This window comes from Variovorax flavidus, assembly GCF_030317145.1.
Taxonomy (GTDB): Bacteria; Pseudomonadota; Gammaproteobacteria; order Burkholderiales; family Burkholderiaceae_C; genus Variovorax; species Variovorax flavidus.
This window is the reverse complement of record NZ_JASZYE010000006.1, coordinates 1-55,996: the sequence shown is the minus strand read 5'-3', so window position 1 is coordinate 55,996 and position 55,996 is coordinate 1. Positions and strand designations below refer to the sequence as shown.

Annotated in this window: 54 protein-coding genes and 1 pseudogene (1 of these 55 cut by a window edge); 37 read left to right on the top strand and 18 right to left on the bottom strand. The window is 65.6% G+C overall.

The genetic code is table 11. The annotated features are described in order from the left end of the window. The 3 genes from QTH90_RS23900 to QTH90_RS23890 all read left to right on the top strand — a co-directional run. On the top strand, positions 1-2,247 hold the 3' portion of the coding sequence (locus QTH90_RS23900; protein ID WP_286667067.1) for a toprim domain-containing protein. Its footprint begins 228 nt before the window's first position; only the last 2,247 of its 2,475 coding nucleotides appear in the window; the start codon falls outside the window, past its left edge; it ends in the stop codon at positions 2,245-2,247. Further along, on the top strand, positions 2,247-2,645 hold the full coding sequence (locus tag QTH90_RS23895; protein WP_286667066.1) for a hypothetical protein: 399 nt from the start codon (positions 2,247-2,249) through the stop codon (positions 2,643-2,645). The genes QTH90_RS23900 and QTH90_RS23895 overlap by 1 nt, the downstream gene beginning before the upstream one ends. A gap of 104 nt (positions 2,646-2,749) precedes the next feature. Further along, positions 2,750-2,962 carry a hypothetical protein gene (locus QTH90_RS23890; protein ID WP_286667065.1) on the top strand — a complete coding sequence of 71 codons (213 nt, stop codon included), beginning with the start codon at positions 2,750-2,752 and terminating at the stop codon, positions 2,960-2,962. 285 nt (positions 2,963-3,247) lie between these two features. Here QTH90_RS23890 and QTH90_RS23885 read toward each other — a convergent pair whose 3' ends face one another. Then, positions 3,248-3,784 carry a hypothetical protein gene (locus QTH90_RS23885; protein WP_286667064.1) on the bottom strand — a complete coding sequence of 179 codons (537 nt, stop codon included), beginning with the start codon at positions 3,782-3,784 and terminating at the stop codon, positions 3,248-3,250. Between the two features lie 968 nt (positions 3,785-4,752). Here QTH90_RS23885 and QTH90_RS23880 point away from each other — a divergent pair. The 4 genes from QTH90_RS23880 (at position 4,753) to QTH90_RS23865 (ending at position 7,357) form a co-directional block, all read left to right on the top strand. Then, positions 4,753-5,304, top strand: a complete 552-nt coding sequence (locus QTH90_RS23880; protein WP_286667063.1) for a hypothetical protein — start codon at positions 4,753-4,755, stop codon at positions 5,302-5,304. A 325-nt stretch (positions 5,305-5,629) separates the two neighbouring features. After that, on the top strand, positions 5,630-5,752 hold the full coding sequence (locus QTH90_RS23875; protein ID WP_286667062.1) for a hypothetical protein: 123 nt from the start codon (positions 5,630-5,632) through the stop codon (positions 5,750-5,752). A gap of 212 nt (positions 5,753-5,964) precedes the next feature. Beyond that, positions 5,965-6,609 (top strand): hypothetical protein, encoded by a 645-nt coding sequence (locus tag QTH90_RS23870; protein ID WP_286667061.1) that lies wholly within the window; start codon positions 5,965-5,967, stop codon positions 6,607-6,609. A 124-nt stretch (positions 6,610-6,733) separates the two neighbouring features. Further along, positions 6,734-7,357: a hypothetical protein gene (locus QTH90_RS23865; RefSeq protein ID WP_286667060.1), complete on the top strand. Its 624-nt coding sequence runs from the start codon at positions 6,734-6,736 to the stop codon at positions 7,355-7,357. 236 nt (positions 7,358-7,593) lie between these two features. On the opposite strand, the gene QTH90_RS23860 is transcribed toward QTH90_RS23865, so the two are convergent. Further along, on the bottom strand, positions 7,594-8,637 hold the full coding sequence (locus QTH90_RS23860) for a hypothetical protein (RefSeq protein WP_286667059.1): 1,044 nt from the start codon (positions 8,635-8,637) through the stop codon (positions 7,594-7,596). A gap of 440 nt (positions 8,638-9,077) precedes the next feature. Between QTH90_RS23860 and QTH90_RS23855 the strand changes: the two are divergent. Then, positions 9,078-9,346: pseudogene (locus tag QTH90_RS23855) on the top strand (transposase domain-containing protein); the annotation flags it as partial. Here the strand turns inward: QTH90_RS23855 and QTH90_RS31545 are convergent. Continuing rightward, entirely contained in the window at positions 9,281-9,547 is a 267-nt protein-coding gene (locus QTH90_RS31545) for an autotransporter domain-containing protein (protein ID WP_353506629.1), read from the bottom strand. The pseudogene QTH90_RS23855 and the gene QTH90_RS31545 overlap by 66 nt on opposite strands. Before the next feature lie 238 nt (positions 9,548-9,785). On the opposite strand from QTH90_RS31545, the gene QTH90_RS23850 reads away from it, so the two are divergent. The 12 genes from QTH90_RS23850 (at position 9,786) to QTH90_RS23795 (ending at position 27,304) form a co-directional block, all read left to right on the top strand. Beyond that, on the top strand, positions 9,786-11,144 hold the full coding sequence (locus QTH90_RS23850) for a restriction endonuclease subunit S (protein ID WP_286667058.1): 1,359 nt from the start codon (positions 9,786-9,788) through the stop codon (positions 11,142-11,144). After that, complete coding sequence (locus QTH90_RS23845; RefSeq protein ID WP_286667057.1) at positions 11,141-11,521, top strand: hypothetical protein; 381 nt, start codon at positions 11,141-11,143, stop codon at positions 11,519-11,521. The genes QTH90_RS23850 and QTH90_RS23845 overlap by 4 nt, the downstream gene beginning before the upstream one ends. Before the next feature lie 27 nt (positions 11,522-11,548). Continuing rightward, a complete protein-coding gene (locus QTH90_RS23840; protein ID WP_286667056.1) occupies positions 11,549-13,615 on the top strand; it encodes an HsdM family class I SAM-dependent methyltransferase in 2,067 nt (688 codons plus the stop codon). Positions 13,616-13,851: 236 nt separating this feature from the next. Beyond that, positions 13,852-15,123, top strand: coding sequence for a restriction endonuclease subunit S domain-containing protein (locus QTH90_RS23835; protein ID WP_286667055.1), 1,272 nt, complete (start codon positions 13,852-13,854; stop codon positions 15,121-15,123). Further along, complete coding sequence (locus QTH90_RS23830) at positions 15,120-16,310, top strand: hypothetical protein (RefSeq protein WP_286667054.1); 1,191 nt, start codon at positions 15,120-15,122, stop codon at positions 16,308-16,310. Before QTH90_RS23835 ends, QTH90_RS23830 begins: the two co-directional genes overlap by 4 nt. Next, a complete protein-coding gene (locus QTH90_RS23825) occupies positions 16,307-17,380 on the top strand; it encodes a hypothetical protein (protein WP_286667053.1) in 1,074 nt (357 codons plus the stop codon). The genes QTH90_RS23830 and QTH90_RS23825 overlap by 4 nt, the downstream gene beginning before the upstream one ends. Beyond that, positions 17,377-21,618 (top strand): hypothetical protein, encoded by a 4,242-nt coding sequence (locus QTH90_RS23820; RefSeq protein WP_286667052.1) that lies wholly within the window; start codon positions 17,377-17,379, stop codon positions 21,616-21,618. Before QTH90_RS23825 ends, QTH90_RS23820 begins: the two co-directional genes overlap by 4 nt. Before the next feature lie 86 nt (positions 21,619-21,704). After that, positions 21,705-22,433: a hypothetical protein gene (locus QTH90_RS23815; protein ID WP_286667051.1), complete on the top strand. Its 729-nt coding sequence runs from the start codon at positions 21,705-21,707 to the stop codon at positions 22,431-22,433. Further along, on the top strand, positions 22,430-23,578 hold the full coding sequence (locus QTH90_RS23810; protein WP_286667050.1) for a hypothetical protein: 1,149 nt from the start codon (positions 22,430-22,432) through the stop codon (positions 23,576-23,578). Before QTH90_RS23815 ends, QTH90_RS23810 begins: the two co-directional genes overlap by 4 nt. A 12-nt stretch (positions 23,579-23,590) precedes the next feature. Next, a complete protein-coding gene (locus QTH90_RS23805) occupies positions 23,591-25,276 on the top strand; it encodes an ATP-binding protein (protein WP_286667049.1) in 1,686 nt (561 codons plus the stop codon). Between the two features lie 55 nt (positions 25,277-25,331). Next, positions 25,332-25,847 carry a hypothetical protein gene (locus QTH90_RS23800; RefSeq protein WP_286667048.1) on the top strand — a complete coding sequence of 172 codons (516 nt, stop codon included), beginning with the start codon at positions 25,332-25,334 and terminating at the stop codon, positions 25,845-25,847. Then, complete coding sequence (locus QTH90_RS23795) at positions 25,844-27,304, top strand: serine/threonine-protein kinase (RefSeq protein ID WP_286667047.1); 1,461 nt, start codon at positions 25,844-25,846, stop codon at positions 27,302-27,304. Before QTH90_RS23800 ends, QTH90_RS23795 begins: the two co-directional genes overlap by 4 nt. A gap of 240 nt (positions 27,305-27,544) precedes the next feature. Here the strand turns inward: QTH90_RS23795 and QTH90_RS23790 are convergent, their stop codons facing one another. The 3 genes from QTH90_RS23790 to QTH90_RS23780 all read right to left on the bottom strand — a co-directional run bounded on the left by QTH90_RS23790 (position 27,545) and on the right by QTH90_RS23780 (position 29,247). Further along, on the bottom strand, positions 27,545-27,724 hold the full coding sequence (locus QTH90_RS23790; RefSeq protein ID WP_286667046.1) for a hypothetical protein: 180 nt from the start codon (positions 27,722-27,724) through the stop codon (positions 27,545-27,547). A 501-nt stretch (positions 27,725-28,225) separates the two neighbouring features. Continuing rightward, on the bottom strand, positions 28,226-28,855 hold the full coding sequence (locus QTH90_RS23785) for a DUF4124 domain-containing protein (protein ID WP_286667045.1): 630 nt from the start codon (positions 28,853-28,855) through the stop codon (positions 28,226-28,228). A gap of 131 nt (positions 28,856-28,986) precedes the next feature. Next, positions 28,987-29,247 carry a helix-turn-helix domain-containing protein gene (locus tag QTH90_RS23780; protein WP_286667044.1) on the bottom strand — a complete coding sequence of 87 codons (261 nt, stop codon included), beginning with the start codon at positions 29,245-29,247 and terminating at the stop codon, positions 28,987-28,989. A gap of 84 nt (positions 29,248-29,331) precedes the next feature. Between QTH90_RS23780 and QTH90_RS23775 the strand changes: the two genes are divergently transcribed. Next, positions 29,332-30,003 carry a tripartite tricarboxylate transporter substrate-binding protein gene (locus QTH90_RS23775; RefSeq protein WP_286667043.1) on the top strand — a complete coding sequence of 224 codons (672 nt, stop codon included), beginning with the start codon at positions 29,332-29,334 and terminating at the stop codon, positions 30,001-30,003. A 22-nt stretch (positions 30,004-30,025) separates the two neighbouring features. Here QTH90_RS23775 and QTH90_RS23770 read toward each other — a convergent pair whose 3' ends face one another. Beyond that, positions 30,026-30,847, bottom strand: a complete 822-nt coding sequence (locus QTH90_RS23770; RefSeq protein ID WP_286667042.1) for an alpha/beta fold hydrolase — start codon at positions 30,845-30,847, stop codon at positions 30,026-30,028. A gap of 148 nt (positions 30,848-30,995) precedes the next feature. On the opposite strand from QTH90_RS23770, the gene QTH90_RS23765 reads away from it, so the two are divergent. Together QTH90_RS23765 and QTH90_RS23760 are read left to right on the top strand one after the other, a co-directional pair. Continuing rightward, positions 30,996-31,931 carry a pseudouridine-5'-phosphate glycosidase gene (locus QTH90_RS23765; protein ID WP_286667041.1) on the top strand — a complete coding sequence of 312 codons (936 nt, stop codon included), beginning with the start codon at positions 30,996-30,998 and terminating at the stop codon, positions 31,929-31,931. 42 nt (positions 31,932-31,973) lie between these two features. Then, positions 31,974-32,243: a hypothetical protein gene (locus QTH90_RS23760; RefSeq protein WP_286569596.1), complete on the top strand. Its 270-nt coding sequence runs from the start codon at positions 31,974-31,976 to the stop codon at positions 32,241-32,243. A 15-nt stretch (positions 32,244-32,258) separates the two neighbouring features. On the opposite strand, the gene QTH90_RS23755 is transcribed toward QTH90_RS23760, so the two are convergent. Further along, a complete protein-coding gene (locus QTH90_RS23755) occupies positions 32,259-33,485 on the bottom strand; it encodes a YeeE/YedE family protein (protein ID WP_286667040.1) in 1,227 nt (408 codons plus the stop codon). A 63-nt stretch (positions 33,486-33,548) separates the two neighbouring features. On the opposite strand from QTH90_RS23755, the gene QTH90_RS23750 reads away from it, so the two are divergent. Next, positions 33,549-34,277 carry a glutathione S-transferase gene (locus QTH90_RS23750; protein WP_286667039.1) on the top strand — a complete coding sequence of 243 codons (729 nt, stop codon included), beginning with the start codon at positions 33,549-33,551 and terminating at the stop codon, positions 34,275-34,277. A 19-nt stretch (positions 34,278-34,296) separates the two neighbouring features. On the opposite strand, the gene rsmI is transcribed toward QTH90_RS23750, so the two are convergent. After that, positions 34,297-35,232, bottom strand: coding sequence for a 16S rRNA (cytidine(1402)-2'-O)-methyltransferase (rsmI, locus tag QTH90_RS23745; protein WP_286667038.1), 936 nt, complete (start codon positions 35,230-35,232; stop codon positions 34,297-34,299). 40 nt (positions 35,233-35,272) lie between these two features. On the opposite strand from rsmI, the gene QTH90_RS23740 reads away from it, so the two are divergent. Then, the gene (locus QTH90_RS23740; protein WP_286667037.1) at positions 35,273-35,629 is read left to right on the top strand and encodes a YraN family protein; all 357 of its coding nucleotides are present in this window, start codon (positions 35,273-35,275) and stop codon (positions 35,627-35,629) included. A 95-nt stretch (positions 35,630-35,724) separates the two neighbouring features. Continuing rightward, positions 35,725-36,360: an SIS domain-containing protein gene (locus QTH90_RS23735; RefSeq protein WP_286667036.1), complete on the top strand. Its 636-nt coding sequence runs from the start codon at positions 35,725-35,727 to the stop codon at positions 36,358-36,360. A gap of 7 nt (positions 36,361-36,367) precedes the next feature. On the opposite strand, the gene QTH90_RS23730 is transcribed toward QTH90_RS23735, so the two are convergent. Beyond that, positions 36,368-37,849 (bottom strand): patatin-like phospholipase family protein, encoded by a 1,482-nt coding sequence (locus QTH90_RS23730; RefSeq protein ID WP_286667035.1) that lies wholly within the window; start codon positions 37,847-37,849, stop codon positions 36,368-36,370. 363 nt (positions 37,850-38,212) lie between these two features. On the opposite strand from QTH90_RS23730, the gene QTH90_RS23725 reads away from it, so the two are divergent. Next, a complete protein-coding gene (locus tag QTH90_RS23725; protein ID WP_286667034.1) occupies positions 38,213-38,983 on the top strand; it encodes a BON domain-containing protein in 771 nt (256 codons plus the stop codon). Positions 38,984-38,995: 12 nt separating this feature from the next. Here the strand turns inward: QTH90_RS23725 and QTH90_RS23720 are convergent, their stop codons facing one another. Genes QTH90_RS23720 through QTH90_RS23710 form a run of 3 tightly spaced genes read right to left on the bottom strand, consistent with a single transcriptional unit; the run spans position 38,996 to position 42,159 of the window. Further along, complete coding sequence (locus QTH90_RS23720) at positions 38,996-39,916, bottom strand: NAD(P)-dependent oxidoreductase (protein ID WP_286667033.1); 921 nt, start codon at positions 39,914-39,916, stop codon at positions 38,996-38,998. A gap of 34 nt (positions 39,917-39,950) precedes the next feature. Next, positions 39,951-41,087 carry a PilT/PilU family type 4a pilus ATPase gene (locus QTH90_RS23715; RefSeq protein ID WP_286667032.1) on the bottom strand — a complete coding sequence of 379 codons (1,137 nt, stop codon included), beginning with the start codon at positions 41,085-41,087 and terminating at the stop codon, positions 39,951-39,953. A gap of 28 nt (positions 41,088-41,115) precedes the next feature. Further along, a complete protein-coding gene (locus QTH90_RS23710; RefSeq protein ID WP_286667031.1) occupies positions 41,116-42,159 on the bottom strand; it encodes a type IV pilus twitching motility protein PilT in 1,044 nt (347 codons plus the stop codon). Between the two features lie 39 nt (positions 42,160-42,198). Here QTH90_RS23710 and QTH90_RS23705 point away from each other — a divergent pair, with 39 nt between their 5' ends. Beyond that, positions 42,199-42,885 (top strand): YggS family pyridoxal phosphate-dependent enzyme, encoded by a 687-nt coding sequence (locus QTH90_RS23705; RefSeq protein ID WP_286667030.1) that lies wholly within the window; start codon positions 42,199-42,201, stop codon positions 42,883-42,885. Between the two features lie 6 nt (positions 42,886-42,891). On the opposite strand, the gene QTH90_RS23700 is transcribed toward QTH90_RS23705, so the two are convergent. After that, positions 42,892-43,371 carry an Lrp/AsnC ligand binding domain-containing protein gene (locus QTH90_RS23700; RefSeq protein WP_286667028.1) on the bottom strand — a complete coding sequence of 160 codons (480 nt, stop codon included), beginning with the start codon at positions 43,369-43,371 and terminating at the stop codon, positions 42,892-42,894. 96 nt (positions 43,372-43,467) lie between these two features. Here QTH90_RS23700 and QTH90_RS23695 point away from each other — a divergent pair, with 96 nt between their 5' ends. The 4 genes from QTH90_RS23695 (at position 43,468) to QTH90_RS23680 (ending at position 49,182) form a co-directional block, all read left to right on the top strand. Continuing rightward, on the top strand, positions 43,468-46,443 hold the full coding sequence (locus tag QTH90_RS23695) for an L-glutamate gamma-semialdehyde dehydrogenase (RefSeq protein ID WP_286667027.1): 2,976 nt from the start codon (positions 43,468-43,470) through the stop codon (positions 46,441-46,443). A gap of 85 nt (positions 46,444-46,528) precedes the next feature. Then, on the top strand, positions 46,529-47,800 hold the full coding sequence (locus QTH90_RS23690) for a Glu/Leu/Phe/Val family dehydrogenase (protein WP_286667026.1): 1,272 nt from the start codon (positions 46,529-46,531) through the stop codon (positions 47,798-47,800). A 7-nt stretch (positions 47,801-47,807) separates the two neighbouring features. After that, positions 47,808-48,434, top strand: a complete 627-nt coding sequence (locus tag QTH90_RS23685) for a nucleoside/nucleotide kinase family protein (protein WP_286667025.1) — start codon at positions 47,808-47,810, stop codon at positions 48,432-48,434. Positions 48,435-48,645: 211 nt separating this feature from the next. Further along, complete coding sequence (locus QTH90_RS23680; protein ID WP_286667024.1) at positions 48,646-49,182, top strand: DUF2242 domain-containing protein; 537 nt, start codon at positions 48,646-48,648, stop codon at positions 49,180-49,182. 8 nt (positions 49,183-49,190) lie between these two features. Here the strand turns inward: QTH90_RS23680 and QTH90_RS23675 are convergent, their stop codons facing one another. Then, positions 49,191-49,592: a response regulator gene (locus QTH90_RS23675; protein WP_286667023.1), complete on the bottom strand. Its 402-nt coding sequence runs from the start codon at positions 49,590-49,592 to the stop codon at positions 49,191-49,193. A 123-nt stretch (positions 49,593-49,715) separates the two neighbouring features. Between QTH90_RS23675 and QTH90_RS23670 the strand changes: the two genes are divergently transcribed. Beyond that, a complete protein-coding gene (locus QTH90_RS23670) occupies positions 49,716-49,976 on the top strand; it encodes a hypothetical protein (protein ID WP_286667022.1) in 261 nt (86 codons plus the stop codon). Here QTH90_RS23670 and QTH90_RS23665 read toward each other — a convergent pair. From QTH90_RS23665 to QTH90_RS23655, 3 genes are all read right to left on the bottom strand, one after another. Continuing rightward, the gene (locus QTH90_RS23665; RefSeq protein ID WP_286667020.1) at positions 49,949-50,170 is read right to left on the bottom strand and encodes a hypothetical protein; all 222 of its coding nucleotides are present in this window, start codon (positions 50,168-50,170) and stop codon (positions 49,949-49,951) included. The genes QTH90_RS23670 and QTH90_RS23665 overlap by 28 nt on opposite strands. Before the next feature lie 131 nt (positions 50,171-50,301). Next, positions 50,302-51,213 carry an arginase gene (gene rocF, locus QTH90_RS23660; protein WP_286667019.1) on the bottom strand — a complete coding sequence of 304 codons (912 nt, stop codon included), beginning with the start codon at positions 51,211-51,213 and terminating at the stop codon, positions 50,302-50,304. Positions 51,214-51,314: 101 nt separating this feature from the next. Further along, positions 51,315-52,880, bottom strand: coding sequence for a WS/DGAT/MGAT family O-acyltransferase (locus QTH90_RS23655; RefSeq protein WP_286667018.1), 1,566 nt, complete (start codon positions 52,878-52,880; stop codon positions 51,315-51,317). A gap of 304 nt (positions 52,881-53,184) precedes the next feature. Between QTH90_RS23655 and QTH90_RS23650 the strand changes: the two genes are divergently transcribed. From QTH90_RS23650 to QTH90_RS23635, 4 genes are all read left to right on the top strand, one after another. After that, the gene (locus QTH90_RS23650; RefSeq protein WP_286667017.1) at positions 53,185-53,733 is read left to right on the top strand and encodes a hypothetical protein; all 549 of its coding nucleotides are present in this window, start codon (positions 53,185-53,187) and stop codon (positions 53,731-53,733) included. A 56-nt stretch (positions 53,734-53,789) separates the two neighbouring features. Continuing rightward, the gene (locus QTH90_RS23645) at positions 53,790-54,287 is read left to right on the top strand and encodes a phasin family protein (protein WP_286667016.1); all 498 of its coding nucleotides are present in this window, start codon (positions 53,790-53,792) and stop codon (positions 54,285-54,287) included. A 29-nt stretch (positions 54,288-54,316) separates the two neighbouring features. Continuing rightward, positions 54,317-54,949: a TetR/AcrR family transcriptional regulator gene (locus tag QTH90_RS23640; protein ID WP_286667015.1), complete on the top strand. Its 633-nt coding sequence runs from the start codon at positions 54,317-54,319 to the stop codon at positions 54,947-54,949. 71 nt (positions 54,950-55,020) lie between these two features. Next, entirely contained in the window at positions 55,021-55,794 is a 774-nt protein-coding gene (locus tag QTH90_RS23635) for an esterase/lipase family protein (RefSeq protein WP_286667014.1), read from the top strand. The last annotated feature ends 202 nt before the right edge of the window (positions 55,795-55,996 follow it).

Genomic DNA, 55,996 nt, shown 5'->3' with positions numbered 1-55,996 from the left:
CTCAGCGCTGCCGAGATCGAGGCTCAACGCGCCCGCGTTGACTCTGCCCGTCGCGTCCGCGAGCAGGCCGAGGAAGTGCGTCACGAGGCTGCCGCGACCGAAGCCGGCCTGCTCTGGAGCAAGTCCAAACCTGCCGCGCACGACCACCCGTATCTGATCAAGAAGGGAGTCAACAATTACGGCCTGCGCGTCGAAGGCGGCGACCTGATCGTCCCGATCAAGGACATGAAAGGCAAGCTGACGACGGTGCAGCGCATCGACGTGAACGGCAAGAAGCGCTTCCTTCCCGACGGCCGCAAGCGCGGGTGCTACTTCGGTATCGGCAAACCGGCGGGCACGATCTACATCGTCGAGGGCTATGCCACTGGCGCGAGCGTTCACAAGGCGACCGGGCACGCCGTTGCAGTCGCGTTCGACTGCGGCAACTTGCTGCCGGTGGCCAAGGCCCTGCGCGCCCGCTTCCCGGAGATCCAGATTGTGTTGGCCGCTGATGACGACATCGAGACCGAAGGCAACCCCGGGTTGACCAAGGCGCAGGAAGCAGCCAAGGCGGTCGACGGCACCGTCGCGATGCCGGCGTTCGGCAGCGAGCGCAAGCGGGGCCAGACTGACTTCAACGACCTGCACCAGGCGCAGGGGCTCGATGCGGTGCGGAAGTGCTTCGACAAGGTCGTCGATGAGGCGCCCGACGACGAACATCCCGACCCTCACCGCAATGCCCCCCGTGCTGAGCCGGCCGCCCTCCACGGCTTGATTGGCGAGATTGCCCGCACCGCCGCAGAGACGACCGAGGCGAACCCCTATGCCGTGGCGTTGAACCTCATCACCTACCTGAGCGCCGCGGTCGGCCGCGTTGCTTATCTGCCCGTGGGTAACACCTGGCACCATCCACGTGTGTTCGGGATCCACATCGGACGTACCGGCCGGGGCCGCAAGGGTGATGCCGTCAGCGTCGTTCACCGCATCGACAAGGCGATCCGTGAAAAGGACAAGTACATCGCGCCCCAAGTTCATCGCGGCGGGCTGTCAACTCGCGAGGGCCTGGCCTACTTGATCCACGATGGCTACGCCGACGGCAAGACTGAGGTCGAGCCGATCTACGACAAGCGCCTGTGGGTGGTCGAGTCGGAGTTCGCCAATGTCTTGAGCCAGACCAAGCGCGAGGGCAACACGCTGTCGTCCGCGCTGCGCGATTGCTGGGACGGCGTTTCCATCCGGCCGGCGACCAAAACCAGCCGCGTGGGGACGACCGATCCGCACGTCGCCTTGTCGTGCGCAGTGACGCCCGGTGAGCTGCGTTCGATGATGGCGGCGCGCGAGTTGACCAACGGCTTCGCGAACCGCTTCATGATGGTGTACGCCGAGCGCGAACGCTTCTTGGCATTCCCCAAGCCAACACCGCAGGACAAGATCGACGACTTCGCGGACCGTATCATCGATGTCCTGAGGGCGGTCGGCGCCGATCGCCCTGTCGAGACGGATGTGCGCCGTATGGAACTCACGCCGGCCGCGCAAGAGCGGTACGAAAAGCTCTACCTCGGCGAACTCAACGACCAAGGCGCCGGCGAAGTCGTCAACGCACTGGTCGAACGTCGCGCCCCGATGCTGCTGCGCCTGGCGATGTTGTTCGCGATCTTCGACAAGAGCGAGAAAGTCGATGTGCCCCAGGTCGAGGCCGGACTGGCGTGGGTTCGCTACTCGACGGACTCCATCAAGTTCGTCTTCGCGAGCGCGCTGGACGAAGTGACGGCGGCCGAGACGAGCGCCACCGCCGACAAGATCATCAAGTTCTTGACCGACAAGGGCAGCGCCAGCCGCAAGGCGATCACGGTCGAATGCTTCGGCGGTCACTTGTCCAAGGACAAGATCGACGCGGCGCTGGAAGAGTTGCTCTCGACCACGCCGGCGCGGATCGAGGTCGAAACGGTGCCGACCGCCGGCCGTGCCAAAAAGAACTACCAATTGGTGGATGCGAACAAAGCGAAGGTGGCGAAGGATCAACAACGGCGCGCCTTGCAGCCCGATTCGCATGCCGGCGAACATTGCGAACCAGGCGAAGAAACCTACCTCACGGAGGTCGATGCCGAAACCTTGGTTCGCGAAGTTCGCATGGTTCGCGACAAGCAGGAACAGGCTGCAACCCGCATGGATATTGATGCTTCGCCAAGTTCGCCTGGTTCGCACGACGAAGTGGAAATCACCGTCCAAGAGCCTCCGGCCACCGCCGTGGACATCGAGGAAATCTGATGGAAGCAGGATCCATCCTCGAACTGCTGCGTGGCCTTGGCTTCACGGTCATGCTCGGCGCGGGTGATGGACTTCTTGTGGGTCCGGCCAGCGCCCTTCGGGAAAACGAACGACAACTGCTGCGTGCCAACAAGGCGGAGATCGTCACGTTCCTGAAAGAGGCTGACCGCGTCGCGGCCGGCACGACGGCTGATTTGCTTGAAGCCGCCATGGCCGTCTGCGACTACTGGGGCGACGGCGAGGAAGCTCGCGCCGAAATGCGCGCCGACTGCCTCGCAACACCGCTCCACCTTCGAGCCGATCTCTTGGAGCACTTTCGTTGGACGTATGGCGTGCGCCTTCAGAAGCGTCTTCGCTGTGGCGTTGCGTCGCGACCAAGCAAGAGCGCCGATCCGTGAACTCCCGCAGTTTCGAGGCGCTTCCCGTTCAAGCGCAGTCCCGTCCTCGACCCTAGCCTCGCGCGCGCGTGCACGTCGCGCGCGTACATGTCGGAATTCAGTCCATGACCCCAAAGAAATCCCCTCGCGTCACGCTCTCCATCCGCGGCGACCTGCGCCGTCGCATCAATCAGATCGCCCACGCCCACGGGATGAAGCACGAGATTGCGACCCGCACTTGCATCATCGATGAGCTGCATCGGATTGCAGCGGACGACGCTGTGATTGATCCCGTGGGCACGATCGCCGCCTACCTGAAGGGGCTTGAGAGCGCATAGCAACGGCATGCGCCCACAAGCGCCCCAGCTCGTCGAACACGCAGACCTCGCCGTCATCGATGTAGGGGCCACCCCTGATCGCCGACAGGCTGCGCCAGACCTCCGGGAACCACTCCGTCGCATCGGCCCCGTTGCTCGAGCGCAGGCGGCACTGGCCGTCGCCGAACAAGGCCGTGACGCGATAGCCGTCCAGCTTGATCTCGAAGATCCAGCCGGGCACGTCGAACGCGATCGGGCGCTGCTCAGCAGCATCGGCGGGAAGTCTTCGAGGTTCATGGCGGACCTTCAGTGCCTGACTTCCATCACGGCGCGGCGAACCGCGTCGGCGCAATCGTAGGTCAGTCCGAGGTCGGCGCACAGGTGCATGAAGGCATCGGCGTGGCGCTTGTCCAGGCCGTGGTTGCGGGCCAGCTTCCGCGCCAGTTTGCCTGTCTGTAGCGTGTCGCCTAGCGAAAAGTACTTCGGGTCGCCCACTTGCTCGCGCATGGCCTCGATCACGGTATCGGGCAAGTCGGACCCGTGGATGAGAAACCGCAGGTACTGCAGAAAGCTCGGGTGCTCGAATATGTCGTCGCCAGGGTCGCCGCGTTCCACGAACAGATCGCGCCACGACTCGCCACGGTAGCCCCACTCAGGCTCAAGAAAAATACGGCTGCGCCGTTCAGGGATCGCCTTGCGTTCGATCAGCCGGCGCATCAGTTGCGCCGAGGCGGTGCATGACCGCAGCACACGGTCGCGGTCGTTGGTCTGGCCGCTGAAGTCGATCTGGTCGAGCAGCACGCGCTCGGCGTTGGTCAGTTCAATGGTGCCGATGTCGCTCATGCAACCGCCCTTGCGCCAGGGCGCAGAATCGCTTCAGTCATTTGCGTGGTCCTAGTCACGTAGATCGGCCAGCGGGCCCCGCGTGTCATCAGCACCTCGGGCCTGGGCATTTCAGAGCAGGACTGTAGCCGGGTCGTCAGCACCTCGATTTCCCGATGGTGTCGTGGCCGACCCAGGCGACAGCAGTGGAGGCGTTGGGGCAACAGGTCATCAACTTTCGCAATCACCAATACCCGCAGTGCAAGGAAAAGGCGAGCATGATTCCGCCGCCGTTGACCGATCATCAACCGACCATCGATCAATCATCGGGCGATGACCGGCCGACAAGCAGGGGAAAGTCCCTGATTCCTGATCCGCTCATCCTGATCCCCTTGAAGAAGAATCGCGCGCCGGCGACCCTTCGCCGTCGGCACGGGCTCGACGTGCCCTCGGGAAGGGCCTACAAGCCGCGTTCGTCGTCTCGGAGGGGGATGGTGGTCCATGCGGGGGCGTCTGCACGACCGCCCGATCCGCAGAGGCTCACAAGCCATGAACGTGGCCGCGACGGTTACAGCACGGGTGACATACGGTTCGAGCACCGTGCTTTAACGGTTAGACATGCGGGATCGATCGATCGAGCCGAGGCGCCTGAGCGCAGGGTTCCCGACATCATTTCCAGCGACGCCTTCCCGCGCGCGCACGCGCCCGCGTGCGTAGATGGCGGAAATCATCACGAAGCCCCCTTGAAGGCAGCGCGGCGCCGGACTGCATGCAGCGCATTGATGATCAGGAAATTGAAAGCCGGACGTGGAGGTCGGCTTAGCCCGATGGATGGCGGCAGGATGGAAGTCGCAAATTCGACAGCGCGGCAACCTCCCTCAATCTAGTTCATAATTCGTGACGCACCAGCCGGTGTACGAACCCGGTGACTCGAAAGGTCGCCGATCTCGAGGTCGAAAGCCTCACCATGCATCTTGAAAGGATGTTCTATGGCCTATTCGCCATTCTTCCAAGTCCTCCACGACGAACGCGCGCCTGTCGGCAATTTGGGCCGCGGCACCCACTACACCGTCGTCCGCACAGTCCTTCCCGTTCCCGAGTCTCGCGAAGTACGAACTTTCAGCGACGATCGCCGCCCGCGACTGGAACTGCTTACTCTGGCCGTCATCTGGGACGAGGACCACGACGAGCGCATCTGGGGCGTCATCGAACGCCTGCACGCCGCTGGCCTGCTGGCACCAGTGCGCTTCATCGGGGAGCGTAAGGGCAACGTCACCATCATCTGCGACGCCGCGACTGCCTTTGGTACTGGCGGGTACGACCTCTATCGCGACCTCGTTGAGGAGATGGTGTACGCCGACGACGGCGACGAATGGTCGCTCGAATTGCAGCTAGGCATTGGCAACGGTAGTTGCCAAATTATTCACGCGTCCCAAGATCGAGTGGATGCCTACTTGCGCGGCATCGAAGCGTCTTGGACCCTTGGCCCAAGTGACTGGATTTTCCGTCGCAAGACCATTCCGGACCCAACCGACGCGTAGACGCGACAAATGTCCTCGGGATGTGGCTCGCCAATTTCTGCGCTCGCGTCATTGGGCTGGGGAAGGTCTGATCCAGCCCTGACTCGGGGGTGAGGGCGCAGATCAGGCGTCGCGATCAGCATTGGCGATCAGTATTGCTGACGGCCGCGCGTACGATAAGGGCAATGGACGCACCACTGCAGCAACCAATGCTGCCGCCGCTGACGTTGTGCGGCGGACTTGTTATGCCATACAAGATCGTGCCCTTATCGCCGACCTCGCCGACCTCGCCGAGCGAGCACGCACGGAATGAAGCAGGAACTTCCAACCCGCAGGCGCAGCGTCGATGAGTATCCAACGGATCGCAGCCGACGACGCCGTGAATGACCCCGTGGGCACGATCGCCACCTACCTGAAGGAGCTTGAGGGCGCACAGCCGCCACCGCGGGGCGCCTATGCGAGACGCTAGGCACGTCCTGGCAGTCGGGTAGGAGGATCGAAGTCGGCCCCTCCGCGTTCACACGCACGCGCCTTGGTCATCGGTGCCCAACGCGCGCTTCACAGCGGCTTCGGAAGCGCTTGTCCCGAATCGTTCGACCGCATGCCGTGTTCATAACCGCCCGATCCGCACCTTTGCTTCCGGCGCGCGTGCGCCCGCGTGCGTAGATGGCGGAAATCATCATGGACATCAAGCTGCGGCGGGTCCGCTGCCCAAGCGATCAGGTGCTCGATCTGCCACGGCTGTGTCGCCAAGTACCATCTTGCTCTATACAAATGGAGGAGAACGACATGAAAGCACTGCTTGTGCCGCTAATCATCGGCGCGGTAATTGCGGTGGGGGCACTTACATGCCGGCTCGTGCTGAGCGAGCGCTGGGCAGCATTTCATACGCGAGCGCTGGCGGTCATCATCTTTGCGTTCGGCGTGTACCTGGCAACGCTGACGGGCACGATGACGCAGTTCGTCTTGCCGGGCATTGGTGCAATCGGTCTGGGTGTAGTGGCGGGCGGTGCGATCGGCTTTGGCACTTTTCTGGTGGTCGGGGCGGTCGGCCTCGCCACGGGCGGTGTCGGCTTGGCCCTCGGCGCAGGGGCTATGACCCTGATCGGAGCCGGCGTCGGGGCAGCGGGTGGAGCGGCCGGAGGCTTCGGGTTTCGAGTGGTTGAGTACCCGCTCGTCAGCCCGTTTGTCTGGGCGCCGATCCTGATGTTCGCGGTCTATCTATTCGTGACCGTGGGCCGCAACAAGCTTGAAGCGCTGCCACCGCCCGAGAGCCCCGATGCGGTCGGGAACGTTCAACCGGCGCCGTCCCAAGACCCCCACTGACTTCCCCTGTCAGCACGCCAGCGGAACCGGGTACTGCGGCCCCCGGCTGGGCTTGTGCTGCGGGTGATCTTGGTCCTCGCGTTGAGGAAATGCTGTTCGCGTGCCCGCGTGCCCGCGTGCGTCGATGGCGGAAATCATCCGATCAGCCCGGGCCCGCTCGCGTCCATCGTCTGGTAGCCCCGACCCGAACATCGCGGCGACGCTGTTCTCGACGATTGCCCTGCGCGAGCGGGGATCGGGCGTACTGGCTGTCGTTGACGCTCGTTTTGCTGCAGCGCTGGCGTGCTGCCGGCGAACTACACGAAGATCGTGGGACATCATCAGCGCAGTGGCCGGCTTGCTGATCATGTTCGTGATCGCGGCCATCCTGCATGTGCTCCAAAAACTCGCCACCACCTTCGTGCAAAGATCCGCAATGAACGACCAGACTTCACCGGGGAGATTGATACTCCCACTGAACCAGCTCCCGATGAGCGTGGCGATCCACCGCCTGTTCCGCAAGGAGAAGGTGACACCGGAGGGGCAACTGGCGGTGGTCGCGCTCCTGTACTGGGCGGCGGAAAATCTGGACGTGCGCCGGGCGTGGGTGGATCCTCTGGCGGGGGCCGCGGGGGCCATCGAACTTCGCGATCCGGTGACCCTCCAGCACAACCTGACAGTGCCGGCGATCGAGCAGGCAACGAGCCTGGCGGAGGCGGGGGAACTGCTACTGCAGCGGCTGGCGGACCTGGCGCCGTATCAGGGGTAAAGCTCGATGGAGCTAGAAGCGCACGTTCGAGGTCCAGAACCAGATCGATCAGAATCGTCTCGCCAATGCGGACTTTCAGGCGGACAGGGCGCAAGCGGGGTTCGACAATGACCTCCAGGCGCAGCAAGCTTTGCGGGAAGCGGTGAAGGGGGCCTCGCGGCCCGGTGCTCCGAACGACCGCTCATCGACAAGGCGCGAAGCCCTACGGCCCGGACGCACTCGTGTGCGGCGGGCCGCTACTCCACCTCCGCCCATCCGTCTGTGACGAAGAGCCAGGCCACCTCCAGATCGCCCATGTCCAATCGCCGCGGGTTGAGCAGATCGTCCATGTCTTCGACCGCCGGCTTTTCAAAATTTGGCCAAATGCACGAGTGGAGTGACCAGAAGAGCGCCGGAGCACCGGCGAACTTCTTGTCGAGCATGTCCCTGAGCGCATCCGTCCGCCCTTCCAGGCAGACCTGCAGGGCCGCAGCAGGCAGTCCTTCCTCCGGCGAATCGAGACCATGGAAAGCATCTTGGAGTTGATCGTGGTGCGAGAGCCCGGCTTCAAATCCCAGCCGGAGCAGGTCGATCCCAGCGGCTTCCACGGCATCGCTGCATAAGAAGCAGTAGAAAGTGTCTCCGGCTGCAGCGCTGAATCCCGTCAACCATCGGGCCAGCGCTACGACTGACATGGCTTCTTCGTATTCGTCGGCGCCCCGATCGTCCATCGTGGCGCCTCGATCTGCCAGGACCACGTCGACCCACGTTTGCGCCTGGTGCGCGAACGAATCCGGCGAGAGCTCACGCAGCGTGTCGGCCCAAGCAGCAGCTTCGCTGCTCGCGGATTCGATACCCACCCACCACCAACCGGTTGTTGGATAAGGCGCTTCAGGGATCATTGCTTTCCAGCTAACCACCGGTATTGCGGCCCGATGATGTTCTCGGCACCACCCCCGGACCTTATCTCCCACCGCGGCGTCATCTGGCTCCTCGGGCGCTTCGTCAGTCACCACAAGGTTGGCGCCCGAGAGTCCGTAGGGAATTAGTTCGGCGGCCAACTGTGCGACGTCGGCGAAGCCCCGCCCGCAGATGAGGAGTTCATCTGCATGGCCCGCGAGCCGCCGCGACAACCAAGCGTTCGCCTTGAGGAGCAGCGAACTTGAAACCGGGGAACTCGGATCGATCTCTCCGCGATGGACACACAAAGCCAGGACAAACCTAAGGGTCATGATTCTCAGAGGCTCACGGTCAGCTCGACCGCACTTCTTCGCCTTCGCGTCGTACTGGAATGCCTCCAACTTCGCGCTGCCGGTCGGCGAAGTCGGTCTCTGAGGTCGGACATACCGCCAAACGCAATGTAGGCCGTTTCCTTAATGTGCTCTCTCGGTCACCGATGTCTGGACTTGCATGAGGGGAAGCGTGCTGGCGCGCGGTCCGGTGTGTTTGCACACCTGCACGTACTCCGTTTTGCACGAGGTACAGCTTCGGATTTCGTCGTCACGCTCGGTCCACCCAAATGTCCAACGGGCAGAGGCCCGAATACGCTGACTAAGAATCCATGCAAGTCGAGAGAAGACCGAAGGTACTCCACTCACTGCCTAAAGGTGCCGATCCCACGCGCGAGTTCAAGGCACAACCACAATGTAACCAAAAGATTCTAAAATCTATGCCGGGTTTTCACCAATCTTGAGTCGCGCGCGCAGCGCCAAGGTCGCTGCATCACAGTGGGCCAAGCTCATATGTCGACGACGGCGCCTATCCCGCCGACAACACCCCCTGCGAGAATGCGATCCGACCGTTCGAGTGGTCGGGCGCCGGAACCGGCTGTTCGCCGACACCGTCGCCGGCGCCAACGCGAGCGCCAACCTGTACTCGCTGCTGCAGACGTGCGCCGCCAACGGGATCGACTGCTACCGCTACCTCACGGCCATGCTGGTCGCGCTACCGCGCGCGACGAGCATCGACTATGAGGCGCTGCTGCCCTGGTGCATCCAACTGAGCGCCTGAGCTGGACGGGTACTGCGCAAGGGCGTAGTTGATCCACCGCTTACGATACATCACCTGCGCCTGAGGCTCGATGCTCCACGCGTCCGCCAGGACGAAAGACTTGCCACCTTCGAGCGATGTCGAGTAGTTCCTCGCCTTGCCTGACGCCGGCAGATCGGCATCGGACCGCACGTCATAGCGATGGTCGCCCGCTTGCAGCACGGCCAGGTGTCAGTGCTCCATCTCCTACCAGCGTGACACTGTTCCGCACACACGCTTCCACTTGTGCCGTCGCCGCGATGCTGGGATGTCGCCCAGACTGCTAGGACCCATCCCGTCGGACTTTGCAGATCGCCGGCCAGCCTAATTCGCCACATGTGAACTCACAAAGGCATATTGCGTTTATCCGCATGGAATGTACAATGTGCTTGTGAGTTCACACGTTCAATCAATATTCGCAGTGCCTGCGCTGCTGGCGTCGGCCCCCGGGTGGTCACCAGCCTACTTCGTTGGCAGCGCCGCGGCTGCGCTGCGAGCAGGCCTCGAAGGGTGGGCCATTGGCGAGCGGGGTGCTCAGGTTTTAGAAGGCTGGCGCGTCAGCGAAACCTTGGGGGCGGTGGCCTACGACGCCCGCGCCGCCACCACACCCGTCTACAGGCAAGGCAACATCGACCGGCTGTGCCTGAGCCTCGGGCTGCAGCACTGGACAGCACCGCAGATGACGGGGCGATGGTGCGTACAGCCCGACGACGTGGTGGTAAACAAGCACGCGCCGGTACGTGCCGCTTTCGTTTCCACCGCCGCCAAGCGGCACGCTGTGGACGGCAACACCCTGATCGTTCGTGGCCTGACCCGCGCGGACGCGGCGTGGGTTGCGCTCTGCCTGAACCAGCCAGGCTACCAGCAACTCCTGCTCGTCGAGTCTGGCGTGCTGCAGCGCGTCGGCATCGGCTCGCTGGAGTCGCTCCGCGTGGCGCCAACACCACCGCAGCTGGAGGGCCTGTCTGCCAAGCTGCGCGACATCCTCGATGAGAAGACGATGGCAGGCGAGGCGCTGAACCTCGCCCGCGGCGAGGCAGCTGACACGGTGGACGCCGCCGCGGCGCACGCATTCCATCTTGCCGGCGGCGCTTTCTTCCCCCGCGAGGCTGTCACGAACGAAAGCTGGCTGCCCGAGGCTACGGCCCTACGCGCCGAGCAGGTGGCCCTTGAACAAGACCACGGATGGGTGTCGGTCGGCGACCTTGCCTGGTCCGATGACCGGGCACGACTGACCGACGCCCGCGAAGGGGCCAGGGCACTGCGCCTGCGCGACGTCGGCGGCGACCTTTTCGTCTCACTGGCAGAAGAGGCTCCGGGCGAGGAGATCATGCCCAGCCGCACTCTCGCGAAGCCGCTGGTACCGGGCGAGGTGCTGCTGTCCACACTAGGCAGCAGCTTTCGCGTGGCTTATGTCGACGACGATGTCCCTCCCGACACCTTCCCGGTCGACGGCTGGGCCCGAATGCGCTTTCGCGAAACGCCGGCCGCATGGGCACTCTTGCTCGCCACCGAACCACTGTGCTCGCAGGCCGCCCGACTTGCCGTCGGCACCGTTCAGCAGTTCGTCACGCCCGAGGCCTTGCGTTCGCTGCGGGTGCCGGTGCCGCCGCGGGAGTTGCGCGATCGCTGGCAGCGCGCCGTTGACCGCTATCACGCACAGCGTCGCGCACTCGATCGTCAATGGTCGGTGTTGATGAGCGAGTTGATGACCGTCTTCACTGCCGTCCATCAGCCGTTCGCGGCGACTACCGCGGCTGAACAGGAGAGCCGTCCATGACCCCCCGCCACGCCGAAGACCTGATCAGCGCGCTGAAACAGAAGCCGCGCACGTTCGACGAGCTGTACGAACGCGTCCGCCTCTCGGGCAGCGCTTGGACCCGCGACCAGCTCGAACTCTTCCTGCTCTGCGCACCTGGCGTGCAGCGTGGCGGCTCGGGCGCCTTCCAGGCCCAGGCCGCGAGCGCTGACGACGAACTCGCCGCCGCAATCGCCGACGCCGTGCGTTCGTTCGGGGGCCGCCCTGTGCCGGCTGTGCACGTCCGCGCCCGCCTTCCCCAACACCTTGTCACGACCGACGAGCAGGTGCTCGCCATCGTGCACCGCACCGCCGGGCTCGAAGTCTTCGGCCCGAACCTGATCCGCATCGCCCGCTAGTAACCAGAACCTCAGGAGGACACACCCATGGCACGCCCCAAGAAGGCCACGACCGAGAGCACGACGAATGACGCAATCGCCATCGCGACGAACGAGAGCAACATCCTTAAGGAGATGGTGCGCAAGCTGGCCGGCGCCCGCTTCGACCAAACCCTCGACCTGAAGGCCAACGAACCCGGCATGTCCGCGGCCATGGTGTGGGGACGCCATCAGGGCGTGGAAACGCCGCGCGTGCTGGCGCTGGTGCTGCCAGCCGGAGCTTGGAGCCGCAGCAATGCTGACGACGTGCAGGTGCTCTCGTACACGCTGCCCCCGCCCGAGACCCCCGCCGACCAGTACCCGCAGTTCGCCATCGTGCGCGACGCCGAAGGCAAGCTCGAGTCGTTCTTTGACCTCGCGTATCCGCCGCACCAGATCGACAAGCTGCCCAGCCTGGTCGAGATCGGCGAGTACAAGCGCATCAAGGCCGACCCAACCTACCGCTGGTCGATGCGCATGTACGACCGCCTGATGAAGGGCTTCAACGCTTTGCACGAGCGCATCTACCAGACACACAAAGACAAGGTCAACGGCAAGAACGACATCATCGAAGAAGTCGCCAAGCTGCTTTTCCTGGAGTCGTTCCGCCTGCACCACAAGGGCGCGCTGATCTTCGAGCACAAGAACCGGAAGCTTGACCTGGGGGATGTGTTCCAGACCACGTACGTCCGGGCGCACGGCGCGACGGCGGTGGCCGAGATCCAGTCCGCGTTCGAGCACTTCAAGCAGCACCCGGACTACATCGTCACCGACGATGCCGGCGAGAAGCACCCCATCTTTGACAAAAACGCCCACTTGCGCCTGGAGCAGCCCAGCAACTACGCGGCGGTGCTCGCGCTGATCCAGGACCTCGGCGTCGTCACCGACAACCAGAACAACGTCGTCAAGAAGGAAGGGACGCTGGCAGACATCGCGGCCGACGTACTCGGCCGCGCCTTCGACGTTTTCCTGCGCGCCAATTTCGAGTCCAAGGGCGGGCTGGGCATCTACCTTACGCCGGCACCGGTGAAGCAGGCCATGCTGGCGCTGGCCTTCCACGACATCAAGGAGAGTACCGAAGACGCCGCCAACCTCGTCGCTCGCGACGGCCAGGGCCGCCCCGCTTTTCGATTCTGCGACCCCACCTGCGGCAGCGCCGGCTTTCCGTCGGTGGCGCTGAGTCACCTGCGCCGCGCGCTCGACGAGATCGGCGGCAAGGCCACGGCCACCGACGAGGCGCGCAAGAAGCTGTTCGCCGAAATGTGCGAACACAGCTTCGTCGGCGCGGACGCGTCACCGCAGATGGTGATGTTGGCCCGCGTGAACATGGCGTTGCTGGGTGCGCCCAAGGCCCGCATCTTCTATACGCAGAACTCGCTCACCAGCCCGCAACTGGAGCCCGGCAGCTTCGACCTGATCTGCACGAACCCGCCCTTCGGCACGCCCAAGTTCAACAAGGGCCAGGAAGAGGCCAAGCGGGCGCACGAGGAGGCAATGGAGCTGATGCTGAAGACCTACCGCTCGGACCTGACGCCACGAACTGGCCGCGGCGGCGGCAACGACTACTCGCCTACGGTCACCGGTCTGGCGATGGGCGGCTCGCCCAACAGCAAGGGCATCTGGAAGGAGGCTTCTGCCAACACCGACCCCGCGGTGCTGTTCATCGACCGCTGCCTGCAACTGCTGAAGCCGGGCGGGCGGCTGCTGATCGTGCTGCCCGACGGCGTGCTGTGCAACTCGGGCGATCGCTATGTGCGCGAGTACATCATGGGCACCAAGGACGAAGCCACCGGCGCGTTCCATGGTGGCAAGGCCATCGTGAAGGCCGTCATCAGCTTGCCGGCCGACGCCTTCAAACTCTCGGGAACGGGCGCCAAGACCAGCGTGCTCTACCTGCAGAAGCGCCGCGCGCGCAAGGACGACCCGGAGAGGTTCCAGGATGCGCCGCAGACCGACGTGTTCATGGCCGTTGCCGAGACGCTCGGGTACGTGGTGAAGAACAACGTCGAGGATTACAGCGCTGGTGTGCCCAACGACATGGCCGCCATCGTCGGCGCTTACGTGCGGGGGGAGTGATGGCTGTCGACTCACTCCGCGAAACGCACCATATCAACCGTATTGGCGTCCAAGACCTGGGCGTCCTTTGGTCTGCGCAGTCGTACCGCCCCGATGTCACTAACGCCCTGCAGAAGATCCGAAGCTTGCCCTGGCGGCCCCTCTCAGCGATCTGCAGCAATGCCATCGGGCCAGGGCCACATCCGAAGTTCGCGGCCGTTGGTCATCCGTGCCTCAAGACGAAGAATGTGCTTGGAATGGTTGTCGACGTGGGTGATGTCGACTTCGCTGAACCTGCCGCCGCGCGGCGCTGGCCGCACTACCAAGTCCAGCGGGAGGATCTGGTTTTGAATGTGACTGGGGCCGGCAGCGTCGGCCGGGTCGGAATCTACTTTGGCACCGACCAGCCGTTGACGAACCAGCACCTGGCCAAACTTTCCGTCGCCTCAGCAGCGGATGCGGCATTCGTCTGCGCGTTCCTATCAAGCTGGTGGGGAGAAAGGGCCCTGGAACAGGGCATCAGCGGCAGCACCGGCCAACTCAACCTCGTCAACGACCACATCAGGCAGGTTCCGGTTTTCACGCCGGATCTGGCCGCGCAGCGCTACATCGGCGACAAAGTTCGCCAGGCCGAAAGGCTGCGACAACGCGCACGTCGGCTTGAGGCCTGCTTCCGTGAAAAGATGGCCGTGGCGGTTCCTGAGACTTCGCCGACGGCGGGCAAGACTAGCCGAGTGAAGAGCGGCGAACTTGGGCGAAACCTAAACCCTGGCGTCCATACGCCTGACCGCCGCGCAGTGCGTGCTGCGGTTCAAGCGGCAGGCGGCCGGGCGCTGGATACGTTGGGACATGTCGAGAGCCCGACCACCGACAGCTTCTCGCCGCGAGCCGTCTACGTCGGGCTGGACGCCATCGACTCGGTGACCTGTGTGCTCAAGCCATCGACGGCAGAGGCTGAAGCTGTTGCGGGAATGGCGCGCCTTCTCCGCGAAGGGCCAGCACTCTCCCGCCTGCGCCCCTACCTCAACAAGGTCACCTACATCCCGCAGGCCTTCGCTGGGGGCATCGGATCCACGGAACTGTTTCTGGTCCGTCCGAAGGAAGGCGTTGATGGCTGGTTTCTCTACGGCGTTCTGAAGCTCGAGTCGAGCGTTCGTCAGCTCAACCCCATTGCAACCGGCTCCACGCATCCGCGCGTCGATCGCGAGGATGTCCTCGAGCTTCTTGTTCCTTGGCGCGACGATCAGCAGGCGCTGGGCGCCTTGCTTCGAATGGCGCAGGCCTGCTATTTCGCGAGCGCGGAGCTGACGGAAGCCGCCACCGCATTGGTCGAGCATCTGATCGAGGGCCGCGTCGTCGAAGCCGATCTCGTCGCCGCGCAGAAGGCACTTGAGGTCGGCGACCGCAACGCCGACTGCGAGATCCTGAAGGCACTCCGGCAGAGTGACGCGCCAGGCGCCAAAGCGCTCATCGCCGACGTCGATGCGCTCTGCGCACTCATCAACGCGTCGGAGGAAGAAGCCGCATGACGGTCTCGGCGCTCTCGGCCCGCACGCTGCTGCGTGCTGTTGAAGAGGTCCGTAACCTGCTTGCGCAGGGCGAGGTGTCCTCGTCGCTGCTGCAGTCACTGAACGGACCGGAAGCGTCGGGCCTGTGGACGCAGCGCGGCGACATCGTCGTCGCGACCCCTTCGGTCGTGACGCTCGCGGACCGGCTGCCCAGTTCCACCGAAACCGTGCCAGCCTTGTTCTCGCTCCTGCCCGAGGTGCGCGACGCCTGGCTGCGTGTCATGCGTGCGCGGTTGGCCGAGGGGGGCGAGCGGGGCGACGTGGCGGGCCTAGCCGATGCCGTGACGAACGCCGGCTCCGCGGCGGCCGAACTCGTGGCGGTCACAGCGCCTTCACTGGCGCCAACACCCTATGCCGACCTGGAGCGGGCAACCTTGCCGGCCCCGGCACACGAGGCGGCCGCAGCGCCTGTGCTTCTTCGCGTGCTGGCCGCTACCGCCGCTCTTCGCGGTGGCGCGCAGGTGCCGCCAGTGCTGCCCGAGATCGCGGCCGAGAATCCTTCGACCGGCTGGCGCCCCGGCCGGCTGCTGCGCCTGCCCGCGGTGAGTGACACAGCATCGAGCACCGCGGTGTTGAGCGGCGCGCTGGATGGTCGCGGCGAGGACGGCGACGCCATGCGCTGGGCGCTGTCCCATCCCTGGGCCTTCCTGTTGGCCCAGATGGTCTTCACCAAGGAGGCGTGGGAAGCCGAGCGTGTGTCGGGCGGCATCGCCTTTGAGCTCGAGCCCGCGCACGTGTCACTGTTCCAAACTCCGCCCCGTGTCGAAGTGGCCGTGACGCTGCCCAGCGGCGAGGAGATTCGCTGCGGTTCGTTGGGCGAACTCGTCCAGCGCACCCTCGCACAGCTCGGTGTGATGGTGCTCGCGCACCGCGTGACCGCCAGCCTGCTTGACGACCCGCTGGCATCAGTCGTCGAAGCGGTGCAGCAGCGCGACGTCTGGCGCTTTGAGCACGGCTCGGGTGCACGGCGTCCCGCGTACGTCATTCACCCGTCGTTTTCTGATGCCTGCTACCGCGCGCTGGGCAGCCGGGCTTTCTACCGGCTCGGTGCGCCAGTGACGGCCGCCATCCGCCGCACTGCGGAAGCCTGGGCGCGTGAGCGGATCGCCCGGGCGGGAGCCCGTCAGGGCGAGGGGCTGGCGGCATGAAGCACGCTCAGGTGCCGATTCTTCACCTCGAGCGCCCCGCGTTCTGGACCGAGGCCAGCGACCCCGAAGCGTGGTTTCGGGCGCTCGAGGTCATCGCCACGGCCGCTCTCCGGACCCCGCAGACCGGCACACCGCGCACGGTGGCCGAGCGGTGCCTGCTGGGTACGATCGCGTGGCGCGGGGCAGCGGGTCTCTTCGGCGTGTTCCACCGTGCGGGCCTGGTTCGGCTGCCAGGTGTGGGGCTCATCGAGGGCGACGCTGCCGGCCATTGGGGCCTGAGCGACGAGGCGCAGGTTCTGTTGCGTCATTGGAAAGAGAACCCGTCGCGCGGCCTGGAGTCGCTGTCGACCTACCTCGTACGCGAGAGCCCATGGTTGCGCCTTCTACTCCTGCGTCTGACGCACCGCGACTGGATGCTGCTGAATTGGGCCGAGGTGAGCAGCAGTCGCACGGGCTTGAAGGCCGGTATCTCGCTGTTGCTGCAAGCGAACGCTGAACCCGAGAGCTGGTTTGCAGGGCTGGAGCAACTGGCGGCGGGCCGGTGGCTCGCGCGCGCGCAGTGCCAGGCGCTGGGCTATGCGCCCGAGGTCTTCCACCGCAAGAAGGGCAAGGACGACCTCTCGCTCACGCCGCTGACTGCGCCGCTGATGCTGCTCGAATCGGTGGGCTGGCTCACGCGCACCGGCTTGCTGAATTTGCCTGGTGCGCTGCAAGCAGACCTGCTAGGCCGGTCGAGCCCGGCGCAGGTCCTCACCGAACTGATCCGCAGTCATACCGATGTGCTGGGCTTCGTGGCCGCGGAGCCGGTGCTGCGCGAGCTGCTCGCCGCCTTCGGGGCCAGCCCGGACCAAGGTGCCTTCGCGCGCTGGATGGATGCACTCGTCGAACAGGCCCAGCGGCGCGGCGCCCTGGAGCTTCTCGCGGCCGAGCCGGGCCAGGCGCGCCATGGCCGCGGCCTGTTTGGTGACCCCGGCCGCAAGCTCGTCCGGTGGGTCGTGCACGACCAATTCGACGACATCTTCCGCAACGCATGGCGCGTGCTCGAGACAAGACAGGAGCTGACACGGTGATCGACAAGGCGAAACATCAATGGGCCGCCACCGGCGTCTCGAGCTACCCCCTGACACACCCTGTCGTGGGCCAGGGCCGCTTCTTCGAGGCGTTCCGCCACTTCATCCACCTCGTCGATGACGAGGCGGAGAAGTTCGCGCACGTCTTCGCGGCCATCGGCGAGTGGGGCAAGGGCAAGTCGCGCCTGGGCTACGAGTTGGTGGCGCAGATCAATGACACCTCGCGCGGTTGGTGGGTGCGCGCCGACGACGGCTCGCTGCAGAAGGCGCAACTGTTCCACGACGACAAGGACCGCAGCCAGTACCTGGGCTTGTACATCCGCTACAGCCAGGTGGCCAACGACTACAACAACGTCGACAACTGGTTTGCCTACGGCCTGTACAAGGCGCTGTTGCCGCTGGCGCGCAGCGCATTCGATGGCTCTATCCAGGGGCAGATCGCGAAGGAGGCGAGTGACCGGCTGACGGTGGCGGGCTTCGACCCCAAGAAGCTGGCCGACGCGCTGGAGACCGCGCAGAACCACTCCGACCAGGCGCTCTACGAAGACCCGACGCTGGCCACGAGGCTGTGCCAGGCGGCATATGCCTACTTGCAGTCGCTCGGCATCAAGTACGTTCTGGTGGTTCTGGACGAGCTGGAGACGGCCGCGGAGTCTGCAACCTTCGGCCTGGACTCGACCGACATCAAGCACCTCGACGGGCGGGCCATCAAGTTGATGGGCAAGGCCATCAAGGAGGAAGACCCGCGCCGCAAGTTGCCTTGGCTTCGGTACGTGGCGCTGTGTTCCCCGGCGATCGGCGACGAATTGCGCGAGATCCAGTCGACCGCGCGCCGGTTCGAGCTGGCCGAACTGTCATCGAACGCTTTTTCTGACGTCAGCGACTTCGTGCAGACACTGGAACGTGACGGGCGCCTCGCCGAGACTTACCCGCAAGGGCTCGTCGAGGCGGCTTACGCCATGAGCGCGGGCAACTTCGGCTGGTTCAACGTCGTGATGGCCAGCATCGACGAACGCCTGCGCGACAAACGTGCGCGCGGTGAGAAGGACGCGCCCACCGTCGGCGCGCTCTTCGATGAACTGGTGCGGGTGTCAGGGCGGGTGCAGCAGCATGTGCTCGACCACCACGCGCTCGACATGCTGAAGATGGACAAGGCGCAGACGACGGCCGCGCGCGACTTGCTTTACGGCCAGCTGCCTGTGGCGTTGGAGAGCATCGCGCCAGAGAAGCGCGCCGCCCTGCTGGCAGCTTGCAACGAGTACGACGAGCCGATCGCAACGCTGTTCCGCCGGGTCGAGTGGGATGAACTCGAAGCGGCCGAAGCGCTGCGTGCGTCGAAGTTCACGCGGGACCGCGGTGTGTGGCGGCTCGGGGGTGTCGATCAGCCGCTCGATCTGCGCCAACTGCTCTCGAACCTCGGCACCTATGCCATACACGAGACCAAGGGCCAGCGCCGCACCGATGGCAAACACACGCTCGTGGTCCCGCTGCGACAGTCGGACTTCGTGCATCTCGTGTCGCTGTTGTCCCCGCACGCCGCGGCCGAAGACGCGGCGCGGGCGCTGTGGCGCCGCTTCCTCGGCGCCGAAGATCTGCCGGCCGATACTGCGACGCACGTGGGTCCCAGCGTGGAAATGATCGCGCGTCTGGATTTGCGGCACCGCAAGCAGGGGCAGACCTCGCTGATCTTCCGCGACCCGGACCAGAACGCGGCGCACGAAAAAGCGCTTTCGACGCTGCGCACGCAGACCGAACGCCAGCGCGCGCTGCAGATCCTCGTGGGCGCCATGCGGGTCATCGACCAGCACTGGGGCTATGACGCCGCGCCTACCGGCATTCGTGATGAATCGTTGACGGTCATTGCGACCTCGCCGCTTGCCAAGGGCAAGCAACCCGGCGGGCTGGTCACTTTCGATGGTCTGAAGCTGCACCCTAAAGGTCGAGTGCTCTTCGCCTGGGTGAAGAACGACGAGGAGCTCGAGCGCCTCTGCAAGGCAGCGAACACGCAGTTCGACGACGAGGGCCGTACCCCCGTGGTCGCGTTCACATCGTCGCGGGCCCTCGTCGATCGCATGGCCAAACCGTCGGGCATCACGCTCAAGGACGCCAAAGGCTACCTGCTGCTGTATCAGCTCAGCTCGACGGAGGAGCACGTCCTTCACCAGATTGGCGTGCCAACACAGGCGAGCCTCGGCTTCGCCCTCGACGGCCACGGCTTTACCACTGCATTCAACAACCGGCTGCAGAGCCTGGTGCGTCCGTTCACTGACGAAGTGGGGCGATTCCGGCAGCAGCTCAACGAGTTGGGGCGCATCGCGTGGCCGCTGCGCTCGTCGGGCAAGCTGAAGGACACGGAGCAGGATCTGCTGATCAAGGCCTGGCGCATTCTGGCCGTCGACAAGGCGGCACCGGCTACGTTGGCGAAGCTCGATGACAAGTCGGGCGTCGATGTCGAGGACTTGAAGGCGATTCTGGCCAAACTGGGTGTCACGCCCAAGGCACGTGCGGCGGGCTATGTCGACAGCGAGCGCGCCGGCCTGTTCTCTCGGGTGGACGACGCCGCCGAAGCGCAGTTCCCGCCGTTCCTGATTGAGATGATCCGGCTTCTGCTGAGGGGCGATTGGACGTTCCCGCGTGCCGAACGTGAGTGGTTCTGGGGCTACACCTGGGAAGGCGTAAAGCCCAAGGACACCTACTTCGAGTGGATGTCGGTCCTGCGCGAACTGGGCTTCGCCCAACCGCAGCCGGGGGCCAAGAGCGCCGACGTCTACACGGCGATTCCGCGCTCCGAGCTGCGCGGGGCCGTGCAGGAAGCAGACAGCTGGCTGAAGAAGGACTATCCGACGCTCGTGGCCGAGATGGAGTTGGTCTTTGGGGCGGGTCTTGTCAAGCAGCTGTTCGCGCCCGAGAGCGCAGGTTTGCCCGGGACCAAGACCATGATGGCCCGCCAGAAGCTCAAAGACAGCACAACCGACCTTGACTCACTCGACGTTTCCGAGACGCAGCCCGCCTCGGCTGACAACTTCCGCGCGTCCGCGCAACGTCGGCGCCGCATCATTGCCAACGTCAACTGGGTCTACCGCCGCGAGGACTTCGTCGCGCTGCAGCAGGACGCCAACGTCAAGACCCTCGACTTCAGTCTGGACGATGTGCCGCTTTGGCAGCGTGTCCGACGTGCCTCGCTGTTGGTGGGCTTCGTTCGCAAGGCCGAGAAGCGGACTCGCGCGCGGACGGTGTCGCTGGCTGAAGAGATGCGCCAGGAGGTGAGCGTGCTGCAAGGTTTTCCGATCGCGCTGTTCACGTTGTCGCTGGAGAAGATCGGTCATATCCTCGATGGCGCTGTCGCGCCGGGTGCCGTTCCAGGTGCAACCGAACTGGTACAGGCCACCGAGCCTGGAACCTTGCGTCAGAACCTTCGCGACCTGAGGGTGGCTGAGGCCACAGTTCAGCTGGAGAACTTGGCGCGCGAGGTGGGTGTCGACCTCGCGACTTGGACCGAGTCTCCCCTGGCTCAGTGCGAAGGGCCTGTGGTGAGCACCTTCCGCGACCTGAAGTCGGTGTACGAGAAGCTGCGAACCGAGCTTGGGGGCGCGACCACGCGCATCGGCACGCTCCAGACGGTGCTCAAGGGTGCGCCTGGCGACTTTCACTACCCTAAGGCTGTGCTCACCCTCGACAAGCTTCAGGGCCGCCCGGCACTCATTGATAGTGCACTCGACGAAGCTCGCAGCGAGGAGGTCGAGCGACTTCGCTCCGAGTTTGATGCGCCTGCGCGGCTGGGCAATTTCCAGCCGCTGATGTCGCGCGCACGTGACCTGCTCGAAGAGCCGAGGTCGGCCCTCACGCTGTTGATCGGACACGTCATGTCCGTGGAAAACGCGATCGCGGAGTACCGCAAGAAGCTGCTCGAGAGCGCCGAGCTGCAGAAGGCACACCGCGGGCTCCAAGCGCTCGCTTTGGCCACGGGCGCCGCGGCGCCCGCAGCCCTCAGCCTGAAGGATGTCGAGGAGGCGGGTGCGCTTTGCGAGGGGCAGAAGCTGGTGAGCAGCCGGATTCAGGACAACACAGCGTCCGGTTACAGGATGCTCGCTGGCACTGGCCTCAGCTTTGATCGCTGGTGTGCCATAGTGCACGCGCTCGATGCGGGGCGTGACCCTGTGCTCGAGCCGCAGGAGGCCGACGCTCTGGTGAAGCGCAATCTCGTGCAGCGCACCTACCGGCTTGGGGTATTGCCGTGACGGTGCTTGTCATCCTTCAAGGCGCACTCGCCTCGCATCGACGAGGGCGAATCCTGCGAGAGGCACTCGGAGCAGACGCTGCTTCGGTGCTGCCCGAAGGCCGCGCGGTGGTCATGGCCTTTGGTGAATCGTTTCAGGGTGCGGACAGAGCCGAACAGGCGCGCCTGTTGGAGTGGACCCGTACCCCTGGGCACCTGCTGCTGCTGATCCCACCGTTCGAGACCGGTGTGTGTGATGTACCGGTGTCCTGGAGGGCCGAGCGCATCGACGGTTCTGCGCGCGGTGGCGAAGGTCTCGCCAGAGTACTCGCGACGGAGGTCACTCATCGGCTCGACGGGAAGCTCCAGACACCGCCGATGTCGGGAGCCACGTGGGGAGACCTGAGTGTATGCCTGGGGACCTATCGCCTGCACCCCGCCGCCGGGCTCTTCGCTGTGACATCGTTGCCGCTGTGGTCGCTGACAGTTCTCGATGCTGCTGACCAGCTTGCGGGTTGGATCGATGCCCTGTCTGCACTTGCAGGCGAGAGCAAGCCGGTCGAAAGACCCACCGAGCGCGCGCTGACGCCCGACCACTTCGGCATGCTCGTCTTTCTACTGGGTCAATCGTTTTCCGACGAGGAGGAGGCGATTGCCGCGCTTCAATCGTCGTCGATCTTCCGCTTCGGCCAGGATCGTGCAAGGCAACTGATGACCGAACTGCGCGGACGTGGCCATCTCGTTGGCGCCAAGCCGACGGTGGAGGCCGTCGCGCTCGTGATGGAGAGCCCCTATGCGTGCTATGTCGGCGCGCTTCGCAAGGTATCTACCCCATGACTTCCACCAACCCAACACTTGCGCAGACGCTTGCGATCCAGTCGCAGATCCATCTGCCTGGCACCGCGGGGCGACTGTTGAAGCAAATTCGCGACCTCGAACGCGTCGCGCCGCTGTTCGTGAAGGCCGGTCTCGTGCGCTCGGTTGAGCGCCCAAGTCCGATCAATGCCCGGGTGTCCGGCATTGCGACGCGCGCCGCGACGACCAAGACCATCGGCGGCTTCCTGTACGGTGCAGCGGCGGCCCGTTGCGATCTGCTCGTCGAGCACAACGCCGTCTCGACCGCAGGCCAGGACAGTGCCTGCGAGATCGACGACATCAATTTCGAGAACCAGTCGAAGCGCCTCGCGCTGGCCGCCATGCGGCAAGCCTATGAACTGGCCGATCGAGCGGTTGTCGAAGAACGCGCACGGATGATCTTCCTCGACACGCCGCTGGTGATGGACCGAAGCATGGTGCCCCCGTCCGATCGCGCAGGCGACGAGGGATATCGGGCGGCATACGAGGCCACGCTCGCGACCGTCCAGGCTTTCTGGGCCAAGCACCGTGAACGTCTGTTCCCATGGAGTCCGAGTGGCCCCGTCATCGTCGGGCTCGCTTCTCAGCGGTTCGGAGCCATTGTCCAGTCCGCGCACCAGGATCTGCGGCTTCCCGAAGGGCGAAGCCAGCTACTGCCTACCGAGGGGATCACACGCGAGCACCTCGCAGCACTGGACGGGATGCGTGAGGCGGTCCTTGGTGTTGGCGAGCGCAGGTTCGTGCATGGGATCCTCGGTAGCTTCACGAGAACGGCCGCGTTCCGGATGAATGTGCACGCCCCGCGGATGGAGCCGGGAGCGGTCGTTGACCTTGGGGTGATTGGCCTGCACTTCCGTGCTGGCCAGACGACCGAACCGCGCTTGATGCAACTCGTTGGCGACGCTCCTGCGTGGACTGCCGAAGTGATTGACGACGTTGTCGGCCTCACGATGGCGTTGACGGCCGTCGGGGGCACGGCGTCGGCCCCGCTGCCAGTCCAACTGGCTGAACGAGAGTTGAACGCTCTTGCTCCATTCCTCGAGCACTACAGCCGAAGCGTCGCGCGTGAGCTCAAGCAGCGTGAAATCGAGAGCGTATGGCTCTCGGACTTCGACCTTGGGACATAAGGAGAACAAAACATGACGACCCATATCCTCGGCCGCTTGGTCGGCAACACCGGCGACCCGACGAACCTGACAATGGTGCTGAACTCGTCCTTTGCGGGCCGGCGCGGCGAATTCGTACGCGTTCGGCATCGCGAGCAGGAAGGCGACGCACAGACCGACGTCTTGGCGCGCATCGTGAGCATCAGCCGTAGCAATGTCCTCTACAACTCCGGGCTCGGCCAGGCTGTAACGGAACTCGAGCTGCTGCCCGGTGCGCAGGTCACCGGCGAGCAGATCATCGGCAAGCTGGAGGCGATCGGCTTTCGGGAAGCGGACAGCGGGCAGATCAAGATGCCGCGGCGTGCGCTCGACCCCGGTTCTCACGTGGAGCCGGTGGACTTCCAGTTTCTCAGCGCCTTCTACCAGTTTCAGGAACACTCGAGCCTGCACATTGGAAATCTCGTTGGGTACGAAAGTGGTGCCTCAGCAGTGCCCGTGTTTCTCGATGTCAACCGGCTGGTAACGGAGCACCTTGCGGTTCTTGCAATGACCGGCTCGGGCAAGTCATACGCCGTGGGCCGCATCATCGAGCGACTCGTCGCCATCAACAACGGCACAGTCGTTGTCTTCGACCCGCACGGTGAATACGGACGCGCGCTCGCCGGCGGAGAGATGCACTTCAACGAGCACCCTGACGAGCTAGACGACCAGCGCGATCGCGCCGCACTGCCTGCCATCCGCGAAGCGTTCACGCGGCTTCGAGAGGCCGGAGCGGGCATCACCATCTACAGCCCACAGAACCCTTCTTTCCGGCAAAAGTACGCAGGAGCAAACCAGGAACTTGCGTTGCAGTTCGATCACTTCGAGATGGATGATCTCAGCGAGATCCTTCCCGGCCTGACCGAGCCGCAACAGCGGGTCTTGGACGTGGCTATCCGTTTCTGGATTGCTCACGAGCCCGCAATGCCGAGAGACATCAACCGGCTACGGCACTACCTAGGCGACGGCATCGATGACGTGCGGCAGTGGGACGAGTTGAGCCAATCCGAAGCCTCAGCACTGAACGGTCGCAGCGCGGCGGTGGCCTCGATGAAGCTGTCGCGCGTCCTGCAGGAGGCCCAGAGCTTCTACCACTCCGGACTTGCCGCAGCCACTGACGTCTACGAGATGGTCGGCAGGCCGACCGATCGCAAAGGCCGCCTGGTCATCGTCGATCTTCAGGGGCTCAGTGACACCGCGAAGCAGGTCATCACTGCGCTCATCTCCAGCGAGATTCTTCGTGCCGCCTCGAGCAAGACAGATCGAATCCGCCCGTGCTTTCTGGTCTACGAGGAAGCGCACAGCTTCGCACCGGCCGGTGAGTCGGCAGTGAGCCACCGCATCATCAAAAAGATCGCGGGCGAGGGACGCAAGTTCGGTGTCGGCTTTGCCGTCGTGAGCCAGCGACCATCGAAGCTCGACCCTGACGTGACCTCTCAGTGCAATACGTTGATCGCGATGCGCCTGAAGAATCCTGATGACCAACGCTTCATCGCGAAGACATCCGACATGGTCAGTGCTGCCGATCTCGACCAGCTCCCTGGACTCTCGACAGGGGAGGCGCTGATCTGCGGTCGCTCGATCCCAGCTCCGCTGCTGGTGCGCGTGGGCACGAAGGCGTTGGTCCATGGCGGTGAGTCGCCTGAGGTGCTTAATGTCTGGGGGAGGTTCGGTGGGTGAGCCCGAAGACGTCGGGGCTCGGCTGACGCTCCATGCCGCTTCAGGCCATCTCCCGATGTGGACCGAATGGGGTGTCCGCGATGTCGGCCACCTGGTACACAGCCTCGGCTGCACTTTCTTGACGGCCGTAGGGCGCGATCTTGGGTTTGCCGCTGTGTCGGAGGTGCCTGCTCCGCGTGAAGGTGCGCTCGCGCAGGTGGATCAGGATGTGCGATCGGACTCTGTGTGGTTCGATCGCGAGAAGCGCCGAGTGGTGCTAGTGGCAGAGTTCGAGCGTTACTCGGGCAAGCAAAAGGACCTTAGCCCGAAGGTCGAAACGCTGTGTCTCGCCCAGCACCGCTGGAATCGCGAGGATGCAACGCTGCTTCTGGCGTACTGGACCAACGGTCTTGTCACGCTGCCTGATCACGACGGGCTCAGAGACATTGTGCGGGGCGGCTTCCAGGGCCCCGGCGGCATACGCGTCCCTGGAAACCCCAGGGCGCGGCTCATCTTCTTTCAGTTCGTCGTCCGATCCGGCCAGGACGGCCTGCTCCGGCTGGAAAACATCTTTCGTCGAGGTGAATCATGACGATCAGGTTCTTTGTCCCGAGAGCTGACCGACGACTTGGTGATCGATACGAGCTTGTCGAGTGTCTCGGCGACGGCTCGTACGGCTGGGTGTGGCGTGCCCAGCGTCTGTCAGACGGGGCGATTGTTGCTGTGAAGATCCCGAAGGCGCAGGGCAAGCGAAACGAAGAGCTTGCCGAGGGCTCTCCGCTTGTTGGGCAGTTGTCGCACCCGAGTGTGGTCGATGTCCACTGGATGGGACGGGTGCCGCCCGAGCGCGAGTGGTATGCGATTGAGATGGAGTATTTCCCTTCCATCACCCTCGCGCAGCTTCTCGACAAAGGGGAAGAAGGCTTTGTCGCCAGCTACGACAAGCTCCTAGGTGTGTTCGAGCAAGTGCTGGACGGCTGCGCCCATCTGCATCGGGTGGGGATGTCGCATGGTGACATCAAGCCGCAAAACATTCTTGTCGCTGCTGATCGGGTGAAGCTCACCGACTTTGGGTCAAGCGTTCTGCCTGAAGACATGTATGCCCGAACGCGCGAGAACGGCGGAACGATCCTTTATTCCGCACCGGAAGTCGTCGGTTCAACGCTCGCGACTCGCGACAAGTCGGCCAGATTCCTTTGCGACATCTACAGCCTGGGTGTACTGCTGTACCACTTGGTCACCGCACGACTGCCCCACGACACCTTAAGCCAGGTCGCGCGCCATGTGCCATTCGCGCGGGCGCGTGAAGTCAACTCTTCGGTCGCGCAGCCGCTCGACGAATTCATCGACCGTTGCCTAAGGTTGGTGCCGGAAGAGCGCTGGCCTACCGTGGACGTGATGTTGGAGACTTTTCGCGGCGTCCGTCGCGCCCAGGTTCAATCGACGCCCACACGGGCCCTTGGGACTACACCCACACCGCAAGAGGATTGGTCGACGCTGGCAGTGCGCCTGGTAGAGAAGGGCGATTTCCGTGATGCCGAGCTGATTGCGCGCGCCGAGTTCGAGTCGTCGAGGGATGAGCAGGCTTTCTTGCTGATGGTTCACGCGTCGTACCAGGAAGGCCGCTACTTCGATTGCATTCGCGATCTTGAGTCACGGCCCGATATGGTGGACGCGCCATCCACCATGGGCGCGGAGTTGCGACGCTTGGCGCTGTCGGCATATTTGGAGATTCGACAAGTAGATCGTGCCGGATCCTTCGCTGCCAAGTGCCTCGCTGATACCCCTGAGGCTCCGGATCTCTTATTGAAACGTGCCTCAATCCTTGCGCTCGACGCGAAGTACGAGGCAGCCGCGGAGGAACTCATGGCACTTCACCGGAGACTGCCAGGCCGGCCAGCGATTTTGCGCCGGCTTGTTGCGGTGTTCGAGCAGATGCGAGACGTCGGCAAGGCTGCCGCGTTCCTGCGTGCGTACCAGAAACTGGCGCCAGACGATCCTTGGGCTGCAAAGAAGGCCGAGCAGTACCGAGCAATTGGGCTTGCCTGACACTTCGGGTCAACCACCCAGGGCCGGCCGGCGGCTTTCCGTTTCGGTCGATCGAAGAGCAGCACTGTGCCATCGAACGCGTCATGCAAGAGGTGCCGACGCGCAGTTGTTTCGAACCGATACCTTCAGCTTTGCCAACCGGATTCAGCAGCACACAGGCAGTGCAAGGAGTTTAACGTGACGTTCGTGAAGATCTCGTAGCGCCTGCCTGCTCGGATAGTTCCGGAATCGTCCTGCCAGCTACAGGACGTTCTTGTAAGGCTGCTCGATGATCCCGACGACGTAGTCGAGATCCTCAGCGCCCTTGAGATAGATCCGGCGGTCCATCGTCCAGGCGACATCCTCCTGTCCATCACGGCCTTCATCGGATCCGTCGGTCTTGTGCCGGCCGACCTCGGGGAAGCGTACGTGAGTCAGCACGTCAGGCTGCGAAAAGGGGCAGCAAACCCGAAGTGGGTCGCATTTGCCCACACCTTCAGTCGGTTTTGCATCGTTTTGATCGCAGGGGCGACCACGTCGGTCCAAGTACTGCGCTCGAGAGAGGAATTCTTACAGCTGAGAATGGTGCTAATGGGCTTGTAGCCCCTGGCCTGAAGCCTACCTCTTGCGTGGACGTTGCACCCGAGCGACACGTTGAAATCTGTCGGTATTTTTGTCGGTATCTGGAAGGGTGAATTCTGCTTTTACCAGCATTCATAAGGGGTGTGAGCGAGATTTCGATTCCTGGCGGCTTCAAAGGCTGGAAGCATCCATGTGCTTCCGGCCTTTTTCGTTCTTCCTCCGCGCAGGCCCTATCTGACGCATGAGTGCATGTTTAGTGGGGCATCCATCGTGGCAATACGGAGGGAGCGGCTGATCAGGCGCTGATCTTGTCGGCCCTAGGCCTGCGGGCGTGACACTTGCGCTAGCCGCGCGATCGCCTCACCTGCATCGCAATGCAAACTGCCGGTCCCGTGCGCGCTTTCGTTGATCCCTCAGTCGATCCTGTTCGTAACCATTGAGCGGCTGGCGGGTCGCCGCATCAATGGATGCGATCTGCGCGTCTAGTTGCGCGCATTCAGTGACTGCGAGGTCGACGTTCATTGCTACCCTGCGCTCATGTTCGACGGCAGCGTGAGTGATGGCGCTGTTGCGACGCATGGAGGCTGCTCTATCTTCCAGCGACATCCCGTCCGCCAGATTGGCATCGGGTTGCACTGACACTGCGCCGGTCTTTGAACCTGACGGGCAGGGTCTATCCGAATACGTCACCGTTCCGTTCGCGGAGACGCACTTGGCGAACTGCTGTATTCGAGGCGCAGGCCCTTGATCCTGCTCGCGCGGCGCATCTGGAGACGGCGACTCTGAAACGTGCGGTTGCGGGCTGACGACTGGTGCACCCTGCCGCGTAGCTTGATTTCGCAATGCGTCCCGGTCTTGCCAGCTCTGGAACGCAACGAACACCATCACGGCGGCGCCTGCCGCTGCGAGCCAGACCAGCACGCGGTTTGACGACTTTCGCGGCCGCAGGGCGCGCTCCCATGACGGCAAGGGCTCGCGCGATTCGTTCATCCAAAGGCTGCTGATCTTGTCGTTGTGCATAGCTCAGCAACTGTCCGCTATCGCTGGGGCATCCGACCTCCTCGAATTTCCTATTTCGTCTCCGCGTCGTGAAGTTCCTCACATTTGCCTAAACGGGCGGGCTACAGAGCGCCAAGTTCTTTCTCGTATCTCTCTTGTACAGATAGCACCAACTCCCAAGGCGCGACCTGCAAACCATTGGCCAACCGAAAGAGGCTGCTCAGAGAGGGGCTCGTGGTGGCCAGCTCCAGTTTCGCGACAAACGTTCGATTCACTTCCGACGCATATGCGAGAGCTTCCTGACTGATGTTTAGCGCGGCACGCCGAGCTTTCAGTTCGGCGGCAAATGCTCTGAGCAGAGCGGGGTCTTGGTTGGATCGCATGGCAACGAATCTCGTTGTCATGCATTTGTTATGCACCCGCTTTTATGGTACAAAATTCGCCAGATAACGACTTGAGGGAGACACATGTATCGTCGGTCCAGCTATTTCGCGCTCGCGATTTCGATCGCCCTTCGGCAGGTAGCTTCTGCCGCTAAATCCGCTGACGCGGCGTACCCCACACAGTCGATCCGCATCGTCGTCGGATACCTGCGCAAAGGCGCCATCGAAACGATCGCGCGGGTAGCCGCCAGCAGGCTTGGCGCCGAGTTCGGTCAGCCGGTCGTGATCGACAAGAGGCCGAGCGTCACCGGAGTTGAGGGCTTTGCGGTGGCAGCGCGGGCGGCGCCGGACGGCCACACGCTGTTGATATGCAGCACGACGATGATGTCGATTGCGCGGTACTTCTGCGACGACATCCCGGACAACCCGCCTGGCCACTTCGTGCCCGTGGCGCTGGTCAGCCTGTTGGCATTTGGGGTAGTGGCGAATTCACCCCTCCCCACGCCGGACCTCCAAGGCCACATCGAGTGGTTGAAGAATAGCGGCAGCAAGGTCGACGGCATCTACGCTCCACCGGGCACGTCCGCCGCGATCGTCGACAAGCTGGCCGCTGCGATCACGCGCGCCGTGTACACGGATGAGATGCGCGCGCAATTGCAGAAAGAGAACTTCGACCTCGTGCTTCTCACGGGGCGCGCGCTCTGTGCCTATCTAGACCAGGAAGATGAGAGCCGAGCGGTGGTAGCGCGAACCTGACCGCTCGGCTGCATGCGCCCGTTCAGCCCTTGATAAACGCCAACAAATCCTTATTAACCACATCCGGATGCGTCGCACACATCCCATGCGGCAGCCCCGCATAAACCTTCAGTTCCGCCCCCTTCACCAGCTTCGACGACAGCAGCGCCGAATCCGCAATCGGCACGATCTGGTCATCGTCCCCGTGCATCACGAAGGTCGGCACGTCGATCTTCTTCAGGTCTTCCGTGAAGTCCGTTTCCGAGAACGCCTTGACGCAGTCGTAGTGCGCCTTGATGCCGCCCATCATCCCCTGCAGCCACCAGTGCTGGCGGATGCCTTCGGAGATCTTGGCGCCGGGGCGGTTGTAGCCGTAGAAGGGCAGGGTGATGTCGCGGTAGAACTCGGCGCGGTTGCCGGCGACGCCGGCGCGGATGCCGTCGAACACGTCGATGGGCAGGCCGCCCGGGTTGGCTTCGGACTTGACCATGATGGGCGGCACCGCGCCGATCAGCACGGCCTTGGCGACGCGCTTCGTGCCGTGGCGCCCCAGGTAGCGCGCGACTTCGCCGCCGCCGGTGGAGTGGCCGACGTGGATGGCGTCCTTCAGGTCCAGCGCGGCGGTGAGGGCGGCGAGGTCGTCGGCGTAGGTGTCCATCTCGTTGCCGGTCCACGTCTGGGTCGAGCGGCCGTGGCCGCGCCGGTCGTGCGCGATCACGCGGTAGCCCTGCGCCAGGAAGAACAGCATCTGGTTGTCCCAGTCGTCCGCCGACAGGGGCCAGCCGTGCGAGAAGACGATGGGTTGGCCTTGGCCCCAGTCCTTGTAGTAGATCTCTGTGCCGTCTTTGGTGGTGATGGTGGGCATGGTCAAGCTTCCTTTTGGGAGTGGAGGGAGGATGGCGGTGCCGGCAGTATGCTCGGATACCCCGCCGGCGACGACCTCCCGAGGGGCACTTCGACCCTCTCCGGATAGCGAATCGGCGCATTGGCCTTTGGAGATAGAAAACACCCCCATGGCTTCCGACCTTGCCCGCTCCTGGCTGACTTTCAGCGCGCCCGTGGCTGCGGCGCAGGCGGCCGGGCGCCCGGTCGTGGCGCTCGAATCGACCATCATTGCCCACGGCATGCCCTACCCGGAAAACGTTCGCACGGCGCGCGAAGTCGAGGCGCTGATCCGCGGCCTGGGCGCCGAGCCCGCGACGATCGCGGTGATGGGCGGGCGCATCCGCATCGGCCTGTCCGCCGACGAGCTGGAGCTGCTCGGCCGCTCGAAGGAGGCGCAGAAGGTCAGCCGCCGCGACCTGCCGGCCGTGCTGGCCGGCGGCGGGCTCGGCGCGACGACGGTGGCCGGCACGATGATCTGCGCGGCGCTCGCCGGCATCGAGGTGTTCGTGACCGGCGGTATCGGCGGCGCGCACCGTGGCGCGCCGGAGAGCTTCGACATCTCGGCCGACCTGCAGGAGCTGGCGAAGACTTCGGTGGCCGTGGTGTGCGCGGGCGCCAAGTCCATCCTCGACATCGGGCTGACGCTCGAATACCTGGAGACGCACGGCGTGCCGGTGCTCAGTTGCGAGCAGGACAACTTCGCGGCCTTCTACACGCGCGACAGCGGTTTCAGGGCGGACTACCGGCTCGACGACGCAGCGGCGCAGGCGCGCTTCATCCGTACCAAGTGGGATCTGGGCCTGGCAGGCGGCGTGGTGCTGAGCACGCCGGTGCCCGAATCAGCCGCGATGCCGCGCGAGGAGATCGACGCGCTGACGCTGCAGGCGCTGGACGAGGCCAAGGCGCAGGGCATCACCGGCAAGGCGGTGACGCCCTTCCTGCTGGCGCGCATCAAGGCGCTGACGGGCGGGCGCAGCCTCGCGACCAACATCGCGCTGGTCAAGCACAACGCCGAGGTGGGGGCCAGGCTGGCGCTGGCATTGGGCTCCGGGCCGCGTCGTTAACATGCCCGGTTCAGTGATCAATCCAAGGGAAGCAGAGGCCGCATGACGAACGAGAGCAACCAGAGAGCCGCCGAGCTCAAGAAGATGACGCTCTGCGCCTCCTGCGCCGGCATCCAGCGGAACTGGCGCCGCGCGCCGGGGCATGCCGAGCTGGTGCAGCAGTCCAGCCGCAAGGCGGTGCGCAGCGACGACGACGGCGGCAGCCACACGGTCACGCTCACCAGCTACCGCTGCGACGCCTGCGGCACGCGCTGGGAATACGAGAACGACAAGACCAACCAGCAGGCGGGCTGGTCGGTGGTCGGGCAGTAAGTCCGGCCGGCGCGGCTAGCAGCCGGTGTTCTTCACGCGTTCGACTTCGAGGCCGAAGAACGGCCGCAGCCTCGTGCCCAGCACGTTGCCCGCGAACGCACAGACGAGCCAGAGCCAGCCGTGCAGGCTGCCGGAGACGATGCCGCTGAAGTAGGCGCCGATGTTGCAGCCGTAGGCCAGGCGCGCGCCGTAGCCGAGCATCAGCCCGCCGACCACTGCCGCCACGATCGAGCGCAGCGGAATCCGCCACACCGGCGCGTAGCGGCCCGCCAGCGCGGCGGCGGCCATGGCGCCGAACACGATGCCGATGTCCATCACGGTGGTCACGTCGAAGTTCAGCGGCGCGGCGAGCGATGCAGCGTTGGGGCCGGCGCTCCAGTATTTCCAGCTCGCGATGTCGACGCCGAGCGCAGCGGCGCCCTTCGCGCCCCACAAGGCGAATGCCGAAGTCACGCCCCACGGACGGCCCGCCAGGGCGAGCGTCGCGAAGTTGAGCACCGCGAGTGCAACCGCCCCCGCGATCAGCGGCCACGGGCCGTGCAGCCACGGCGAGGCGTGCGCGACGCGGTCCGGCTCGTTGACGAGGCGGCCATGGCGGCGCTTCTCGATCAGCACGGTCAGCCCGGCGATGGCCGCGAACACCACGAGATTGAGCGCAATCGCCGGACCGGCGCCGAAGGCCAGCACCATGGAGAAGGGCTTGAGCTGCGGCATGGCCGTCCAGAACGGCATGTGCGCCGTGGCCACGACCGAGCCGACGATGAAGGCGATCAGCGTGATGACCATGCGCGTGCTGCCGCCACCCACGGTGTAGAGCGTGCCCGAGGCGCACCCGCCGCCGAGCTGCATGCCGACGCCGAAGATGAATGCGCCGACGATCACCGAGGTTCCCGCCGGGGAGACGAGGCCCGTCACGGGTTGGCCGAACAGCGACCCGGCCGACAGCGCGGGGAAGAACAGCAGCACGCCGATGGCGAGCATCACCATCTGCGCGCGCAGGCCTGCGCCGCGTCCGTCGGCGATGAAGACGCGCCACGCGGAGGTGAAGCCGAAGGCCGCGTGGTAGAGCGTGATGCCGAGCAGGGCGCCGACCACGTAGAGCGCGGCCTGGCGTGCGCTCACGGTTTGCGCGAGATACACCGCGCCGAGCGCGATGAGCAGGACTGCGATGCCGAGGGGCTTGGGATTGACGGGGAAGAGGGGACGCGGTGCTTGCGCCGACGGGGCGGGTATGGAAGACATAAGCGGCTAATTTTCCGCTTTTTCGTATGCTCGACCTTCCTGTAAGGCTGGCGGAGCGAACTCGTGACCTATCAACTCCACTATTGGCCCTCGATCCAGGGCCGCGGCGAATTCGTGCGTCTGGCGCTGGAGGCCGTGGGCGCGGCATACGTCGACGTGGCGCGCGAACCGCCTTCCAAAGGTGGCGGCGAATCGGCGCTGGGGCGGCGCCTCGGCGATCCGGGCAACCCGCGTCCCTCGTTCGCGCCGCCCTTTCTGGTCGACGGCGACATCGTCGTCGGGCAGACCGCGGCGATCCTGCTCTATCTGGGGCCGCGCCTGGGGCTCGCAGGTGTCGGTGAGGCCGACGGGATCTGGGCGCACCAGTTGCAACTCACCATCGCCGACGTGGTGGCCGAGGCGCACGACACGCACCATCCGTTGTCGACGGGCCTCTATTACGAAGACCAGCGCGAGGCAGCGCTGGCGCGGGCCAAGTCGTTTCGCGAAGAGCGCATTCCCAAGTTCCTGGACTGGTTCGAGCTGATCCTGCAACGCAATCCCGCTGGCGATGTGCATCTGGTCAGCGATGTGCTGACCTATGCCGACCTGTCGCTGTTCCAGCTCGTCGCGGGCCTGCGCTATGCGTTCCCGAAAGCGACGGCGCGAGCGCTCGCGCAAACCCCGGCCGTCGCCAAGCTCGCGACGAACGTGAGCCGCCGCCAGCGGGTGCACGACTATCTGCAGAGCCCGCGCCGCATCCCCTTCAACGAGGACGGCATCTTCCGGGCGTATCCCGAACTCGACGGTTGATCGCGAGGGGCGAGGGCGCCTAGTCGTTCGGCTCTTCGCGCATGCGCAGGGCCGCGTCGTAGAGCGCATTGCGCGGCGCGCCGCTGATCTCGGCCGCCACGCGCACGGCGCTCTTGAGCGGCAGTTCGGCCAGCAGGAGGCGCAGCACGCGCTCGCCTTCGACGCCATCGTCAGTCGCTGCGGGCTTGGGGTGCAGCACCAGCGCGAACTCGCCGCGCGTGCGGTCGCGGCTCGCTGCAAACCAGTCGGGCAGGGCGGCCGCGGTGACGGTGGCGATCTCTTCGAACTGCTTGGTGAGTTCGCGGCCCACCGTGATCTGTCGATCCCCCAGGGTCGCCAACGCACGCGCCAGCGCCTCGATGCGGTGAGGCGCTTCGAGCAGCACCACGCTGCGCGGCTCGTCGGCCAGTTCCAGCACGGCCGCATCGCGCTCCCCGGCCTTGCTGGGCAGAAAGCCCGCGAAGACGAACGCGCTCCCGGCGTCCCCCGCCGCAACCAGCCCCGCCGCGCCGACCAGCGTCGTCACGCTGCTGGCACCGGGCAGCGGCAGCACGCGGTAGCCGGCCTCGCGCACCGCCGCGACCAACCGCGCGCCGGGGTCGCTCACGCCGGGCGTGCCGGCGTCGCTCACGTAGGCAACGCGTTCACCGTTCGCCAGCCTCGCGATCACCGACTGCGCGGCCTCGGCCTCGTTGTGCTGGTGCAGCGCCAGAAGCTGGGCCGATGTCCGCTCGATGCCGTAGGCGCGCAGCAGGCTTTGCGTGTGGCGGGTGTCCTCGCAGGCCACGGCATCGACGGTCTGCAGGACGTGCAGCGCGCGCAGCGTGATATCCGCGAGGTTGCCGATCGGCGTCGCGACCACATAGAGCGTCGCCTGCGGATAATGCTGCGCGCCCGCGGCATCGCGTGCCGCCTGCAGGGCGGCGCCGAACGAAGCGGGTGCGAGTGAGGTCAATGGGTTTCTCCAGAACAAGACGACAGGGAGGTCGCCGCAGGTGACGACAAAGCAGCGAGGCGACGCGGCGGAAGATGCCGCGCTCGACCACTTGCAGGCGGCCGGCCTGAGCCTGGTCGCGCGCAATTATCGAACCCCCGGCCGCGGTGGCGGCGAGATCGACCTGATCATGCGCGATCCGCGCGATGGCACGCTGGTGTTCGTCGAGGTGCGGCAACGCGCCAGCGGCACGCATGGCGGCGCCGGCGGCAGCATCACGAGCGTGAAGCAGGGCCGCATCGTCTTCGCGGCGCGGCACTACATCAGCCGGCTTCGCGTGCTGCCGCCGTGCCGTTTCGACGTGGTGCTGATCGAGGAGCGCATCGAGTGGATCCAGGGCGCGTTCGATGCGAGTTGAGGCGTTCGCGGAACCCATCGGCCGATCCCGGCTCTACGTCGCTACACGTTTTGTTTCACTGAGCGCGTTCCATCGCGCAGTTATCATCCCGCCCCATGCTTGAGCAACGCATCCAGCAGCATTTCATCGACAGCGCCGACCTGAAGTACCAGGCAGGCCCCCTTCTCGGTAAACCCATTTCGCAAGCGATGCAGGCGGTGCTTGCGTGCGTCACAAGCGGCGGCAAGATCCTCGCGTGCGGCGCGGGCGTGTCCGGCTTCCTGGCGGCGCAGTTCGCCTCGCAGTTCGTCGGCCGTTTCGAGCGCGATCGGCCCGAACTGGCCGCCATCGCCTTGCCCGGCGACCCGACCGATCCCGCCGCCGACACGCCCGATGCACTCGACGCCGACCGCTTCGCGCGGCAGGTCCGTGCGCTAGGCCAGGCCGGCGACGTGCTGCTCGCCCTGAGCGCGAGCGGCCAGTCCGCCGCGGTGCTGGCGGCAGTCGAAGCGGCCCACGCACGGGACATGACGGTCGTGGCACTGCTCGGCAACGCCGGCAACGCGGGCGGAGGCTCGGGTGGGGCGGTAGGCCGCGCGCTGCGCGAAACCGACGTCCAGGTCACCGTGCCGCACGAGCGCGGGGCGCGCATCCACGAGGTGCATCTGCTCACGCTGCATTGCCTGTGCGACGGCGTCGACGCGCAACTGCTCGGCGACCAGGACAGCGATTCGTCGCTCCTGTCCGCCTGACCCCGCTTCACTGCGCGGCGGCTGCGCCTTGCTTCGACGGCTGGTTGGTGGCGTCGATTCGCTTCAGCAGGTCGCGATAGGTCGGTGATTCGCGCAGCAACTTCCCGCCGAGGGCGCGCAGGCGGTCCACGGCCTCGTCCGGCAGCACGAAGCTAGTGGGCAGGTTCATGAAGTAGCGCTTTTCCTCGGGGTCCTGGATTTCATCGAAGCTCACGTCGATGGCGTCGAAGGTCAGCTTCAGCACCGATGCTTCGGCCTGGGCCTTCGACATCCCGGCGAGCCGGCGCTCGGCGATCGCGAGTTCCCGCTTGTCGGCCCAGCGCTGGGCGATGTCCTTCAGCAGTTCGACCGATTCATAGGAGAAGTGATCGATCGGCACGCTGGACGATTGCAGCAACTGCGAGACGATCCCTGGTGCGATGGCCCTGCGGTCCCAGTCGGTGTCCGGCGCCGAGCGCGAGTTGACCACCACCACCACGATCCGGCGGATGTGCTGCAGCCCGACCTGCTCCTGGAAGGCCGGGCTCGCTTCCACTTCTTCCAGCGCTTCGAGCAGCCCGCGCAAGCCGAGGTTGTCCGACACGCCGCCGTCCACCACGTGGAGGTACGGCCGGTTCTTGCTGTCCTGGAAGCTCTGGATGTCGCGGTAGCGCAGCAGGGCGCGGCCCGCCGGGCGCTCGGGGCCTTCGGCCTTGGTGACATCCTTCACCCAGGCGGGCATGACGGCACCGCAGGTTCCGCCGTAGTTGCGGTACGTAACCGGCGACAGCACGGCGGGCACGGCGGACGACGTTGCGGCGGCGCGGGCCAGCCTCACCTTGCCCAGGTCGGAGCACAGCAGGTCGAAGTGGTCCTGCGAGAACGGAAAGCGCGCGCCGGTCGAGAGGTCGGTGCCGGTCACGGCGGTCACGGGCGTCGGCTTGTTGATCAGGTCGTCGAAGGTCGCGCCGCCGAAGAGTATCTTGTCGTAGTAGTCGGCCGCGAATTCGGAGCGCCCGTAAAGCCCGCTGCCCAGGGCAAACCAGTTGACGGGGTTCAGCGCGCCCCAGGTGAGCGCGCCCTGCACGTTGCGCTTGAGGAAGCGGGGCTCGTATTCGGTGAAGAGCTGGTCGCCATACAGCGCATAGGCCAGCGCGGTGAAGCTGCCGCCCGAGACGCCGGCGATGGCATCGACCTCCGAGAGCAGGTTGACGGGCTGGCCCTTCACCATGACGTTCGTGCGCCGCAGTTCTTCGAGCACGCCGTACGAGAAAGCCGCTGCGCGCGTGCCGCCGCCCGAGAAGGTCAGCAGGAACAGCGTGTCCGCGTCGTTCTTGACGCCGTGCGTGCGCTTCAGCATGTTGCCGACGCGGTAGCCGCTGTCCAGTTCGACATGGTCGATGGGCGGATTGACCGGCGCGAAGGAGTTGCACCCGGCCAGCATCAGCACGCCGAGGGCGCCCGTGATCTTTCGGACAAGTTGCGTCTGCGACCCGAGGGATTGCTTCAAGGGGCTTCCTTCCTTGTTCCAACAACATCTGCGAACCGACAGGAATCGACTCGCAACAACCGCGCCACCAAGGGGTGCGCGAGCCGTCGCCGAGCAAGAATTGTAGGGACGCACTTTGTCCGACGCGTGTAGGAGCCGAACGATGACACGCGGTAACGGGCCTGCGAATTCGCTGGGCTAAACTCGCCGCGATCAGAGACAGGGAGCGGGCAGAGGCACTGGCCGGCGTGAGCCCGGAGCAGAACTTTTGCGCACCGACCCACTCATCCAGCAGCAGGACGACACACAGGTTTCCGAAGGGGATGCCTCGGCCGGCCTGCGCATCGTCCATCTCAAACAAACACGCACTGGAAGGTCCTATCTATGACGACGAGATCCACTCAACGCATCGCGATGGCATTGGCTGCGAGCGCCGTACTGGTCGCCGGCCTTTCCGCCTGCGTTCCGCTGGTCGTCGGAGGGGCTGCCGCCGTGGGCGTCGGCATGGTGGCGACGGACCGCCGCAGCTCGGGCGCGCAGGTGGATGACCAGGGCATCGAGCTGCGCGGCGGCGCTCGCATCCGCGAGATCGCCAACGACAACATGTACGTGAGCATCACGAGCTTCAACCGTCAGGTTCTGCTGACGGGCTCGGTGGGCACGGAGGCGGATCGCCTCAAGGTCGAGGAAGTCATGCGCCGCGTCGACAACGTGCGCTCGGTCGTCAACGAGGTGACGGTCGGCCCGCCGCCGAGCTTCCAGGAGCGCTCGAACGACACCTTCATCAGCGGCAAGGTGAAGGCTTCGCTGCTCGATGCGAAGGACATCTTCGCGAACTCGTTCAAGGTCGTGACCGAGCGGGGCGTGGTGTACCTGATGGGCATTGCCACCCGCCGCGAAACCGATCGCGCCACGGACATCGCACGTGGCGTGTCGGGCGTGACGAAGGTGGTGCGCGTGGTGGAGATCGTCAGCGAGCAGGATCTGGCGAACATCCAGAGCCAGCAACAGCAGCAGCAACAGCAGCCCTCGCAAGGCGGCGCCACGCAGGGCGGAACGGGCGGGGGCTCGACGTCGCGCGTTCCGCTGCCGCCGATGGAGCCGCTGCCGTCGACGCCTTCCGGCGGCGGTGCAACGACCTCGCCGGTCCGCTGAGGCAGCGCCTCCTTACTTGAGCCTGGTGATCAGGCTCGACGTGTCCCAGCGATTGCCGCCGGACTGCTGCACGTCGGCATAGAACTGATCCACCAGCGCCGTCACCGGAAGCCGGGCGCCGTTGCGCTTGGCTTCGTCTAGCACGAGGCCGAGGTCCTTGCGCATCCAGTCGACCGCGAAGCCGAAATCGAACTTGCCTTCGATCATGGTCTTGCCGCGGTTGTCCATCTGCCAGCTCTGTGCCGCGCCCTTGCCGATGACGCCGAGCACTTCGTTCATGTCGAGCCCGGCGCGCTGGCCGAAAGCGATGGCTTCGGAGAGCCCTTGCACCAGCCCGGCGATGGCGATCTGGTTGACCATCTTGGCGAGCTGGCCCGCGCCGCTTTCGCCGACCCGGGTGACGGCGCGCGCGAAGGCGGCGGTCACTGGCTTGACGCGGTCGAAGGTGGCCGAATCGCCGCCGCACATGACCGTCAGCACGCCGTTCTGCGCGCCAGCCTGGCCGCCCGACACGGGCGCATCGATGAACTGCAGGCCGCGTTCGATCGCGGCCTTGGAGAGTTCACGCGCCACGTCGGCCGAGGCCGTGGTGTGGTCGACGAACACCGAGCCCTTGGCCATGCCCGCGAAGGCGCCGTTGTCGCCGAGCACGACCGAACGCAGGTCGTCGTCGTTGCCGACGCAGCAGAAGACGATGTCCGCATTGGAGGCCGCGCCCCGCGGCGTGGCCGAGTGGGTCAGCGTGCCCTTGGACTGGGGCTTGAATTCCTGCTGCCAGGCGATGGATTTGGCGTCGGTCCGGTTGTAGACCGTCACGTCGTGGCCCGCCAGCGCGAGGTGGCCGGCCATCGGGAAGCCCATCACGCCCAGGCCGAGGAAGGCGACCTTTTGCGCGGGGATGGAATCGTAAGTTTTGGGGTTGAGGCTGCTCATCCCCCTAGCTTAGCTCGGCACGCCAGGGGCGCGCCTAGACAATCGCGAAGTGCTCGGTGCCTGCGGAGAGGTCGGTCGTGCGCGCCCGCTGGCTATTGAGCTTGATCTGCAGGCGCAGGTCGTTCGCCGAGTCCGCGTTGCGGATCGCGTCCTCGAAGCTGATCGCATTGCCTTCGAACAGGTCGAACAGCGCCTGGTCGAAAGTCTGCATGCCGAGGTTGCGGCTCTTCTTCATGATCTCCTTGATCTCGCCGACTTCGCCCTTGAAGATCAGGTCGGAGATCAGCGGCGTGTTCAGCAGGATCTCGACGGCGGCGATGCGCCCATGCCCGTCCTCGGTCGGGATCAGGCGCTGGGACACCAGCGAACGCAGGTTCAGCGACAGGTCCATCAGCAACTGCGCGCGGCGCTCTTCCGGGAAGAAGTTGATGATCCGGTCCAGCGCCTGGTTGGCGCTGTTGGCGTGCAGCGTGGCCATGCACAGGTGGCCGGTTTCGGCGAAGGCCACGGCGTGCTCCATGGTCTCGCGGTCGCGGATTTCACCCATCAGGATCACGTCGGGCGCCTGGCGCAGCGTGTTCTTGAGCGCGGCTTCCCAGCTGTCGGTGTCGATGCCGACTTCGCGCTGCGTCACCACGCAGTTCTTGTGCGGATGCACGAACTCCACCGGGTCTTCCACCGTCACGATGTGGCCGAAGGAGTTCTCGTTGCGCCAGTCGATCAGCGCTGCCAGCGTGGTCGACTTGCCCGAGCCGGTTGCGCCGACCAGGATGGTCAGGCCGCGCTTGGTCATCGCCACGTCCTTGAGCACCTGCGGCATGCCCAGGCCGTCGATGGTCGGCAGCTTGGCGGGAATGGTCCGCAGCACCATGCCGACCTTGCCTTGCTGCACGAAAGCATTGACGCGGAAGCGGCCGATGCCGGTCGGCGAGATCGCGAAGTTGCATTCCTTCGTGCGTTCGAACTCGGCCGTCTGCCGGTCGTTCATGATGGAGCGCGTGAGCGCCAGCGTGTGCTGCGCGCCAAGCGCCTGCTGCGACACCTTGGTCACCTTGCCGTCGACCTTGATCGCCGGCGGAAACTCCGCCGTGATGAACAGGTCGCTCCCGTTGCGGCTCACCATGAGCTTCAGCAGGTCGTTGATGAACTGGCTGGCTTGATCGCGTTCCATGTCGTGCTCCGAATGCGGTGGCCGATGCTCAGCCTGGGAAATTCTCGGGGATCTTGGCCTTGCCCCGCGCTTCTGCGGAGGAAATGACACTGCGGCGCACGAGGTCCGTGAGGTTCTGGTCCAGCGTCTGCATGCCTTGGCCGCTGCCGGTCTGGATCGACGAATACATCTGCGCGACCTTGCCTTCGCGGATCAGGTTCCGGATGGCGGGCGTGCCCAGCATGATCTCGTGCGCGGCCACGCGGCCCTGGCCGTCCTTGGTCTTGCACAGCGTCTGCGAGATCACGGCCTGGAGCGATTCGGACAGCATGGCGCGGATCATTTCCTTCTCTTCGCCGGGGAAGACGTCGATGATCCGGTCGATGGTCTTGGCGGCGGACGAGGTGTGCAGCGTGCCGAACACCAAGTGGCCCGTTTCTGCCGCGGTCATCGCGAGGCGGATGGTTTCGAGGTCGCGCATTTCGCCGACGAGGATCGCGTCCGGGTCTTCACGCAGCGCGGAGCGCAGCGCGTTCGCGAAGGAGAGCGTCATGGGCCCGACTTCACGCTGGTTGATCAGGCACTTCTTGGATTCGTGCACGAACTCGATCGGGTCCTCGACGGTCAGGATGTGGCCGTACTCGGTCTCGTTGAGGTAGTTGATCATCGCGGCCAGCGTGGTCGACTTGCCGGAGCCGGTCGGGCCGGTCACGAGCACGAGGCCACGGGGCTTGAGCGCGAGGTCGCCGAAAATCTTGGGCGCGTTGAGCTGCTCCAGCGTCAGGATCTTGGACGGAATGGTCCGGAACACCGCCGCTGCGCCGCGCGACTGGTTGAATGCGTTCACGCGAAAGCGTGCCAGTCCGTCGATCTCGAACGAGAAGTCGACCTCCAGGAACTCTTCGTAGTGCTTGCGGTGCGTGTCGCTCATGATGTCGTACACCATGGCGTGGACGGCCTTGTGGTCGAGCGCGTCGACATTGATGCGCCGCACGTCGCCGTGCACCCGGATCATGGGTGGCAGGCCGGACGACAGATGCAAGTCGGACGCCTTGTTCTTGACGCTGAAAGCGAGCAGTTGGGTAATGTCCACGCAATTCCTTGGTGACGTTTTGATACGACTTTGAAGATTATGACGATGATTGGCGACAAGCTCCAGCAAGTTCGGGCTCGAATCGTGACCGCGTGCACAGCGGCCGGACGTGATCCTGCGAGCGTGCACTTGCTTGCGGTTTCGAAGACGTTTGCGGCCGAGGCCGTGCGCGAAGCCCATGCGGCCGGCCAGACCGCCTTTGGCGAGAACTACGTGCAGGAAGGTGTCGCGAAGATCGAAGCGCTGGCCGATCTGCGCAGCCAGCTCGAATGGCACTGCATCGGGCCGCTGCAGAGCAACAAGACACGGGTGGTGGCCGAGCATTTCGACTGGGTGCACAGCATCGATCGGCTCAAGATCGCCGAGCGCCTGGCGGAGCAGCGGCCGGCGCATCTGCCGCCCTTGCAGGTGTGCCTGCAGATCAATGTGGATGGCGGGGCGAACAAGTCGGGCATCGGCGCCGAGGAGGCGATTTCGCTGGCGCAAGCTGTGGCGGCGTTGCCACGTTTGCGGCTCCGCGGGCTGATGGCCATTCCCGAACCGGCGCCGGATTTCGCGGCACAACGCGATCTGTTCCTGCGCGCAGCCGCAGTGTTCGATCAGATCCGGGCGTCGGGAATCGAACTCGACACGCTCTCCCTGGGCATGTCGGCAGACCTCGAAGCCGCCGTGGCGGCAGGAAGCACGATGGTGCGTATCGGCACCGCCATCTTCGGATCGCGCTGACGGCGCTCAGAGCCCGAGCGGCAAACGCGCGCTGCTCTTCACCTCTTCCATCACCGCATAGGTCCGGGTCTCCCGCACCCCCGGCAGTTGCCACAGCACCGTGCCGGCGAACGCGCGGTAGGCGGCCATGTCGGCCATGCGGGTCATGAGCAGGTAGTCGAAGCCACCCGCGACCATGTGGCATTCCATGATCTCGTCCCGCACCTGCACGGCCGCCTTGAACTCGTCGAACACGTTGGGCGTGGTGCGGTCGAGCAGCACCTCGACGAACACCGTGAAGCCGCGCCCGAGCTTGTGCGGGTCCAGCCGGGCCTCGTAGCCGAGGATGAAGCCTTCGCGCGTCAGGCGCTGCACGCGGGCCAGCACGGCGGTGGGGGAGAGGGCCACCGTCTCGGCCAGCTTGAGATTGGAGATCCGGCCGTCTTCCTGAAGAACCTTCAGGATTTTCATGTCAATGCGGTCCAGATCGGAGGGGATGTCGCTCATGGGTAGTGAATTATCCGGTCGGAGATGAATTTTTGGTGAATAACTCAATCCGGGAAGGCGGAGCATCAGCACCACTCACTATTCATAAGCTCCGCCATGCGCCTCCCCACCCCCTACCGACCCGAAGCCGAGATCGTCTCGCACCGTCTCGCCTCGTTGAAAGGCGCTCTCGACTGGGCGCTGGTCGTGCCCGCCGCATCCCCGTGGGTCCGCGCCGTGCGCGACAAGCCGCCGCCGTTCTGGGCCATGGAAAGCCTGCTGCGCGAGTACCCGATCTCCAGCGCGGAAGGTCTGGCGCTGATGCGGCTGGCCGAGGCGTTGCTGAGGGTGCCCGACGCCGAGACGGCCATTGCGCTGACTGCCGACCAGTTGGGCCGGGCCGATTTCGAAGGCAGCGCCGATTCGACGCTGGCGCGCCTTTCGTCGTCCGCCATCGCGCTGTCGAAGAAATTCCTCCCGCATCTGTCCGGCGCGGAGGGTGAAGCGGAGTCCGAGCCGGGCCTGATGGCGAGGCTGGGCGCGCGCACGGTCGTGGCCGCGACGTTGCGCGCAGTGCAGTTGCTGGGCCGCCAGTTCGTGCTCGGCCAGACCATCGACGAAGCCATGGGCGAAGCCCGGTCGGCGCACCGCAGGCATGCGGCGCTGCGTTTCAGCTACGACATGCTGGGCGAAGGTGCGCGGACCGACGCGGATGCGCTTCACTATCTCGACAGCTACGTCAACGCGATCCGGTCCATCGCCTCGGGCGCCGACCGAGACGGCTCGCCCGAGCACAACGACGGGATTTCCATCAAGCTCAGCGCGCTGCATCCCCGCTACGAAGACGCTCAGCGTGAGCGCGTGATGCGCGAACTGGTGCCGCGCGTGTGGCAGCTCTGCGAACTGGCAGCCGACGCCAACCTCAATCTCACCATCGACGCCGAGGAGGTCGACCGGCTCGAACTGTCGCTCGACGTCTTCGAAGCCCTCGCGGCGAAGGTCGCGGCCGAGCGCCCGCAATGGCGCGGCTTCGGGCTCGCGATGCAGGCCTACCAGACGCGCGCGCTGGAGCTGATCGAGCATGTCACCGCCATCGCGCGCAAGTACAAGCTGCGCCTGATGTGCCGGCTGGTGAAGGGCGCCTACTGGGACGCGGAGATCAAGCGGACGCAGGAACTGGGTCTTCCGTACTACCCCGTGTTCACGCACAAGCACCACACGGATCTGAGCTACCTGGCCTGCGCCCGTGCGCTGCTGGCGGCGCCGGACGCGATCTATCCCCAATTCGCGACGCACAACGCCGGGACCATCGCGGCGATCCTGCAGATGGCGGGAGACGTGACCTTCGAATTACAGCGGTTGCATGGGATGGGGGAGGGGGTCTACCGCGAAGTGATGAAGAGCACCGACGCCCCCGTGCGCGTCTACGCGCCGGTCGGCCAGCACAAGGACCTGCTCGCCTACCTCGTGCGCCGCCTGCTGGAAAACGGCGCCAATTCGTCCTTCGTGAACCAGTTGGGCGATGAATCGGTGGGCATGGATCAGCTCCTGGTGTCCCCGCTGTGGCTGGAGCGCGAGGCGTCGCTGCCCCTGCCGCACGAGCTTTACGGACCGCCGCCTGCGCGCCGCAACAGCCACGGCGTCGACCTGACGGTGGAAACGATGCGCGCCCCCTTGCTCGACGCGCTGGCCACTACCACCGTGCCGGACGTGCCGGAATTCGAACCCCATCGCGCAGAAGCTGCCGTGGCGGCCTCCGCCGCCTGCTACCGCTCGTGGACCCGCACCCCCGTCGCGCAGCGCGCCGCCGCCCTTCGCCACGCCGCCGACGCGCTCGACGCCGCCCTCCCGCGCTTCTGCGCGCTGCTGGTCAAGGAGGCCGCCAAGACCTGGGGCGACGCGGTGGCCGAAGTCCGCGAGGCAGTCGATTTCCTGCGCTACTACGCCGACGAAGCGGAGCGCGTCATGCTGCCGGTCGCGCTGCCCGGGCCGACCGGCGAGAGCAATGAACTGCGTCTGACGGGGCGCGGCCCGTGGGTCTGCATCAGCCCGTGGAATTTCCCGTTGGCAATCTTCCTGGGCCAGGTGGCCGCCGCGCTCGCCACCGGCAACACGGTGCTGGCCAAGCCCGCCGAGCAGACGCCGGCCGTGGCGTCGGAAGCCGTCAGGCTGCTGCATGCCGCCGGCGTGCCCGCCGATGCGGTGCAACTGCTGCACGGCCCGGGTGAAACCGTCGGCGCGGCGCTGGTCGCGGCGCCCGGCGTGGCGGGCGTGGTGTTCACCGGCTCGACGCAGGTCGCCAAGATCATCCATCGCGCCCTTGCCGCCAAGGACGGGCCGATCGTGCCGCTGATCGCCGAGACCGGCGGCATCAATGCGATGGTGGTCGACTCCAGCGCGCTGCCCGAGCAGGTGGTCGATGCCGTGGTGCAAAGCGCCTTCCGCTCGGCCGGCCAGCGCTGCTCGGCGCTGCGCCTGCTGCTGATCCACGAGAGCATTGCCGACGATGTGATCGAGATGATCCAGGGCGCCGCCAAGGAATTGGCCGCGGGCGACCCGGCGCTGCTGGCGACGGACGTAGGCCCCGTCATCGACCGCGAGGCCTTCGACGGCATCCAGCGCCATCTGCAGCGCCTGAACGCGGAAGCCAAGGTGCTCGTCGCGCCGCTGCGGCCAGCGCAGGAGATCGCCAACCTGCTGCCGCCACATGCCTACGAGCTGCCGTCCATCGACAGCGTGAAGACCGAGATCTTCGGCCCGGTGCTCCATGTGGTGCGCTGGTCCGGCGAGCCCCAGGCGGTGATCGACCGGATCAACGCGCTCGGCTTCGGGCTCACCCTCGGCATCCAGACCCGCATCGACAGCCGCGCCCAGGCGATGGCCGCGCGGGCCCATGTCGGCAACATCTATGTCAACCGCAACATCATCGGCGCGGTGGTCGGCGTACAGCCCTTCGGCGGCGAGGGCCTGAGCGGAACCGGCCCCAAGGCGGGCGGGCCGCACTACCTGCTGCGCTTCTGCGCGGAGCAGACGCTCACTATCAACACCACCGCCGCGGGCGGCAATGCGGCCCTGCTTGCCGCCATCGCATAACCGCCATAGCAATGTGCATAGGCATGGCGCGGCGCCCTGCCGAGGTCTATCGTCGCGCCTATCCGTTCAACAACAAGGGATCGCCATGAGTTCCGTCCTCTCCTATGTCCAGCCGACCGCCAACAGCCCCTGGGGCACCTATCTGTCGCAAGTCGATCGAGTCGTGCCCTATCTGGGTGGACTGGCCCGCTGGGTGGAAACGCTCAAGCGCCCCAAGCGCGCGCTGATCGTCGACGTGCCGATCGAGATGGACGACGGCTCGATCGCCCACTTCGAGGGCTACCGCGTGCAGCACAACCTGTCGCGCGGCCCCGGCAAGGGCGGCGTGCGCTTCCATCCGGATGTCACGCTGGAGGAAGTCATGGCCCTGTCGGCCTGGATGACGGTCAAGACCGCCGCGGTCAACCTGCCATACGGCGGCGCCAAGGGCGGCATCCGCGTCGACCCCAAGAAGCTCTCGCTGAAGGAGCTTGAAAAAGTCACCCGCCGCTACACCAGCGAGATCGGCATCATCATCGGCCCGCACAGCGACATCCCCGCGCCCGACGTGAACACCAACGCCCAGATCATGGCGTGGATGATGGACACCTATTCGATGAACGTCGGCGGCACCGCCACCGGCGTGGTCACCGGCAAGCCGCTGCACCTCGGCGGCTCGCTCGGCCGCGTGAAGGCCACCGGCCGCGGCGTGTTCGTGACCGGCCGCGAAGCCGCGCGGCGCCTCGGGCTCGACCTGCGCGGCGCCCGGATCGCTGTGCAGGGCTTCGGCAACGTGGGTTCGGTGGCGGCCGAGCTGTTCGCCGAGGCCGGCGCCAAGATCGTCGCGGTGCAGGACCACACCGGCACGATCTTCAACGACAAGGGGCTCGACCTCGCGAAGCTGGTGCCGATCTCCCGCACCGACGGCGCCGTCGCCTTCAAGGGTGGCGACGTGATCGACAACGAGGCCTTCTGGGACGTGGCCTGCGACATCCTCATCCCTGCCGCGCTCGAAGGGCAGGTCACTGCCGAGCGCGCGCAGAAGACCAAGGCCAAGCTGGTGCTCGAAGGCGCCAACGGCCCGACCGTGCCGACCGCCGACGACATCCTGGCCGAGCGCGGCGTGCTGGTGGTGCCGGACGTGATCTGCAACGCCGGCGGCGTGACGGTGAGCTACTTCGAATGGGTGCAGGACTTCTCGTCCTTCTTCTGGGACGAGGACGAGATCAACGTGCGGCTCGACCGCATCATGATGAATGCGCTCAACCAGATCTGGGACAAGGCCGACCACCACAAGATCAGCCTGCGCACCGCGACCTACGCGGTGGCCTGCGAGCGCATCCTGATGGCACGCCAGGAGCGCGGCCTCTACCCATGATCCGCTCATGACCGGGGTGCCCGCCGCGGAACTGGCGCGCATCGAAGCCCTGCTGGCCGACGGGCGGCGCAAGCTGCTCGGGCTGGTGGGCGCGCCCGGGTCGGGCAAGTCGACGCTCGCGTCGGCGTTGCTGCAGGCTCTGGGCGGCCGCGCGCAGGTGGTGCCGATGGATGGCTTTCATCTGGCCAACGTCGAATTGCAGCGTCTGGGCCGCGCCGGCCGCAAGGGCGCGCCCGACACCTTCGACAGCGCGGGTTACGTCGCCCTTCTGCGGCGCCTGCGCGAGCAACGAGAGGACGAGATCGTCTACGCGCCCGAGTTCCGACGCGAGATCGAAGAGCCGATCGCCGGCGCGATCGCCGTGCTGCCGCAGACGCAACTGGTCATCACCGAAGGCAACTACCTGCTGCTCGACGAGGGCCCGTGGGCCGGGGCGGCGGCGCTGCTCGACGAGGTCTGGTATGTCGACGTGGAAGATTCGCTCAGGCTGGACCGGCTCGTGCGGCGCCACGAGCAGTTCGGCCGCAGCCGGTCGGAGGCGCTGGCCTGGGTCGAGCAGACCGACGAACCCAATGCGCGCCGCATCGCCGCCACGCGCGGCAAGGCGCATCGCGTGGTCCGCCTGGGCGGCTGAGCAGCCCGGCTGGCGGCCAAGGGAACGCCCGACCGTCTAGCATGTCAAAAGGGGCGCCGGCCCGCGCTCTTGCGGCTAGCATTCCCGGTCTTGTCTTCCCATGCCCCTCATGCGCTCTCCGATTTCTCACGCAGCCGCTGCGGCGCTGCTGCTCTCGTTTCTCGTCGCAGGTTGCAGCACGGCGACGCGTCGGGTTTCGTACGAGCCGGAAGTGTTCGACTCCACCACCACTCACACGCGGACCTACGTCGCCACCGAGGCGCAGACCTGCGAGGCCGCCCGCCGTGCCCTGCTCAGCCAGGGCTACATGATCACGGCCGGCAATCACGAACTGGTCACCGGCCGCAAAAGCTTCCAGCCTGCCTCCGAGGTGCACGTGGAAGTGGAATTCCGCGTGGTCTGCGCACGCGAGAGCAACGGGCGGAACGGCCCGCGCAGCACCATCGCCTTCGCGAGCGCGCTGCAGGACCGCTACGGCATCAAGAAGGTCAACAACTCCGCGACGGTGGGCGTGGGGGCGATCGGTTCGCTGTCGCTGCCCTTCTCGTCCAGCGACGACGCGTTGGTCAAGGTGGCGAGCGAAACGCTGACCGACGAGCGCTTCTACGACCGCTTCTTCTCGCTGATCGATCGCTTCCTGCCCGAGGCGGCGGAAGAGACGCCGGCCGAGGCGCGGCCGGTATTGCCCGCGCAGCCACCCATCGAAACCCCGCTGCGGGACGTGCCCTTGTCGCCGTCGCGCGGCTGAGATGCCGGTCAGGCTTCGGCGCGGTTCATCGCCTGGGCCAAAGCCGTTTCGAGCTGCTCGACGGTGAAGGGCTTCTGAAGCCAGAACGTGCCCTCGATGGGCCTTGGCGGCGGCGGCCGCCCGGTCGCGAAGATGACCTCCAGCTTGTGGCGGGCGCGCAGGCTTTCCACCAGATCCATGCCCGAGAGAGCGGGCAGGCCGATGTCGGTGAGCAGCACGTCGAAGGCGCCGTCCAGATAGCGGTCCTTGGCGGTTTCCGCGCTCCGCACGCCGGCAGCCCAATGGCCAAGCAACTGGAGCATTTCGACGGTGGCGGCCAAAGCGTCGGGATCGTCTTCGACGACCAGAATGCGAAGCCCTCTGGCGCGCCCTGTGCGTTCGTCCGTCGCTTCTTTCGCTGTGAATGCCATCGTCGTTTTCGGTGAAAACGTCAATGTAAGGACGACGCTGCGACAGCGAAATGGCTGAAGCGCGGCTTTGTGTGTAGGAGACCTGCCCTTGGTCTCGGAGCGGCGTTGTGCGATTCTGCAGGGATGATCAAGATCGGAACACTGTGCTACGTGGTCCCGAGTTGCCTGGCCAGCCCGCTCACGCGGCAGGCTGTCGGCAGGATCGTGGAGGTGGTGTCGGCGCCCTACGAGGCACCCGACTGGACCTATCTGCCGGGCACCTACTACGACGTGGCCTTCGAAGGCTGGACCTTCTTCTGCCGCAGCGACAAGCTGCGCCCCATTTCGGACCCCGGCGCCGACCTGTCCGAGGCGGACTACAGCGAGACCGAGCGCGCCGCGTAGGCCGGCAGGCCCGTCAGCCCGCACAGGCGCTGCATCACGCCATAGCCCTGGGCGAGGGCCGCGGAGTAGGTCGCGAACGAGCGCTCTGCGCGGTGCAGCGATTCGTAGCGGCCGTCGCGCCGAATGTCCTCATGGATCACCCAGTAGAACGACCCGTCGGTGGGTTGTTCCACCAGCAATCCAATCTTGCGCATGCCCATTTCGATACCCCCGATCCCAAGAAAACGAATACTTAAGACTGTAGGTCCTGGGATTCGTCGTCGGGCTGGAGAAAGTTCACGCTTCGATGGAATTTGACGGCGCTTGGCGTCGCGGCGCCACGCCCTCAGCGCGCCAGCGTCGACTTGCCGAACAGGCTTTCGATCAACTCGACCGCCACCTCCGCCGTGCGGTTGCGCACGTCCAGCGCCGGGTTGAGTTCGACCACGTCGAGCGATCCGAGCCGGCCGGTGTCGGCGATCATTTCCATGCAGAGCTGCATCTCGCGCCACGTCGGACCGCCGCGCACGCCGGTGCCCACGCCGGGTGCGTAGTCGGGGTCGAGGCAGTCGAGGTCGAAGCTCACATGCAGGTGGGTGTCCTCGTCGACGTCCTGCAGCGCCTCGGTCATCGTCGTGCGCATGCCGTGCTCGTCGATATGGCGCATGTCGAAGACGTTGAGCCCGAGCGCGCGGATGGCGGACTTCTCGTCCGCATCGACGCTGCGGATGCCGATGAAGCGGATGGCGTCGTGCTCGAATGCGGCGCGCTCGCCGCTCCAGCCCGTCAGCGCCGCCGGCCCGTGGCCCAGCAGGCAGGAGACCGGCATGCCGTGCAGGTTGCCGCTGGGCGTGGTGGTTTCGGTGTTGACGTCGGAGTGGGCGTCGAGCCACAGCACGCGCAGCTTCTGACCGCGCCGGCGCGCGTGCCAGGCGATGGCGCTGATGGAGCCGACGGCGATGCAGTGGTCGCCGCCCAGCAGGATGGGCAGGTGGTTCGCGCCGAGCGCCTGGTCGACCGCGTCGTAGACCAGCCGGTTCCAGGCGACCACCTCGTCGAGGTGATGCAGGCCTTCGGTCGGCACGACCCAGGGGGTCGCGGGGCCGGCCAGGTTGCCGCGGTCGACGACGTTGAAGCCCAGGCGCGCCAGCATGCCCGCAAGATTGGCCACGCGGAGTGCGTCGGGACCCATGCCGGCGCCCCGCGTGCTGGCGCCGATGTCGGTCGGCGCGCCAACCAGGTGAAGAGTAGCGGTCATGGGCTGGAGCCTCCGTCAGGTGTCGAGCTTTCGGCACGTAACGGTACAGCATGCACATGACAAGAGGCCAGTCGCATCGCGGCCGGAACCTCGGGCGCCGCTCAGGCGGTTGCAGTCTTGCGAGCGGCAGGCTTGCGCGCCACGGTCTTCCTCGCTGCAGTCTTCCGGGCAGGTGTCTTGCGGGGTCTCGCGGCGGCGGCCTTGGCGGGGAGCGACGCGGGCACCACTTCGGCAGCGGTCGCCGGCGCGTCGAGCGCCTTCACCCTGGCGAGCAGCGCGCGGTGCTCCTCGACCAGGTAGTCGGCAATGTCGTCCACGTCGGGCACTGCGCGCCGGCAGGCGATCAGGCCGAAATCCAGCATGCCGTTGTAGCTCTGCACCGTCATGTTGAGCGCCATGCCATGGCTCGGAATCGACACCGGGTAGTAGGTCAGCAGCTTTGCGCCCGCAAAGTAGAGCGGAACCGGCGCGCCCGGAACGTTCGAGATCACCACGTTCGCCACGGGCGGCAGCCGGTCGGCGAAGCGCGAGCGGCCGTACATCGAGGCCAGGCCCGACATCAGCCACGGCGCACCGAAGGAGGGGAAGTCGGTCGGTATGGCCGCCTTGATGTTGCCCATCAGGGACTTGGCGGCCGCGGACGATTCGGCGATCGCCTTGATGCGCTCGATCGGGTCGGCCACATCGGTCGCCAGGGTCATGACGGTCATCGAGACCTGGTTGTTCGAGGTGGTGTCGCCCGGCTCGCGCAGCGTGACCGGGATGGCGGCCGTCAACGGCTTCTTCGGCAGCTTGCCGTGGTCGCTCAGGTAGTGCCGCAACGCACCCGCGCAAAGGCCCAGCACCACGTCGTTGAGACTCGCCCCCAGGCGCTTGCCAATCAGCTTCACTTCGGCCAGCGGAATCGAGCGCACGGCGTACGCGCGCTGGTTGGTGATCGCCACATTGAGCGGCGTGCGGGGACCGAGCAGGTTGAGGTTCTTCGGCAGCTTCCACAGGCTGCCGGCCTTATTCGTGGGTTGCGGGACGACCAGGCTCTTCACTGCGCGCGCCATGTCGGGGAAGGTCTTCACCAGCTTGACGTACTGCTGCAGCGTGTTGGTGAGCGCCGCGCCCGCCAGCTCGGCCACGCCGAGCTGGTAGCGGTTGCGCCGCGCCATCTGTCGCGGGGCCTTGATCACCCGCGGCTCGGGCGTCAGGTCCATGATCGCCTCGGCGAAGGCCGCGCCGGCCTGTCCGTCGATGCCGGCATGGTGCAACTTGGAATACAGCGCGACACCGCCGCCCTGCAGTCCGTCGATCACGAAGAACTCCCACAGCGGCCGGCTGCGGTCCAGCAGCGTCGAATGCAGGCGGGCCACGTACTGCTCGAGCTGGCGCAGGGTGCCGGGGCGCGGCAGCGTGACGCGGCGCACGTGGTAGGCGAGGTCGACATCGTCGTCGTCCACCCACACCGGGTTCGACAGCTCGAACGGCATCAGCGCGAGCTTGCGCGTGAACACCTCGGACAGATGCATGCGGCTCTGCACGTGCGCCTTCACGTCCTCGTAGAAATCGCCCTTGTAGCCGGCGGGCAGCTCCAGCACGTGAAGGCCTCCGACGTGCATCGGCGTCTCGGGCGTTTCGGTGTGCAGGAAAGTCGCGTCAAGGCCGCTGAGATGTTTCATTCGGGTGTCCCCTCTTGGCGTTTTCGGGCAGCGTCGGGCACGGCGCGACGGGAAATGATCCCCAATGTGCACAGGGGCGGATAGCGGGTAACCCCGATGGCCCGGGCGCTGCCACGGGACGCCTCTCGTCGTAGCATCGCCCTGGCAGGAAATTGGGGCAGTTGGACTAACTATCGAACCGTTCTAGTTTTTCAGGCCTAGGGCTTTCAGAAGAAGATGACCCCATCGCGTCGGAATCCATGACGCGAGTGCCGCAGGGACCGAATCCCGGCGGCATGTGTCCATCAACTTCCAGGAAATCATCATGTCCACGCAAAACATCTCCACCGCTGCCATCCACGTCGTTGGCCAGTACAACGACGCAGGCAAGACCCTCGTCAGCGCCTACCGCACCGGTGCGCATCGCCTGCTGGGCGGCGCCGCTTCGCGCTACAGCGAATTCCTCGGCAAGCGCGAACTGCCGCTGCTGAACGAAGACATCAAGGCCCGCCTCCTCGGCGCGCAGGAGAAGGTCACCGGCTTCCTGGCCAAGCGCCTGGACATCGACACCAGCCGCGTCGTCAACCTGATGGACCGTGTCGCCACCGGCGCCACGAGCGGCATCGAATCGGTCGCCAACGTCGTGGGCCGTGTCGAAGCGCCGTTGGGCACCTCGGTGATCAACACGCTCGCCCGCGTGCACCAGCCGATCGCCACCGTGTCGGTGAAGATCGCCGACACGATCGCTTCCGGCGCCAAGAAGATCGAAAGCCGCGTAGCCGGCACGGGCACCGCCGAAGTGGTCAAGACCGTGAAGGCGAAGGCCAAGCCGGTCACCCGCCGTGCCGTTCGCACGACGCGCAAGGCGGCCTGATCGCCATGGCGGCGCGCCGCACTTCTTCCTTTTGAAACGTCTTTCCGGAGCAACGCATGGCGACTCGCCGCGATGAAACTGTCAGCGTAAAGAAGAAGTCGGCGGCCCCGGCCAAGAAGGCCACGCCCGCCAAGAAGGCCGCGCCGCGCAAACGGGCCGCGGCCAAGAAGGCACCGGCTCCTGAGTCCATCTCCGCCAAGACGGCCGCGCCCTCCGGCCCGGCCGGCGCCAAGGGCCTGCTGCGCGCGGGCCTGCAGGCCTTGGGCAATGTGCGTGACGACGTCGTCAAGCGCCAGACGAACGTGATCGAAAGCCTGCTCGGCATGGGCAAGGCCGAGCCGTCGGCCGACGGCAAGCCTGCCCCGGCACGCGGCTTTCCGGCGCTCGATGCTTTCGGCATCCGCAAGTTCGAGGACGTGTTCGACCAGCGCGTCGCGACCGCGCTCCAGCGCCTGGGCATGCCGAGCGCGCAGGAAATCCAGGAACTGCGCGAGCAGATGCGGCAAGTGCTCGAACACCTGGAACGGGCCGAATCCGGCCAACGCAAGCGCTGAGGCCCATCGGACCGATCCCTCATCAGCCCGTGGCCAGCTCCAACACGCGAGAACGCATCCTGCAGGCCAGCCTGGCGCTGTTCAATGCGCAGGGACTCGCGGCGGTGTCGACGCACCGCATCGCAGCCGAGCTGGAGATCAGCCCCGGCAACCTGCACTACCACTTCAAGGCCAAGCAGCTCATCGTCGATCGTCTTTTCAGACGCTTCGAGGACCGGCTGGAGCTGCTCAATGCCTCGTCGGACACGGTCCGGGCGATCGACGACCTCTGGCTGGCGCTGCACCTGCGCTTCGAGGCGATCGACGCCTATCGCTTCGTGTACCGCGACATGGCCTACCTTTCGAGCGAATACCCGGCGCTCGGCGAGCGTGCGCAGGCGCTGACCGCGCAGAACCTGCTGGCCGCGCAGGCGCTGTGCGAGACGCTGATGGCCGCCGGCGTGATCGAGGCCACGGCCGAGGAGGCGCAGATGCTGGCGTTGCAGATGGTCTTCACGACCACCTGCTGGCTTTCCTTCGAGCGCCTGGTGCCTGGACGCGACGCGCTGCAGCAGGCCGACCCGGGACTTGCGGCTTTCTACACGCTCACGCTGATTGCGCCGTATGTATCGCGCGAATCGAGGGCTTACCTCGATTACCTGCGGGGCAAATACCTCGGATAAATGAGCTTGCTGTCCGACTGGTATCCGGACATCGCGACCGCACATTGCAAGAGAACGACAAGGAGAAATCGATGATGACCGCCGCACACGAGCCGATCGCCCCGCCTTCGCGCCTGCTGCTACTGGCCGAGACACGCGCCATCTGGGAGGCCGGCGCTGCCGTGGCCTTGTGGCCGCTGTTGCAACTGGCACCGCGCGGCGACGGCCATTCGGTGCTGGTGTTGCCGGGGCTGGTGGCGAGCGATCTCTCGACCAAGCTGCTGCGCCGCTATCTGCAAAGCCGCGGCTACGACACGCACGGCTGGGGTCTGGGGCGCAACCTCGGACCGCGCAAGGGCGTGGAGGAGGGCATGCTGCAAAAGCTCGAAGCCCTGCATTCGAAGAGCGGTCGCAAGGTGAGCATCGTCGGATGGAGCCTCGGCGGCGTCTACGCACGTCTCCTGGCATCGACCCGGCCTGAGTTGGTACGCAGCGTGGTCACGCTGGGCAGCCCGTTCACCGGCAGTGCGCGCGCCACCAACGCATGGCGTGTCTACGAAGGCGTGAGCGGCCAGAGTGCGGAGGACCCACGGCGCATGAAGCACGTGCGGCCAACGCCTTCCGTGCCGACGACCTCGATCTTCAGTCGCAGCGATGGCGTCGTGGCGTGGCGCTGCAGTGTGGAAGAGGCGGGGCCGCAGTCGGAAAACATCGAAGTCGTGGCGAGTCACCTGGGGCTTGGGGCGCATCCGGCTGTCATGTATGCGCTGGCGGATCGGCTGGCTCAGGCTGAAGGGCAGTGGAAGCCGTTTGATCGCGGGACGTTTGGGCCGTTGGTTTATCCGGATCCTGATCGGGCGCACTGAAATCCGGCGTTTCGTTTCTGGTGTGTGGGGGCGTCGTCGGGCGGTGTGCCCTGTGCTGGCCGACGTCACCGGCCGCTTCGCGGCTTCCCTGCGCTGCTCGCGACAGGCGGGGTCCGCGCAAACTCGCTTCGCTCAAACACGCGCGGCCCTTATCCGCCTGTCGCTGCGCTGCTCGGCGGTGCCTCAACGGCCGGCACAGGGC

Coding starts and splice junctions, on each gene's coding strand:
- QTH90_RS23895 (WP_286667066.1), top strand. CDS start 2,247: ATGGAAGCAGGATCCATCCTCGAACTGCTGCGTGGCCTTGGCTTCACG.
- QTH90_RS23890 (WP_286667065.1), top strand. CDS start 2,750: ATGACCCCAAAGAAATCCCCTCGCGTCACGCTCTCCATCCGCGGCGAC.
- QTH90_RS23885 (WP_286667064.1), bottom strand. CDS start 3,784: ATGAGCGACATCGGCACCATTGAACTGACCAACGCCGAGCGCGTGCTG.
- QTH90_RS23880 (WP_286667063.1), top strand. CDS start 4,753: ATGGCCTATTCGCCATTCTTCCAAGTCCTCCACGACGAACGCGCGCCT.
- QTH90_RS23875 (WP_286667062.1), top strand. CDS start 5,630: ATGAGTATCCAACGGATCGCAGCCGACGACGCCGTGAATGACCCCGTG.
- QTH90_RS23870 (WP_286667061.1), top strand. CDS start 5,965: ATGGACATCAAGCTGCGGCGGGTCCGCTGCCCAAGCGATCAGGTGCTC.
- QTH90_RS23865 (WP_286667060.1), top strand. CDS start 6,734: ATGGCGGAAATCATCCGATCAGCCCGGGCCCGCTCGCGTCCATCGTCT.
- QTH90_RS23845 (WP_286667057.1), top strand. CDS start 11,141: ATGACCCCCCGCCACGCCGAAGACCTGATCAGCGCGCTGAAACAGAAG.
- QTH90_RS23840 (WP_286667056.1), top strand. CDS start 11,549: ATGGCACGCCCCAAGAAGGCCACGACCGAGAGCACGACGAATGACGCA.
- QTH90_RS23835 (WP_286667055.1), top strand. CDS start 13,852: ATGGTTGTCGACGTGGGTGATGTCGACTTCGCTGAACCTGCCGCCGCG.
- QTH90_RS23830 (WP_286667054.1), top strand. CDS start 15,120: ATGACGGTCTCGGCGCTCTCGGCCCGCACGCTGCTGCGTGCTGTTGAA.
- QTH90_RS23825 (WP_286667053.1), top strand. CDS start 16,307: ATGAAGCACGCTCAGGTGCCGATTCTTCACCTCGAGCGCCCCGCGTTC.
- QTH90_RS23810 (WP_286667050.1), top strand. CDS start 22,430: ATGACTTCCACCAACCCAACACTTGCGCAGACGCTTGCGATCCAGTCG.
- QTH90_RS23805 (WP_286667049.1), top strand. CDS start 23,591: ATGACGACCCATATCCTCGGCCGCTTGGTCGGCAACACCGGCGACCCG.
- QTH90_RS23800 (WP_286667048.1), top strand. CDS start 25,332: ATGTGGACCGAATGGGGTGTCCGCGATGTCGGCCACCTGGTACACAGC.
- QTH90_RS23795 (WP_286667047.1), top strand. CDS start 25,844: ATGACGATCAGGTTCTTTGTCCCGAGAGCTGACCGACGACTTGGTGAT.
- QTH90_RS23785 (WP_286667045.1), bottom strand. CDS start 28,855: ATGAACGAATCGCGCGAGCCCTTGCCGTCATGGGAGCGCGCCCTGCGG.
- QTH90_RS23780 (WP_286667044.1), bottom strand. CDS start 29,247: ATGCGATCCAACCAAGACCCCGCTCTGCTCAGAGCATTTGCCGCCGAA.
- QTH90_RS23775 (WP_286667043.1), top strand. CDS start 29,332: ATGTATCGTCGGTCCAGCTATTTCGCGCTCGCGATTTCGATCGCCCTT.
- QTH90_RS23770 (WP_286667042.1), bottom strand. CDS start 30,847: ATGCCCACCATCACCACCAAAGACGGCACAGAGATCTACTACAAGGAC.
- QTH90_RS23765 (WP_286667041.1), top strand. CDS start 30,996: ATGGCTTCCGACCTTGCCCGCTCCTGGCTGACTTTCAGCGCGCCCGTG.
- QTH90_RS23760 (WP_286569596.1), top strand. CDS start 31,974: ATGACGAACGAGAGCAACCAGAGAGCCGCCGAGCTCAAGAAGATGACG.
- QTH90_RS23755 (WP_286667040.1), bottom strand. CDS start 33,485: ATGTCTTCCATACCCGCCCCGTCGGCGCAAGCACCGCGTCCCCTCTTC.
- QTH90_RS23735 (WP_286667036.1), top strand. CDS start 35,725: ATGCTTGAGCAACGCATCCAGCAGCATTTCATCGACAGCGCCGACCTG.
- QTH90_RS23725 (WP_286667034.1), top strand. CDS start 38,213: ATGACGACGAGATCCACTCAACGCATCGCGATGGCATTGGCTGCGAGC.
- QTH90_RS23720 (WP_286667033.1), bottom strand. CDS start 39,916: ATGAGCAGCCTCAACCCCAAAACTTACGATTCCATCCCCGCGCAAAAG.
- QTH90_RS23715 (WP_286667032.1), bottom strand. CDS start 41,087: ATGGAACGCGATCAAGCCAGCCAGTTCATCAACGACCTGCTGAAGCTC.
- QTH90_RS23705 (WP_286667030.1), top strand. CDS start 42,199: ATGACGATGATTGGCGACAAGCTCCAGCAAGTTCGGGCTCGAATCGTG.
- QTH90_RS23700 (WP_286667028.1), bottom strand. CDS start 43,371: ATGAGCGACATCCCCTCCGATCTGGACCGCATTGACATGAAAATCCTG.
- QTH90_RS23695 (WP_286667027.1), top strand. CDS start 43,468: ATGCGCCTCCCCACCCCCTACCGACCCGAAGCCGAGATCGTCTCGCAC.
- QTH90_RS23690 (WP_286667026.1), top strand. CDS start 46,529: ATGAGTTCCGTCCTCTCCTATGTCCAGCCGACCGCCAACAGCCCCTGG.
- QTH90_RS23685 (WP_286667025.1), top strand. CDS start 47,808: ATGACCGGGGTGCCCGCCGCGGAACTGGCGCGCATCGAAGCCCTGCTG.
- QTH90_RS23675 (WP_286667023.1), bottom strand. CDS start 49,592: ATGGCATTCACAGCGAAAGAAGCGACGGACGAACGCACAGGGCGCGCC.
- QTH90_RS23670 (WP_286667022.1), top strand. CDS start 49,716: ATGATCAAGATCGGAACACTGTGCTACGTGGTCCCGAGTTGCCTGGCC.
- QTH90_RS23665 (WP_286667020.1), bottom strand. CDS start 50,170: ATGCGCAAGATTGGATTGCTGGTGGAACAACCCACCGACGGGTCGTTC.
- rocF (WP_286667019.1), bottom strand. CDS start 51,213: ATGACCGCTACTCTTCACCTGGTTGGCGCGCCGACCGACATCGGCGCC.
- QTH90_RS23655 (WP_286667018.1), bottom strand. CDS start 52,880: ATGAAACATCTCAGCGGCCTTGACGCGACTTTCCTGCACACCGAAACG.
- QTH90_RS23650 (WP_286667017.1), top strand. CDS start 53,185: ATGTCCACGCAAAACATCTCCACCGCTGCCATCCACGTCGTTGGCCAG.
- QTH90_RS23645 (WP_286667016.1), top strand. CDS start 53,790: ATGGCGACTCGCCGCGATGAAACTGTCAGCGTAAAGAAGAAGTCGGCG.
- QTH90_RS23635 (WP_286667014.1), top strand. CDS start 55,021: ATGATGACCGCCGCACACGAGCCGATCGCCCCGCCTTCGCGCCTGCTG.